The sequence below is a fragment of the Pedobacter sp. Bi27 genome, from assembly GCF_918698255.1.
Taxonomy (GTDB): domain Bacteria; phylum Bacteroidota; class Bacteroidia; order Sphingobacteriales; family Sphingobacteriaceae; genus Pedobacter.
This window is the reverse complement of the sequence record NZ_CAKKMW010000005.1, coordinates 115,343-173,013: the sequence shown is the minus strand read 5'-3', so window position 1 is coordinate 173,013 and position 57,671 is coordinate 115,343. Positions and strand designations below refer to the sequence as shown.

At 40.8% G+C, this 57,671-nt stretch carries 43 protein-coding genes and 1 riboswitch (2 of these 44 running past the window's edge); of the genes, 16 read left to right on the top strand and 27 right to left on the bottom strand.

The features are described from left to right. Positions 1-149: the 5' portion of a hypothetical protein gene (locus LQ227_RS17850; protein ID WP_230150246.1), read on the bottom strand. Its footprint begins 190 nt before the window's first position; the window shows 149 of its 339 coding nt (coding positions 1-149); its start codon is at positions 147-149; its stop codon lies beyond the left edge, outside the window. 689 nt (positions 150-838) lie between these two features. Here LQ227_RS17850 and LQ227_RS17845 point away from each other — a divergent pair. Beyond that, entirely contained in the window at positions 839-2,836 is a 1,998-nt protein-coding gene (locus tag LQ227_RS17845; RefSeq protein ID WP_230150244.1) for a PAS domain S-box protein, read from the top strand. 216 nt (positions 2,837-3,052) lie between these two features. Here LQ227_RS17845 and LQ227_RS17840 read toward each other — a convergent pair whose 3' ends face one another. After that, positions 3,053-3,415 carry a response regulator transcription factor gene (locus LQ227_RS17840; RefSeq protein WP_230150242.1) on the bottom strand — a complete coding sequence of 121 codons (363 nt, stop codon included), beginning with the start codon at positions 3,413-3,415 and terminating at the stop codon, positions 3,053-3,055. A 288-nt stretch (positions 3,416-3,703) separates the two neighbouring features. Here LQ227_RS17840 and LQ227_RS17835 point away from each other — a divergent pair, with 288 nt between their 5' ends. After that, entirely contained in the window at positions 3,704-4,783 is a 1,080-nt protein-coding gene (locus tag LQ227_RS17835; protein WP_230150239.1) for a HAMP domain-containing sensor histidine kinase, read from the top strand. 96 nt (positions 4,784-4,879) lie between these two features. On the opposite strand, the gene LQ227_RS17830 is transcribed toward LQ227_RS17835, so the two are convergent. From LQ227_RS17830 to LQ227_RS17800, 7 genes are all read right to left on the bottom strand, one after another. Next, positions 4,880-5,185 carry a hypothetical protein gene (locus LQ227_RS17830; RefSeq protein WP_230150237.1) on the bottom strand — a complete coding sequence of 102 codons (306 nt, stop codon included), beginning with the start codon at positions 5,183-5,185 and terminating at the stop codon, positions 4,880-4,882. A gap of 172 nt (positions 5,186-5,357) precedes the next feature. After that, entirely contained in the window at positions 5,358-6,245 is an 888-nt protein-coding gene (locus LQ227_RS17825; RefSeq protein ID WP_230150235.1) for an AraC family transcriptional regulator, read from the bottom strand. Positions 6,246-6,254: 9 nt separating this feature from the next. Beyond that, complete coding sequence (locus LQ227_RS17820; protein ID WP_230150233.1) at positions 6,255-7,259, bottom strand: aldo/keto reductase; 1,005 nt, start codon at positions 7,257-7,259, stop codon at positions 6,255-6,257. Positions 7,260-7,496: 237 nt separating this feature from the next. Continuing rightward, positions 7,497-7,676, bottom strand: a complete 180-nt coding sequence (locus tag LQ227_RS17815) for a hypothetical protein (protein WP_230150231.1) — start codon at positions 7,674-7,676, stop codon at positions 7,497-7,499. A 111-nt stretch (positions 7,677-7,787) separates the two neighbouring features. Continuing rightward, positions 7,788-8,138: a hypothetical protein gene (locus LQ227_RS17810; RefSeq protein ID WP_230150229.1), complete on the bottom strand. Its 351-nt coding sequence runs from the start codon at positions 8,136-8,138 to the stop codon at positions 7,788-7,790. 1 nt (position 8,139) lies between these two features. Further along, positions 8,140-8,337 carry a hypothetical protein gene (locus LQ227_RS17805; RefSeq protein WP_230150227.1) on the bottom strand — a complete coding sequence of 66 codons (198 nt, stop codon included), beginning with the start codon at positions 8,335-8,337 and terminating at the stop codon, positions 8,140-8,142. A 217-nt stretch (positions 8,338-8,554) separates the two neighbouring features. After that, a complete protein-coding gene (locus LQ227_RS17800; RefSeq protein ID WP_230150225.1) occupies positions 8,555-8,752 on the bottom strand; it encodes a hypothetical protein in 198 nt (65 codons plus the stop codon). Between the two features lie 303 nt (positions 8,753-9,055). Between LQ227_RS17800 and LQ227_RS17795 the strand changes: the two genes are divergently transcribed. Both LQ227_RS17795 and LQ227_RS17790 read left to right on the top strand, forming a co-directional pair. Further along, complete coding sequence (locus LQ227_RS17795; RefSeq protein WP_230150223.1) at positions 9,056-9,769, top strand: DUF92 domain-containing protein; 714 nt, start codon at positions 9,056-9,058, stop codon at positions 9,767-9,769. Positions 9,770-9,969: 200 nt separating this feature from the next. After that, complete coding sequence (locus tag LQ227_RS17790) at positions 9,970-10,515, top strand: putative glycolipid-binding domain-containing protein (RefSeq protein WP_230150221.1); 546 nt, start codon at positions 9,970-9,972, stop codon at positions 10,513-10,515. Positions 10,516-11,604: 1,089 nt separating this feature from the next. Here the strand turns inward: LQ227_RS17790 and LQ227_RS17785 are convergent. Both LQ227_RS17785 and LQ227_RS17780 read right to left on the bottom strand, forming a co-directional pair. Then, a complete protein-coding gene (locus LQ227_RS17785; protein WP_230150219.1) occupies positions 11,605-12,744 on the bottom strand; it encodes an MFS transporter in 1,140 nt (379 codons plus the stop codon). Between the two features lie 59 nt (positions 12,745-12,803). Then, positions 12,804-13,079 (bottom strand): helix-turn-helix transcriptional regulator, encoded by a 276-nt coding sequence (locus tag LQ227_RS17780; RefSeq protein ID WP_215127848.1) that lies wholly within the window; start codon positions 13,077-13,079, stop codon positions 12,804-12,806. A gap of 305 nt (positions 13,080-13,384) precedes the next feature. Then, positions 13,385-13,489: riboswitch (SAM riboswitch) on the top strand. Positions 13,490-13,568: 79 nt separating this feature from the next. Here LQ227_RS17780 and LQ227_RS17775 point away from each other — a divergent pair. Genes LQ227_RS17775 through LQ227_RS17760 form a run of 4 tightly spaced genes read left to right on the top strand, consistent with a single transcriptional unit; the run spans position 13,569 to position 20,953 of the window. Next, on the top strand, positions 13,569-15,791 hold the full coding sequence (locus LQ227_RS17775) for a transferrin receptor-like dimerization domain-containing protein (protein WP_230150217.1): 2,223 nt from the start codon (positions 13,569-13,571) through the stop codon (positions 15,789-15,791). 15 nt (positions 15,792-15,806) lie between these two features. Beyond that, on the top strand, positions 15,807-18,818 hold the full coding sequence (locus LQ227_RS17770) for a SusC/RagA family TonB-linked outer membrane protein (protein ID WP_230150215.1): 3,012 nt from the start codon (positions 15,807-15,809) through the stop codon (positions 18,816-18,818). 9 nt (positions 18,819-18,827) lie between these two features. Beyond that, on the top strand, positions 18,828-20,360 hold the full coding sequence (locus LQ227_RS17765) for a hypothetical protein (protein ID WP_230150213.1): 1,533 nt from the start codon (positions 18,828-18,830) through the stop codon (positions 20,358-20,360). Between the two features lie 38 nt (positions 20,361-20,398). Beyond that, positions 20,399-20,953, top strand: a complete 555-nt coding sequence (locus LQ227_RS17760) for a TlpA disulfide reductase family protein (protein WP_230140181.1) — start codon at positions 20,399-20,401, stop codon at positions 20,951-20,953. A gap of 254 nt (positions 20,954-21,207) precedes the next feature. Here LQ227_RS17760 and LQ227_RS17755 read toward each other — a convergent pair whose 3' ends face one another. Next, positions 21,208-24,273 (bottom strand): beta-L-arabinofuranosidase domain-containing protein, encoded by a 3,066-nt coding sequence (locus tag LQ227_RS17755; protein WP_230150211.1) that lies wholly within the window; start codon positions 24,271-24,273, stop codon positions 21,208-21,210. Between the two features lie 349 nt (positions 24,274-24,622). Between LQ227_RS17755 and LQ227_RS17750 the strand changes: the two genes are divergently transcribed. Further along, entirely contained in the window at positions 24,623-28,162 is a 3,540-nt protein-coding gene (locus LQ227_RS17750; protein WP_230150209.1) for a family 43 glycosylhydrolase, read from the top strand. Between the two features lie 235 nt (positions 28,163-28,397). On the opposite strand, the gene LQ227_RS17745 is transcribed toward LQ227_RS17750, so the two are convergent. From LQ227_RS17745 to LQ227_RS17705, 9 genes are all read right to left on the bottom strand, one after another. Then, positions 28,398-28,757 carry a DUF1801 domain-containing protein gene (locus LQ227_RS17745; RefSeq protein WP_230150208.1) on the bottom strand — a complete coding sequence of 120 codons (360 nt, stop codon included), beginning with the start codon at positions 28,755-28,757 and terminating at the stop codon, positions 28,398-28,400. A 251-nt stretch (positions 28,758-29,008) separates the two neighbouring features. Further along, entirely contained in the window at positions 29,009-29,629 is a 621-nt protein-coding gene (locus LQ227_RS17740; protein WP_230140188.1) for a Crp/Fnr family transcriptional regulator, read from the bottom strand. A gap of 227 nt (positions 29,630-29,856) precedes the next feature. After that, positions 29,857-30,126 (bottom strand): hypothetical protein, encoded by a 270-nt coding sequence (locus LQ227_RS17735; protein WP_230140190.1) that lies wholly within the window; start codon positions 30,124-30,126, stop codon positions 29,857-29,859. Between the two features lie 896 nt (positions 30,127-31,022). Next, positions 31,023-33,314, bottom strand: coding sequence for a GH92 family glycosyl hydrolase (locus LQ227_RS17730; RefSeq protein ID WP_230150203.1), 2,292 nt, complete (start codon positions 33,312-33,314; stop codon positions 31,023-31,025). A 157-nt stretch (positions 33,315-33,471) separates the two neighbouring features. Further along, a complete protein-coding gene (locus LQ227_RS17725; protein WP_230150201.1) occupies positions 33,472-34,698 on the bottom strand; it encodes an acyltransferase family protein in 1,227 nt (408 codons plus the stop codon). 68 nt (positions 34,699-34,766) lie between these two features. Then, positions 34,767-35,747 (bottom strand): metallophosphoesterase, encoded by a 981-nt coding sequence (locus tag LQ227_RS17720; protein WP_230150198.1) that lies wholly within the window; start codon positions 35,745-35,747, stop codon positions 34,767-34,769. 118 nt (positions 35,748-35,865) lie between these two features. Beyond that, positions 35,866-37,539, bottom strand: coding sequence for a RagB/SusD family nutrient uptake outer membrane protein (locus LQ227_RS17715; protein ID WP_230150196.1), 1,674 nt, complete (start codon positions 37,537-37,539; stop codon positions 35,866-35,868). 18 nt (positions 37,540-37,557) lie between these two features. Beyond that, positions 37,558-40,596, bottom strand: a complete 3,039-nt coding sequence (locus tag LQ227_RS17710) for a SusC/RagA family TonB-linked outer membrane protein (protein WP_230150193.1) — start codon at positions 40,594-40,596, stop codon at positions 37,558-37,560. 68 nt (positions 40,597-40,664) lie between these two features. Further along, on the bottom strand, positions 40,665-41,552 hold the full coding sequence (locus LQ227_RS17705; RefSeq protein WP_230150191.1) for an inositol oxygenase: 888 nt from the start codon (positions 41,550-41,552) through the stop codon (positions 40,665-40,667). A gap of 501 nt (positions 41,553-42,053) precedes the next feature. On the opposite strand from LQ227_RS17705, the gene LQ227_RS17700 reads away from it, so the two are divergent. From LQ227_RS17700 to LQ227_RS17690, 3 genes are all read left to right on the top strand, one after another. Then, positions 42,054-43,061 (top strand): LacI family DNA-binding transcriptional regulator, encoded by a 1,008-nt coding sequence (locus LQ227_RS17700; protein ID WP_230140206.1) that lies wholly within the window; start codon positions 42,054-42,056, stop codon positions 43,059-43,061. A gap of 127 nt (positions 43,062-43,188) precedes the next feature. Further along, positions 43,189-44,817 carry a sodium/sugar symporter gene (locus LQ227_RS17695; protein WP_230140208.1) on the top strand — a complete coding sequence of 543 codons (1,629 nt, stop codon included), beginning with the start codon at positions 43,189-43,191 and terminating at the stop codon, positions 44,815-44,817. Between the two features lie 51 nt (positions 44,818-44,868). Beyond that, positions 44,869-46,287, top strand: coding sequence for a glycoside hydrolase family 28 protein (locus LQ227_RS17690; RefSeq protein WP_230140210.1), 1,419 nt, complete (start codon positions 44,869-44,871; stop codon positions 46,285-46,287). Between the two features lie 48 nt (positions 46,288-46,335). Here the strand turns inward: LQ227_RS17690 and LQ227_RS17685 are convergent, their stop codons facing one another. Then, positions 46,336-46,617: a hypothetical protein gene (locus LQ227_RS17685; protein ID WP_230150190.1), complete on the bottom strand. Its 282-nt coding sequence runs from the start codon at positions 46,615-46,617 to the stop codon at positions 46,336-46,338. 196 nt (positions 46,618-46,813) lie between these two features. Here LQ227_RS17685 and LQ227_RS17680 point away from each other — a divergent pair, with 196 nt between their 5' ends. Both LQ227_RS17680 and LQ227_RS17675 read left to right on the top strand, forming a co-directional pair. Next, on the top strand, positions 46,814-47,218 hold the full coding sequence (locus tag LQ227_RS17680; RefSeq protein ID WP_230140214.1) for a TfoX/Sxy family protein: 405 nt from the start codon (positions 46,814-46,816) through the stop codon (positions 47,216-47,218). Between the two features lie 174 nt (positions 47,219-47,392). Further along, positions 47,393-49,273, top strand: coding sequence for a gamma-glutamyltransferase family protein (locus LQ227_RS17675; RefSeq protein WP_230150188.1), 1,881 nt, complete (start codon positions 47,393-47,395; stop codon positions 49,271-49,273). Positions 49,274-49,319: 46 nt separating this feature from the next. Here the strand turns inward: LQ227_RS17675 and LQ227_RS17670 are convergent, their stop codons facing one another. From LQ227_RS17670 to LQ227_RS17650, 5 genes are all read right to left on the bottom strand, one after another. Continuing rightward, entirely contained in the window at positions 49,320-50,300 is a 981-nt protein-coding gene (locus LQ227_RS17670) for a type IX secretion system membrane protein PorP/SprF (RefSeq protein ID WP_230150186.1), read from the bottom strand. 19 nt (positions 50,301-50,319) lie between these two features. Further along, complete coding sequence (locus LQ227_RS17665) at positions 50,320-51,264, bottom strand: gliding motility-associated C-terminal domain-containing protein (RefSeq protein ID WP_230150184.1); 945 nt, start codon at positions 51,262-51,264, stop codon at positions 50,320-50,322. 34 nt (positions 51,265-51,298) lie between these two features. Then, positions 51,299-51,991, bottom strand: coding sequence for a hypothetical protein (locus LQ227_RS17660; protein WP_230140221.1), 693 nt, complete (start codon positions 51,989-51,991; stop codon positions 51,299-51,301). 24 nt (positions 51,992-52,015) lie between these two features. Continuing rightward, positions 52,016-54,922, bottom strand: a complete 2,907-nt coding sequence (locus LQ227_RS17655) for a DUF11 domain-containing protein (RefSeq protein WP_230150183.1) — start codon at positions 54,920-54,922, stop codon at positions 52,016-52,018. 525 nt (positions 54,923-55,447) lie between these two features. Beyond that, positions 55,448-56,368 carry an alpha/beta hydrolase gene (locus LQ227_RS17650; protein WP_230150181.1) on the bottom strand — a complete coding sequence of 307 codons (921 nt, stop codon included), beginning with the start codon at positions 56,366-56,368 and terminating at the stop codon, positions 55,448-55,450. 156 nt (positions 56,369-56,524) lie between these two features. On the opposite strand from LQ227_RS17650, the gene LQ227_RS17645 reads away from it, so the two are divergent. Then, on the top strand, positions 56,525-57,235 hold the full coding sequence (locus tag LQ227_RS17645) for a FadR/GntR family transcriptional regulator (protein ID WP_230140227.1): 711 nt from the start codon (positions 56,525-56,527) through the stop codon (positions 57,233-57,235). A gap of 91 nt (positions 57,236-57,326) precedes the next feature. Next, positions 57,327-57,671: the start of an exo-alpha-sialidase gene (locus LQ227_RS17640; RefSeq protein ID WP_230140229.1), read on the top strand. It continues 825 nt past the right edge of the window; the window shows 345 of its 1,170 coding nt (coding positions 1-345); it begins with the start codon at positions 57,327-57,329; its stop codon lies off the right edge, out of view.

Sequence of the window (57,671 nt, the reverse complement as noted above, 5' to 3'; positions counted from 1 at the left end):
TCAATATTTTTAATGACGTGAATAGTACCCAGCTTTTGAATGATGGCCATTCTGGATTTATAGGTTGGGCAATAACCCCAGATCTTTACATTGCGGTTCCGGACAATAAAATTTACGCCAGCAAAATTTACATCTTCTTTTGCTTTCATCGTAAGATCTGCTTTGATCTGCCTGTCTCTTTCATAGCTATTACACGAAATTATTGATAAAGCGCATATAACAAAGCGCAATGTACTGTAGAGTTTCATATTTGTGCTGTTCATTAAAAATAACCTATACACCAACTGCGATGATATGTCCCTGACGATTACCCACACACACCGCAGGTTTCGTTATTCTCATTATGTTAAATTTAAAATGCAGCGGCACTGTACCACTGCGATTCTTCGGTTTATAATAGACCGGCTATTCCATTTGATGGCGCTTTCCACTTTAGGTTAACGATTTTTCCTTTAATTAACCCAGATCGGCTGCGTCCTTCTAAAGGTGGCTGGCACGTTAATGGCTGTAACCGTTGGCGTCTGTCATCAACTTTTTCTGCTATGGAGATCTTATCCCTTTGCACACTGCTTCGCTTTTGTTCCATAATCTTTTTAACAGGTAACTGGCAGAAAGGCGGCTAGGTTTTACCATTTTCAATTTCAGGTATTTTGTGCGCTTTGTTAAATAGGTTGCAGGTATTTAACGTAGCATAAAGCAGTATTTCGTATCCAAACTACCCCGCCGCTAAGTCTTTTGTAACTAATAGTGTTATTGCACGCAAATAGAGAACGTCATTAATGATAATTTCAAACAAAACGCTTATTTTCTGGTTTCAGATATTACCAAATGCCAACTTATGGGTAAACAATTAACCTATTTATCTCTTTCTGCTACAAATGAGGAACGTTTTCAGGCATTATTGACCGCGACCTCGGATGTAGTTTACAGTATGAACCCAGACTGGACCATCTTGACTGGGCTCGATGGCCATGGGGTCCGCCATGACGCAAAGGATGCAACCCCAGGTTGGCAATCCAAGTATGTATATGAAGAAGACCTTGAACTTGTACAGCATGCCATTCAAAGTGCGATCGAGACAGGGAGCATTTTTCAGCTTGAACACCGGGTGAAACGGGCTGATGGAAGTGTCGGTTGGACCTTTTCCAAGGCAGTGCCGATTTTTGATGATAAAGGGGAGGTAAAAGAATGGTTTGGTGTGGAATCGGATATTACGGAACGCAAATTAGCCGAACAGCACCTGGCAGCCTCTAAAGAAGTATTGGAGCAGCAGAAGCGCACTTACGAAACCATCACTTCCGGAACACCAGACCTGATGTACGTTTTCGATCTCGAGTATCGGTTCACCTATGCAAACGCCGCACTTTTGCAGATGTGGGGCAAATCCTGGGACGAAGCAATAGGGAAGAACCTGCTGGAAAATGGTTACGAACCATGGCATGCAGATATGCATGAGCGGGAGATTGACAGCATCATAGCTACAGGAAACCCGGTTAGGGGCGAAGTGGCTTTTCCGCACGCCACCATGGGCAGAAGGTTGTATGATTATATCCTAAATCCTGTTTTCAATGAGAGCGGCGAAGTCGTCGCCGTTTCAGGAACGACCAGGGACGTAACCGAACGGGACCAATGGCAACAGCAGCTGGAACAAAGCGCTTTAAGGTTGCAGACCATGAACGAGGAATTTGCCGCGATTAATGAGGAGCTCACAGTTTCCAATGATCAGCTTAAGGCGGCCAACGAACGTTTGTCAAAAGCAAATGCCGATCTCATTTCCGCCCAAAAAACCATTGAGGAAGGGAAACTTGTCCTCCGTCTCGCAGTTGAGGCGGCAAATTTCGGCATTTGGTATATAAATTCAGTTACCAGGGAACTCATTACCGATGCCCGGTTTAAGGAATTATTCGGTTATTACCCCGATGAAGCGCTTTCCATTGAACAGGCAATCGCACAGATTACAGTTGAATACAGGGACTTTATTTCCGGTAAACTTGAAAACGCAATTTATAATAATGGAGATTATGATGTTAGTTATCCTGTTATCGGTCTGCATGATAATAAACTGAGGTGGCTCAGGGCAATCGGCAATCTTACAGCAGACCCTTCAGGCACATTTTCTGCATTCACCGGTGTAGTTATGGATATAACCGAACAAAAGATGGAGGAAATAAGGAAGAACGATTTTATGGGTGTGGTAAGCCACGAACTCAAGACACCATTGACCTCACTTTCTGCATATCTCCAGTTATTGGAATCGCGGTCAAAGCAAAACCCCGACGAAATCATCCATCGTGCCTTATCACAATCTGTTAAACAGACCAAGCGCATGACTGACATGATTAACGGTTTTTTGGATTTGTCGAGACTGGAATCGGCAAAGATCGATGTCAACAGTTCAAAATTTGATATTAGTGAGCTGATCAGAGATTCACAAGAGGAAGCGTTAATGTTATATGGTACCCATAAATTTATTTTTGATCCTGTGGAAAGCCACATGGTAAATGGAGACAGGGGAAGACTTGGACAGGTCATTTCAAATCTTGTTGGCAATGCGGTTAAGTATTCCAGACCGGGAAGTGTTATCCTGGTGTCATGTGTTGGAGCCGGTGAGCAGGTGAGGGTAAGCGTAAGGGATGAGGGGATCGGAGTTAGAAAAGAAGAGCTTCCGAAAATATTTGGGCGGTTTTACCGTGCGGAGGGCAATAAGCTGATCTCGGGATTCGGGATAGGACTGTACGTCTGTTCGGAGATTATAAAGCTGCACGGCGGGGAAATATGGGCAGAAAGCGATCTGGGGAAAGGTTCTTTACTCACCTTCACCTTGCCGCGGCTGTAAGGGGTTATATATGTCTTTTGAATACACCAAATAGTCAGATATAATCCGATGAAACCTTGCTTAGGAGATCAGGGCTGAAATTACTGAGAAAATAATATTATAGATAGGAGAGGCATTTATGGCAAGTATGACCTTTGGATGGTTCTGGGCAAAGTTCAAATTGTTGGTGTATTAGAGAAAAACAGGGCTCCCGCAAAGCTGTCATTTTTTATTATTTTATCCGGTGAGTTCCGCAACCCTGTTCAATAATTTGTCAAGATCAAATGGTTTAGCCATAAATGAATCAGAAAAGCATGCAGCGGAAAGTTCCGGCAGATCTGGTTCTGCTGATAACAAAAGTACAGGTGTTATATACAATGGTGTTGTGGCTTTCAGATCCGCGCAGATCTGGTCGCCCGTCTGGACTGATCCTACAATCTTAATATCAAGTATAATCATATCGGGCTTGAGCAAAATAATCTCAGCTGCTGATTTACCGTTTAAAAAGCCCTCTACCGCGTATCCTTCGGTTTCAAATATAAGATGTAGCAGTTCCAGAATCCCGGGATCATCTTCAATGATTAGTATGCGTTTGATCATAGTATATTCCGGGCTTTGGTAGAATAACCTTGATTGTAAACATTTGTTTTGATTATGGAAATTAAACTTTTCGAAACAGGACGTTTCTTGTATTGATGGTGATACTGTTTGTAGAAGGGTTAAAAAAACTTGTATAAGTATTTCTGAACATTTAGGTTTAAATCTGCCAAAAGAACTGACCAGGTCTAGTTCAGATTGGTGTGTAGTAGGTGCATGATTGTGGCGATAGATATGTATTTATTGTCTATCTTGCACTGCCGATCCGGACTCACCCTGTAGGCCATACGCATGCAGAACAAAGCTGAGCAGATCAATGCGCTTATCGAACTTAATGAAGAGCTGGAAAACTATTTCAGAAATACGATCATTCCCCAGTTGTTTGTCGATGCACACCTGATACTGAGAAAGTTCACGCCACCGGCCATGCGCCAATTCAGCCTAAAGCTAGCTGATGTAGGCAGGCCTATCGCAGATATCAAAGAAAATTTTCGTTTTCCGACTATTATCGAGAATATTCAGCATGTTATCGACAGTGGAGATGTGCTGGAAAAGGAAATTCAGACCACAGACCTGCGTTGGTATCAGATGAACATTCTGCCATATATCGTTCAGCGTGACAAGAAAACAAATGGGGTGATCATCACTTTTGTGGAGATCACCATGCGCATACGCGATTTAAAAGAGCAGGAAAAACTGATTGCTGAGCATGAGCTGCTTTTGGATACTATTTCGCATGATATAAAAACACCGCTCACCAGTCTGGGACTTACGATCGAGATGCTTAGAAAACTACCGGAGAAAGATATGGAACGGTTTCCAGTGCTTTTGGAAAAGGTGGAGAACAGCCTGACTAAAATGCAACAGATAATCCATGAGCTAACCGATTCCCGTGAACAAGAGCACCGGTATAAAGCGGTGGAGGAACTGCTGGATTTTGAGCATATCCTGGAAGATATCAGGCTCACGCTTGCACCGCAGATAAATGAATCATCTGCAAAGATAAAGACTGATATCGGTTTTTCAGAAATCTTATATATCCGCCGTAAACTGCGCAGCATAATCTATAACCTGGTTAATAATGCCATAAAATATAGGTCAAGCGAAAGGAATCCGGAAATTTTGATCAAAACCCATCAGGAAGGAGATTTTATGGTAATTGCCGTAAAAGATAACGGAATTGGGATTGGCGAAAATAACTTAACGGGTATTTTCGGGAAATACCAACGGATTTCCCAGTCTGGTGACGGTTCGGGGATCGGGCTTTACCTGGTTAAGGAAATTGTAGGTGCTTCCGGTGGAAGGATTACCGTTGATAGTAAATTGGGAGAAGGTTCAATATTTACTGTTTATCTGAAAATTAAAGGTTAATCTTTTGTCAGGCGCCGTTATTCTTTGGGTGTTAGCCATATTCAAATCATTTACTGCGCCGCCTACCTTTATCCCTCTTGAACAATATTAAGACAGCTATTGCGGCGGTGCTTCCAGCTCATCATCGCTGTCAAGTTCAATATTTTGAAGTTCTCCTAAATGAGCCCTGCCAGGGTGCACAAGTTCGATCTGCTCTGCTAACATATGGAGGATCTCCAGCTCAATAGCTGCCGGGTTCTGGCATACATGCAAAAAATCCCGGCTGTCGGGTTCCAGGCTGGCCACAAATTTCCCGTCCTGGTAGATTTTGTATTTACAGCCACCGGTAACGTGATGCGGGTGCTGTTCAACCTGGAAATGGAACTTATGGTTGGGACTAAGAGTTACGGTAAAGTTGTCCATAAGGGTTTCGTGTTTTATACATAACAATCCCAGGGCAACGCTTGTTTCAAAATTGGAAGCAGGATAGTACTATTTATTGATAGAATACATCGCCAAGCGCTGATCGACCCAAACGGGACTGCGGTAAATATTTCTGCAAAGAATATTTTCCGGACACAGTTTGTCCCAGTAATCAGTTAAAAGCCTGACGAAATTCCAGTGGCGATAAATTCGTCTTCTTTTTGAAAAGTGTGCTAAAGGATTGCGCGTGTTCAAAGCCCAGGGTATAGGCAATCTCGCTGACCGACAGACTGGTTGTGGAAAGTTTTTCTTTGGCGTTCGCGATCAGTTTTTCATGAATATGCTGCTGTGTGTTCTGCCCCGTATGAATCCGGAGCAGGTCACTCAAGTAATTCGGCGACAGGTTCATCTGCGTAGCAACATGTTGTACAGTGAGCAAACCCTGTACATCGCCTTTAAAGTAGTCATCAATCAACTGCTCGAACCTGACCAGCAGTGCTGAATTATTGTTCTTGCGGGTCAAAAACTGCCGCTCATAAAAACGGTTGGAGTATTTTAACAGGCTCTCGATTTGCGTAAGTATGATCTCTTGGGTATGCTTATCGATATGCTGGCACTCCTTATCTATTTTATGGAGAATCGTGATCAGGTCATCTTCTTCATCGGCCGACAGGTGCAGCGCTTCGTTAACCGCGTAATCGAAAAAACCATAATGATGAATGCTGTTTGCCAGTGTATGCTGTAACAGGAAGTCTGGGTGAAATATCAGGAGATAACCAGACCCGCATTCCATATTCTGCAGGTCCAGTTGTTGCACCTGGTTAGGCGCGGTAAAACTCAATACTCCTTTATCGTAATCATAATGCTGCTGTCCGTACCTGATTTTGCCTCTGGCTTCGCGTTTTAGTGCCACGCAATAAAAGCGGTTAACGAAACCTTTCCAGATCTCGTCTTCCAAAAAAATACTTTCTGCCAAATTGATCACGCTCACCAGCGGGTGGCGGGGTTCTGTTAAGGACAGCAAACGGTGAAATTCCGATATGGAGTTAATGGCGTTCATAAAACAAAATTAATCAATTAAGCCCATACTAAACTCATCATAAGGCGCGCCGGTATCCGTACCTAAAGGTACAATGCTTTCCAGCTGTGATAGATCTTGCTGCGTTAATTCAATAGTTGTTGCCGCAATGTTTTGCTCCAGGTACTTCCGGCGTTTCGTTCCAGGAATCGGCAAGATGCCGTTGCTCATAATCCAGGCCAAGGCCAATTGCGCGGAAGTGACCTGTTTCGCTTCAGCCATTACTTCGATAGCTTTCACCAATTCAATATTCTTGTCGAATTGTGCGCCCTGGAAACGCGGGATCGCCCTACGGAAATCATTTTCAGGCAGGTCATCTATGCTTTTGATCTGCCCCGATAAGAACCCACGGCCCAACGGTGAGTAAGCTACAAAACCAATACCAAGTTCCTTTAAGGTTGCCAAAACCCCACGTTCTTCCACCGTCCGCTCGAACAAAGAGTACTCGCTCTGTACGGCAGTAATCGGGTGCACCGCATGCGCCCGCTTAACCGTCTCAGACGAAACTTCCGACAAACCGATATAACCAATTTTACCTTCCTGAACCAGCTCAGCCATTGCCTCAATTGTTTCCTCAATCGGCGTATTTTTATCCAGGCGGTGCAGGTAATACAGATCGATGTAATCCGTATTCAGATTTTTGAGCGAACGCTCCAAAGATTTTTTTACGTAATCTTTCTTGCCATTAATCGCCCAGGTTACCTTATTGTTATCATCGATCTCCCAGCCAAACTTGCTCGCCAAAATATACTGGTCACGTTTACCACAGATCGCTTTAGCGATCAACTGCTCGTTCTTCAGCGGTCCGTACAGATCGGCAGTATCTAAAAAATTACCGCCTAACTCAAGCGAACGCTGAATCGTTGCGATGGCTTCCTGCTCATCAGCAGGACCATACATATGCGCTTTTTCAAAACCCGTCATGCCCATACAGCCCAGGCCGATCACGGGCACAACCAAACCCTGGCTGCCCAATGCTATTTGTTTCATTTCCATAACCCAAATGTCGGTAAGCCAAATCGCGTGAATGTATGCAAACCCCTGAAGCTTGTAAGCAAATCAAGGAATGATTTTTTAAGGCCTATAATACCCTGGCTATACTGCTACACTGTTTTAATCGAAAGATTTACTGGCTGCCTACTGTGGAAGGCTGTGAACCTCATTGCGGAACTGTTGAGCATCTGTGGGTGATCGTTGATGATCGCAAAGAAAGTACTTATGACAGTGCTGGTTTTAGGGGTGATGGTTGTTTCTAACGGAAAATGATTTTACAAGTGATTTACAATAATGTAATTGCAATTCTAACTGCTTAATAATCAGATTTGAGTTTGATATCAGTTTTTTGGAATGCTCCAACAGTTCTTTACTCATCAGGAGGTCTGCAATTCCAGGTTGGTCTTTATCTTTTGTCATTATTATTTCTGTTTAACAATGACGCTGCTGTGGCATTGTAGGTTAGGATGAAGCGTTCTGCGAAATGGGGCACCAATTATTTATTGAGGGAATATCAGTGCGGGCATTGTTTTAAGCTTTTAATTTTCTGCCGGAAGCAAAAAGCGCGATGATGATGAAGATCAGCTCAACCGCTGCATCAGCCAGATAGATTTTCGAGATCGTGCCGCTTATGGTGTAGTAGAGGTCAATGGCGAAAAAGCTGATGGCGGTACTGATGCAGAGTAGAAGCGGCCGTTGCTTCTGGGCTAACTGTGAGAGTATAGATAGCGCAACGGCTGTGCTCAGCAGTCCGACCATTTTTACCAGCCAGATATCTGTTTTAGGGCCGGTAACCAAGACGAAGCTCTCTATATGAAGCAGTGGCCAGATGCCTGTGAGCAGGTAAAATATGCCTTGGGCAAGAAGAAGCTTCCTGGTCATGTTATGGGCGGTTTTGCTGGCCAAGATCAGGCAGTTGAACAACTTGTTCCTCTTCAATTTTTTCCCTGGGAACGCTCTTATCGGTGCGTTCCTCTTTCTCATTGTAGGTAAAGCCAGATCCTCTTACTGTTTCTTCATCATTGATGGGGAATAGACGGCTGTCTTTGTTCGGCTTTTCTTTTTTAGCTGATGTTTTCATGATGCAGGGATTACCTATCTTTCTTTAACGCTTCCGGGCCGAAAAAGGTTTCATAAATCTTTTGCTATTAATCTGAGACGGTGTATTTCCACCAGGCATATTGTAAAATTACATTCTAATAGTGCAAGGCCGAAATTGTTTACCGGGCAGCAAAATCTGTGGCAAACAAGGCAGGATCATAATACAAAAAAAGCAGCGGTTTACCGCTGCGGTCAGGCTATAATAAGCCTGCGATTCCGTTTGATGGTGCTTTCCATTTCAGGTTGGCGATGGTGCCCTTAACCTCTTTTGGACGGCCCTGGTGCTTTGGAGTTACCTGAGCGCTTTCTTGTTGATGGAATTCCCTGCGCTTGTCATCATTGTTGGCTGCTATGGAGATCTTATCCCTTCCGGCACTGCTTTTCTCTTGTTCCATAATCTTTTTATTAAAAAACAAGTGGGAGGGAAGGCTGGTTTTATTCGTTTGGATTTTAGGTATTTTATACGCACCATTAATATAACACAGGTATTAAACGTTGCATGAGACAGTATTCCGCTTCACAAGAGGTCGATCTCGGTTATCCGCCATAAGGATCTTCCAATATTACTAAACAGCGCTTAACTTTTAAAAAATTATCCAACTCCCGACAGATAGCGATTTTGACGTTTTGGGTAGCTTGTTACAGCACAAATATTTCCATGTGCTTTTTCGTAAATATATTTCAAATATATTTGTGATATGTTCAATAGTGGCATCTTTTTGCCTATCATCATTATTTCCGGCATGGCCTACAGTATCTTGGCAAAAAAACTGACGGTTCTGGCCGCTTTTACGGGCGGAGTACTGGCATGCCTTATTTTTACCGCTGCAGGTTACTTCGGGCTTGCAATGATGACCGTGTTTTTTATCCTCGGTTCTGCTGCCACCTCCTTGGAGCGGCACAGAAAGCAGGCTTTTGCCTCCACGGACGAAGAAAAAAAAGGCCGTAATGCAATGCAGGTACTGGCAAATGCCGGAGCTGCGGCCATTGCTGCAATAGTTACCCTGTCTTATCCCCGGCTGGCTTATTTGATGCTTCCGGCAATGGCGGCAGCCTTTGCCTCGGCTACAGCGGATACCCTTTCCTCTGAGCTGGGGATGCTTTATGGAAGACGGTTTTTTAATGTTATTTCCTTTAAGCCCGACCGCTGCGGAATGGACGGGGTGATCAGTCTGGAAGGGACACTGATCGGTATGGCGGGTAGCTGTATTATTGCTGGCATTTATGCGCTGGGCTGGAGATGGAGCATCAGCTTTTTCTTTATTGTTCTTGCAGGTACGCTGGGTAACCTTACTGATTCCATCCTAGGGGCTGTACTGGAGCGCAAGGGGTTGATCGGGAATGATGTGGTCAATTTTTTGAATACATTGACAGCAGCGATTGTGATTGTGTTGCTGGAGGTTTTTCTTTAGGCCGGGATATTCTCCAAGGGCTTGAGGATTAGGAGCGCCATTTGGCTTTTTAAGATGTCACCAATCATGCCTGGTTAATTTGCCTAGGTTAAAAATGCTTTAGGGATGGTTATCCTTTGGAATGACGCTCATGGCCGGACACATGAATTTAGGCTGCTTAAAACCAAGTCGGCATTAAGATTGTTTAATCTCAGATCATAATGGAGAGAAAAATAACATGGGAAGGCCTGGAATACAGGTCCCTCGAAAATTGTACCTTAACGGAAACAGATAATGGTATCTCAGTTACATCCGTTATTACAGGCCAGGTTAATAACCAGGCGATTAAAATCTTATATAAAATTCTTACGGATACGTTGTGGGCAACCTATTTCGTTGAAATAAACGTCATATTGGGCGGATATAAAAAAACAATTCTTCTAGAGAAGAAAGGTGCTTTTTGGCTGGTCAACAATACGATCGATCATCGATTTGATGATTGCGTAGATATTGATATATCATTAACACCTCTTACCAATACATTGCCAATAAGAAGGTTGGTTTTTAATGGACAATCGAGCAATAGGATCGAGGTGATATACATAGATATTATTGCTGATATGATAATGCCTGTAAGACAATATTATACCAAAATATCAGATTCGGTGTACCTGTACGAAAACGAAAAATCGACATTTAAGGCCGAGCTAAAAACCGATTCCTATGGATTGGTAATTGAATACCCGAAACTATTCCGGGAAAAATAGCAATAATCTAATTCCTGGTCATTTAAATTCATTTTAGGTGCTCCCTGATTTTAATGTCTGTAAAGATAATCAACGGTAAAATAGGGTATTTCAGGGAAAATGGCTGCTCGTTTTCTTATCAAACCGAAGTACAACTAATCTTAATTTATCGATCTCTTTGGCGACCCAAATACGCAATTTACCCGCCAACAGGTTAAAGATTACATTAGCGAAAGCACCTACACGTAAGGTAAAAGATGGCACGTTAAAACCGATAAAAAACCTGGTGGCGATCGTTTTTACCTGAAAGATTTACTAGCAGCCTACCTGGAGAGCCAGCAAAAGAGCCGTATTTAATTACCCCTGCTTTACCTGTTCTTTACCCTTTGTTGCTACCAAGTTAACCCCAAGCTTACCCCAGGGTTACCCCGGCGTTACCTTTTCTCTACCTAAAAGGTAAAGCCACAGCTTGCTTTCGCAGAATGACGCCACCGCCGATGGTTATGCTGCCCTTAGGCAGGGCGCCAGCCAATGTAATTAAGTAAGAATTTTAACCACAGATGCGCACAGATAAACACAGATTTTTATATCTGTGTGCATCCTTTCTATCTGTGGTTAAATTATTTTTCGTGTCGGATGGTTTAACTTAATGATATTGGACCGCCACAATGCCCGGGCTTTTGCACCGTCGCCACAACTTTAACGGTTCATTTTAGCTCAATAACGGTGCTAATGAGCTCAATTTAGCTCATTTTAGTCCAAAATGAGGCGCCAATGCTGCTAAGCCACTAGGTTTGGGCATGGATTTAAACATACCGGTATAAACAGAAATCCTTTTTGAACAAACATTTTCTCAATAAAAAACAAAAATTATGGCAACGTATTCAAATGGCGCATTGGCGCATTCTCGGGCAAAGTAGGCCGTGTAATTAGCAGCAACTGGCGTTGCGTAGTCTACCTAAAGGGCCGGCTCAAAAAGCGCAGTAAATCCATATCAGAGTTGGTATTTCTCAGATAAGTTGTAGTAACGCGTTACTGTCAATATCAAAATCCAGAGTCCACATCCGCTGCGCGTGTATTCTAGATTGGTATTTTGAGACTGATAAATTATTAATTAACCAATACTTTCTTTCTTGATTTTACAAAACTCAATAAGTAAGCCAATAACAGAAGAGGTACTGCCATCCAGATTATTTCGTGGACACCAAACTTTGCGATTACAATGCCGCCTAAGAATGCGCCCAGTGATATGCCGATATTATAGCAAGATGTTAAAAGACTGTTTACAAATTCCAATGCATTATGGGGAATGGATTGGGTGGTTCGAATGTTGGGTACCAAAAATCCGCCTGTGTGGATCATGCCCCATAAGGAAACAATAATTACCATAGGGATAAAAATTGTTCCAAAATAATAAGCCAATATTTGCACAGCTATCAAAAGAATAAAAAAGAACCGGCTGGTTAATATTACATTTTTACCGAGTGCAATACCCATTAACCAGTTGCCAAGAATCCCCATTCCACCAAATAGGAGCAGCATAATGCTAATTTGAGCGCCGTTCATATTCGAAATATTTTCAAGGTACGCGGCAAGGTAGCTATAACTCGAGAACATGGCCGCAAGTGTAAGTATGGTAGAAACAAGGTTAAGCCAAAGCCTGGTATCCTTTAAAACATGCAACTGGCTTTCAGCAGATTTTTCGCTGTTGCCCGGCATAGATGGCACAACAAAGAGCAGGCCTAAAAAGGCAATTAAACTGATAATACTGGTTAAGAAAAATGATGCCTGCCAGTTATGAAAGTAATCAGCAGCATAGGTAGTTAAGGGTACACCCAAAACCGTAGCGATGCTAAGGCCAGTCATGACGACCGACACTGCTTTGGCCCCGCCTTGTTTGAACGCTACTGCTAGCGAGATATTCCAGAACAGCGGGTGGAAGAAGGCAGGCAAAATCCTCGCGATCATCAAAATGGTAAAGTTAGGGGAAAAAGCTGAAAGCAGGTTTGAGAGTATAAAAACACCCAAAACAAGGCATAATAAGAACTTGCGATTGATTTTAGAAGTAAGGGCAGTTATAAATGGAGACGATATGGCAACCGTTATAGCAAAGGCACTTAATAACCACCCGGCCATATCCACAGAGACGCCAAACTCCCTGCTGATCGTTGGCAAGATACCAATAACGCCAAATTCGGTAGTGATAATGCCAAAGGCACCTAATGCCAGTATATATATAGACTTATTCATATATTCAAATATTTCGATGTGTATTGGTGATTTGTTTCTAATTTCATATGTAAGCGCCCTTAATCCTTTAACGAATTTAGGCAGGCGATGTACTCATTGAGCACTGTCTCGTTCAGCAGGTATTTGAAATTCCGTCCTTCTTTTTGAGGCACCAGCAGGTCTGCATCAACCAGCTGCTTTAAATGGTGGGATACGGAAGGTTGTGTCAGGTCTAAAAGATCATTTACTTCTGCACAATAGAGGCAATCTTTCTTTTTTTTAAATTCCTGTAAAATAGCGATTCTGTTGGTATCACTTAGTGCCCGGGATATCTTTTCTATCTTTTTGTTATCCATTTTCTTGCTTTGCTCCGAATTAACAAGGGGGCAAGCCTTGGCAAAGGTAAATTTTAATATTGATATATAGAAATGTATCTATGTTTATAAATCATTTTAGGATAAAGGTTCTTGGTCATCCGGCAGATACTGATCTTCCAGTAAGAAGTGGTAAAATCTGCGGTTTAGCTTGCATAATCCTCTTCAGCATGATCGAAAAACCCAAAAGTATTCAGTTTAAAAGCTTGTCAAGCATAAGTTAAATAAATAATATAATTCCTATAGGAATACTAGATTATTATTTTTAGGTTTGCATCATTATATAATACTTATCCAGAAAGACTGAGGGAAGGGCCCTATGACGTCTGAGCAACCTATACACTTGTAAAAGGTGCTAATTCCTTTCTGCCCAAAGGTGGAGAAGATAAGTTGGTTATGCATCCGCATGCTAATTGATTTTGAGGTCGCTCAAAGTTTTTCTGGTAAAAGAACTCCTAAAAAAATCAGAAAATGAAGAAAACTTTTACACTTTTTACGGCTATTCAATTGCTCTGGCTTCCTTTATTCGCGCAAAATAGGCTGAATGGATTTAAAACCCAGAATATTCCGATACAGCGTGAGATTGAGCAGAAATTTGATGCCGGGCTTAATAAAGAAAATATAGGGGCTACTATAAAAGAACTTTCTGCCGATCCCCACCACTTGGGTGCTAAAGGCAGTAAAACAGTAGCAGAATCTGTACTGAAAAAGTTTAAAAGTTATGGCTGGGATGCAAAAATAGAGACTTATTATGTTTTATTTCCAACGCCTAAAACCCGTTCGGTAGAACTTTTAGGGAGCAACAAATACAGTGCCTCGCTCGAAGAAAAGGCTATTCACGAAGATTTAGCAACCGCACAGCAAGGGCAATTGCCTCCTTACAATGCCTGGAGTGCCGATGGCGATGTTAGTGCAGGTCTTGTTTTTGTAAATTACGGTCTACCGGCTGATTATGAAAAGTTGGAGCGTTTAGGTATCAGCGTAAAAGGCAAGATTGTTATCGCAAAATATGGCAGATCGTGGCGGGGCACTAAACCTAAAATAGCCTACGAACATGGTGCGGTGGGCTGTATCATTTATTCGGATCCAAAAGATGATGGCTTTGTGAAAGGAGATGTATATCCGCAAGGCGCTTATAAGCCAGAATTTGCTGTTCAACGAGGATCGGTAATGGATATGGTAATTTATCCCGGTGATCCATTAACACCCGGAATCGGTTCTACCAAGAATGCCAAAAGGTTGGAGCGGGCAGACGCCAAAACGATTCTTAAAATTCCGGTTCAGCCCATCAGCTATCACGATGCTTTGCCATTGCTTGCAGCACTTAAAGGTCAGGTGGTACCTACCGATTGGAGCGGTGGCTTACCCGTTACCTATCACATTGGCGATGGAAGTACCGTGGTCCGTTTAAAACTGGCTTTTAACTGGGATATTGTGCCAGCTTACAATGTTGTAGCAAAACTTGAGGGAAGTAAATTTAAAAATCAGTGGATTATACGCGGCAATCACCACGATGCCTGGGTAAATGGCGCTGCAGATCCGGTAAGTGGATTGGCCTCCCTTTTGGAAGAAGCAAAATCTATCGGGAAATTGGCAAAGGCAGGTATAAAACCTAAACGAACACTTGTTTATATTGCCTGGGATGGAGAAGAACAATCGCTTTTAGGTTCAACAGAATGGGTAGAAGACCATGCTGACGAGTTAAACAGTAAAGCAGTTGCCTACATCAATTCGGATGGCAATGGCCGTGGCTTTTTGGAAGCTGGCGGTTCCCATGCCTTGGAAAATTTTGTTTCAGAAATTTCGAAAGAGGTAAAAGACCCTCAGGTTGGTTCTAATGTTTTTGAACGCTGGAAAGCCAATAAAGCCATTTCTACAGCCTCGCTTACCGAACGTAAGAAAATACAGGATAGCCAAACACTCGATCTGGGGGCGCTCGGTACAGGATCAGATTATTCAGCGTTTTTGCAGCACCTGGGCATACCTACTTTAAGCCTTGGTTTTGGCGGTGAGGATGATGGAGGAGAGTACCATACCAATTTCGATACTTACGACAATTTTGTGAAGTTTAAAGATCCTGGTTTTGACTACGGATTGGCCTTATCGCAAACAGCCGGACGGGCGGTATTACGCTTGGCCAACGCAGATGTACTTCCATTTGATTTTTCTAATCTTCAGGCTAAAATAGCGATTTATGTTACAGAAGTAAACGCTTTGGCAAAGCAGCTTAGAGAAGGTGCCCAAAGCCAGAATAAGCTCATTTCAAGTGGTGCTTATCAGCTCGCCAACGATCCCAAAGAAAACTTGAAAAATCCTCCTGTACAGGTTGAATTACCTGAATTTGATTTTAAAGCACTGAACTTAGCAGTAGATAGTTTAAAAACTGCATCATCAAAACTTAGTCAGACCGTAACCGCTGCACTCGCTTCGGATACTAAAACTGATCAACTGAATACCTTACTTTTTCAGGCTGAAAAACAATTGCTTCTACAAGCAGGTTTACCTGGGCGCCCGTGGTATAGGCATAGCATTTATGCCCCTGGTCTGTACACTGGCTATGGCGTTAAAACCCTTCCCGGTGTGAGAGAAGCCATTGAGCAGTACCATGCAAAAGAAGTACAGGAACAAATTCTCGTGTTAACAACTTCAATCTTAAAACTCACTCAATTTCTCAACCAAACCAATCATCCTTAATTATAACCCCTAAACATGAAACTTTTTTTTACCCATTTAATCGTCTGCTTTGTTTTGCTTAGCAGTTTGCAGGCTTTTGCTCAAAATACCATTCGCGGTAAGATTACCGACAGTAAAGATAAGCAAGCACTTATAGGTGCCACCATAAAGTTAAAAGGCACCAAAATTGGCACCAGTACCAACGGTAAAGGAGAATTTAATTTAAACTTATCTCAAAAAGCTGATAGTATCATCATCCATTTTCAGGGCTATTTAGAACAGGTTGTAGCCATCAATAACCGATCGGAAATTAATGTGGAATTGAAAGAAGATGTACATCTCTTAGCTGATGTGGTGGTTACTGGCGTTGCAGAAGGCACCAGCCGTAAAAAACTGACCTTTGCCCTAACAAAAGTGAATAACGATCAGATTAATACCGTTCCGGCAACAGATGCCTCTCAAACTTTAAGAGGAAAGGTTGCAGGGATCCAGATCAGCCAATCTTCTGGTAATTCGGGGGCAACGGTTTATCTGCGTGGCGCTAAATCGGTATCTGGCAATATTGCGCCGCTTTTGGTGGTGGATGGGTTTGTAACTGCATTAAACCTGTCTGACTTAAATCCGCAGGATATAGAATCTATTGAAGTGGTTAAAGGCGCAGCAGCTTCGGCGCTTTATGGCACCAGGGGTGAGGGTGGAATTATCCAGGTGCTCACCAAAAAAGGAAAAGGTACCGGGAAGGTGAATATTATTGTCGATAATGAATTTGGGTTAAGCAATGTACAAAATACGCCGCCAACTTCCCAGTTTCATCATTTTAAGGTTAATTCCGATGGTTCATTCGTGCTTAACGGCAACGCCAGGACCATCGATGTACAAGCAAACGGTTATTCCCTTAACCTTCACCCATATCCAAATGTATACGATAATGTGGCTAACATGTTAAACAACAATCCATATTTTACAAACTTTGTTTCGGCATCAACTGCAGGCGATAAATATACTTTGTACGCATCTTTTCAAAATCAATATAAAGGCGGAGTTGCAGAACCTGTGGGTGCTGATAAAAGACAAACGGCCTTGTTTAATTTTGGTTATAAACCGGATAAAAACTTAGAGATTAACCTAAGCCTGCAATACTTTAACAACAAAACGCCTTCTTCTTCGATATCATCAAGTGGTAGCGGCTCCTTGTTATATGCCACCTCACTATACGAACCTTTTATCAATCTTCAGGAACGCGATGCTTCAGGGAAATATGCTTTTAAACCCTATGGTTTTGATATACAGAACTTCAATGTAAACAATCCTTTTTATCAGTTAAGCTACCGTGAATATGAAAATAACAGCGATAACTTACTTGCCGGTATAAAAGTGAAATACCAGTTTACCGATAAGTTGAATGCGGAGGTATATACTTCCATACAGAATGAAAATTACAATGAAACGGATTACTATCCGATTGGCTTTCAGACGATTTCTGCCGACATTACCCGTAACAATGGTTATTATGGCGAACAGACATCAAAAACCACTTCCAAAAACGGACAGGCCCAGTTAAACTATAACAATAAATTTAACGATTTCGACTTCGGGGCAACGCTAAAAGCCGTATACGAAGAGAACAGGATTACTTCATTATCTGGTTCTGGCTATAACCTGAGTGCACCTGTTAAAAGTTTAGCTGCGGCCTCAGCTGATAGCAGAAGTATTGGCTCTACCTGGGAACAAACAGTTAACTACGGTTACTTTTTAAACCTAAAAGCCGCTTGGAAAGAAAAGATTTTTGTTGATGTGCTTGGCCGCTTGGATAACAGTTCGCGATTTGGTGCTGATGTTGGAACAGCGTTTTTTCCAAGGGTATCTACCGCATATCGGTTAACAGAAGATGTGAAGTTGGGTATCATTAACGAATTAAAATTGAGGGCAGCTTATGGTAAGGCCGGAAGTTTGCCTCCGTTTGGTGCTAAGGATAGTCAGGTTTCCTTATCCAGTTCTGGCGGCGTAAGTTATAATCAACGTGAAAATACAGATCTGAAAAGGGCTATTACCTCTGAACTCGAATTTGGTATTGATGCGCAGTTGTTTAAACGTATTAATGTTCAGGCCAATTATGCGTTTTCGAAAAGTATAAACGATTTTATCCTGGTGCCGGCTTTTCCTCCAACTACAGGTTCGGCAAGAATTTATGGGAATTTGGGTGCAGTAAAATCGAACTCGCTCGAGCTCGAAATTAACGGCAACGTGATTACCAAAAATGCCTTTACCTGGAATACCGGAATTACCTTTAGCAGAATTAGAAGTAAAATTACCTCGTTGGGTGATGTACCAGAGTTTACCGATGGCGATTTTAGAAAAGCACCTGGAGTAAGCCCTTTTGCCTTTTATGGTTATAGTGTGCTCACTGGTCTCGATCAATTGGAAACCAATGCACAGGGGCTTGTTACCAATGCAGCAGGTGGAATTTACAAGCTGAGCGATTTTGCTGTTAACCAATTGGGCTTTGTGGTTTTGAAAAGCCAGCAAGGTATGGCAGCTGAAACACCTTTGTTGTACCAAAATGCAGCTACTGGTAATTCGAAAATTATTGGAGATGCACAGCCCGATTTTATTGTCGGTTTTTCTAATACCTTCAATATTGGCCCTTTATCGCTATATGCGGTGCTGGATTGGAAAAAAGGAGGTCAGAAATATAACGAAACCCAGCAGTATCTTACTTATCAATACCGTTCCCCATTTTCTGATCAGGCGGCGCAGGCAGGTTTGCCACTTGCCTTTACTACAGCGGTTTTTAATGCCCAGCAAACCACCGATTACTGGTTGCAGAACAGCAGCTACGTATCATTAAGAGAAGTTTCGTTAAGCTACAAATTGCCGCTAAAAGCTATTGGGATACACCGGGTATTAAGTAATGCCAGACTTGCCTTAGTTGGCCGTAACCTATATACCTGGACATCCTTTACCGGGGTAACGCCAGAGGGCAATCAGGATTTTTACGATTATCCAACCTACCGCATTTACAGCGCAAAACTTACGCTAAACTTTTAACGAACAGAAATGAAAAATATATTCTACATATCACTTATTGCCTTAAGCCTTAGCGCCTGCAAAAAAACAGATTTTGATAATCCAACAACGCTGACGAATCAGGAAGCCATCGATCAGATAAAAGATCTCGGACTTAAGCTCACAACAAGTAGCGTTCAAACCGTCTTTAGCACTTCAACAAGTGCATCGGGCACACATTTTAGTCTTTTGGCCGATCAGACGACCAATACCAACGGAAATTCTTCCTGGTGGGATTTTGCAAACGAACCGCGTCTACGTCTCAATAACAATACATCTTACCGTGGCGCAGTTACCTGGAATACATTTTACAATAACTTTTATCAAGCCAATTTAGATGCCACGCTGGCATTGGATATTATTGAAAAGCAGGGTAAAAAGATTTACGATACACAGGGGGCCGATAGAACGCAGGATTGCCTTATTGCGGCCTATTATGCCAAAGGAGTAGCCCAAGGCTATCTTGGTGTTATTTTCGACCGTGGTATTATTGTGGATGACGTGAACTTGAGCACGAAAGATTTTCCTGATTCTTACAAGGCCTTAATTGCCAATGGAATCAAGCTGATTGATAAATCTATAACGCTGGCTGAAGCGAATGCACAGTTTAAATTCGATTTCCTCAGCGGAAAAACATTCAGTAAAGCCGACTTCATTAAACTGGCCAATTCAATGGCTGCAAGGATTTTATCATCCGAGGCCCGTGATAAAACCGAAGCAGAAAAAATTGGCGATGCACAGTGGAATAAAGTATTGGCCTACGCTGAAAAAGGGTTTACTACCGATTTTGTGATCACTACGGTAACAGGGGGCTATTACAATCAGTTATTGACCAATTTGTTACAGCGCAATTCAGATGGTTCTGGTTGGTTACCACCAGATCTTAAAATCGCCTATTTGGCCGATAAAACAGGAAACACCCCTAAATTTTACCCTTTAACCGGAATATTACCCAACATTAGCAGCAATGATAAACGTTTCGATAGTTATTTTGGATACACCACAAGTTTTGGAATATTTATCGAATCGCGTGGGCGTGGGCTTTTTACCAATTGGTACCGAAGAAGATGGTATAATACAGCCAATACGCTAAACTCGCCTGGTGCGGTTAATCCTTATTTCCTAGCCGAGGAGATCAGGTTACTAAAGGCTGAAGCCAAATTTTGGCTGAAGGATTATGCTGGCGCAGCTGCGATACTAAATGATCCAGCAGCTGCAAGAAAAGCCATAGGAACGCTTCCTGATGTTGCAGCAACCCAGGCTGATTTGAGAAAACAATTGCATTACGAATACGCCATTGAAATAGATGGCGCTGGTGGGGCATTTCTGCCATTTACGTTTATGCGCAGGAATAATTTACTTGTAGGCGGTACGCCAACTGAATATCCCTTGCCGCAACTCCAGCTCGATCTGGTAAAACAACCCGTTTATACTTTTGGTGGCAACGCTTACTTCGGCGAAAAAGGAAAATATGGCGAAGTAGCCACTGCTCCTGATGAAGGCTGGAAAGCTGCTGAAAAATAATTTAGACAACATTATTACCCTTTAAACTTATCATTATTATGAAAATTAAACTATTAACCTTAGCCGCAGTTTTGCTTACACTTAGTGGATTTGCGCAACAGCCAAAATTCGAAAACCCCAATGCCGATAGCAGAGGCTATCTGGTAAAAGTAGGGGATAAAGCCCCTGATGATTTTGAACTTGTTCTCCATGATGGCAAGAAAACCACATTAAAAGAATTAAAAGGAAAAATTGTCATCCTACAGTTCACCGCTTCGTGGTGTAAAGTATGCAGAGAAGAAATGCCTTATTTAGAAAAGGACATCTGGCAGGCCAATAAAAATAAAGATGTGGTATTGATTGGTGTTGATCGGGATGAACCATTAGATGTGGTACAGAAATTTCACAAAGACATGAATATCACTTATCCATTGGCCCTAGATCCTGGTGCTAAAATCTTCCAGAAATTTGCTGATAAAAAAGCTGGCGTAACGCGTAACGTAGTGATCGACAGGGATGGTTACATCAGATTTTTGACCAGATTATATGATAAAGAAGAATTTAGTCTTCTGGTTAAAAACGTTAAAGAATTAACTGAAAAGGCAAGTAAGTAAGAATTTTGCTTGTTTTGTGAGCGGCTGTTTCTTCAAAAAGAACACAGCCGCTTCTCTTTTCTATCCAAAAGATATGAAAATGAGATAATGATCGGGTAGCGATAAATGATCAAAACCATAGAAGAGATTGAATTTTTATAAATCAATACTCCAGCACAAACAAAATTCCTATACTGGAATTTTATAACATGATAAGCGTTAAGTTATTCTGCTCTTGACTTGTGGGCCATCCTCAGCTATTAGTGCAACATTGCCTATTTTAGTGTAACATCCAGGTAAACAGAATGACGCCCGTATGTTTCGTAAAATGGTTTGAAAACCACATCATCAATAGTGAACTGTAAAGATTGTGGATCACCCTTGATTGATTTGCCGATATCTTTGGCATCTAAGGTTACTTTGCGCCAATCTTTTCTGGCTTCTGGTTCCTGCGCTGCCAACAATACCGGTCCGTAAAATAAACTGGCAATGTTCTGCTGATCCATAACCGGATCCAGGTGGAATTGGAATGGCATCTTTAAATCTACAATATCGCCATTTTTCCAGGTACGGCTTATCTTTAGGTAACTGCCTGGCTCAGCCTGAAACTTTTGTTCTTTCCCGTTGATCTTTACAAAGAATCCTTTTGTTGCCCAGCCTGGCACACGCACATTGAGGTCAAATTTTCCGTTGCCCTTAATGGTCAAACGGGTGTGGTCTTCTTTTGGAAAATTTGTTGTTTGTTCTACCCTAATCTGGCGTTCTGTCCATGTTAGTGTTGAGGGAATGTACAGGTTCACATAAAGCGCCTGGTTATCTTTACTTTTAAAGTAGATTGAATTTTGTAATTTGGTGCTGCTCTCTATTGCAGTGCCGTTACAGCAGGTAAAACCCGTCATATCTGCATTGCCAAATTGTTTAACAGATCCTGGTCTGAGTGGTACATGATAGGTATTGGCAGGACTGTTCTGTGCAACAGATGCCAGGATATGATTGTATAAGCCACGCTCATAATAATCCATCAGTTCTGCCCGCTGATCGAAGAGAAATAGGTCTCCAGTCAGTTTTAGCATATTATAGGTGGCACAGGTTTCATTCTGACCTCCTTCAGAGAAGCCGTTTTCGTACAAAGTAGCTGGCTGCGCAATAAAACACTCCGCATTGGCAGGGTTACGGGCACCTGCAACGCCTCCGATACTGTACATGTAATCGTCTACCATTTTGTGCCAAAAGTTATCCGCTATACTGTAATATTCAGGTTTATTGGATACCCGGTACATTTCGATACTCCCTACAATTTGGGGTATGTGCTGATTGGCATGCAGTCCACGGAAAATATCTACGTTTTTGGCCAGCCCATGCGAATGTACTGTATCGCCAAAGAAAACCTTTATATTATCAAATAATTGTGCTGTTTTTAGGTATTTCGGATCATTTGTAGTCTGGTATAAACGGGCCGTTACATCATTCATGCCCCCGTACTCGCCAGCAATGTAGGTATTCCACATCCTGATAAGCGTTTCCTGAGGCAGCTTGCTTAAGCGGGTATATACCCAATCACTCATGTCGGTAGCTATTTTAAGTGATTTTTTATTGCCACTTACCTCATATACGTCTATCAAGCCAGCCAAAATTTTATGCAAGGTATAATACGGGGCCCAAACCTGGTTTTTCTGTCCTCCATACTTCGCTCCGTTTTCCAACATGATAAACTGATCGGGAGGATAGGCGCTGATGAATCCTTTTCCCCAGTTCCAATAATCGGTACGAATGCCCGATGCACTAAGGTCAGAATCATAATCTGATTTACCGGGGCCATGCGGTACAGCGCTTGGATCAGATACCGAGGTGGAAGCTGAATTTTTAGGGTTACCTGATAATTGGGATAGTTCATAGAGTGTATTGATCATATACTCCATTTTTTTTGAGAAATTGGCCTGCAGTGCCTTGTCATATCCAGTGCTGGCATAGGCCTGGGCAATTGCCGAAAGGTAGTGGCCTGTGGCATGCCCCCTTAATTTGGTATCCTCACTGTCCCATACCCCCAAAGGTTTTGCTCCTTCGGGTTGTTTCTGGCCAAAAGCCTGGCGGAACATGTATAGGAAGGAGTTAGGGTCGGTTTTAGCTAATGTTTTGATAAATTTATCACGGTTTTCGATAAATTTGGTTGCATGGCCATGAACATCCGTTTGTAGAGAAACCCTGTTTAAAGCAAACGGCTCAAGCTTTAAAGTTGGCGCAGCTGATTTTTTAAGCGCTTTTACGGTTACAAATGCTTTAGGTTGAAAAGACGTTCCCGCAACACGCCCGGTAACGGTGTAACTTCCAGGTTTCAAGACCGTGCTATTATCAGTTGGAGAAGGCCACAACACACGCACTTTTGGACCTTTCATCTTATTTTTGTAGGTACCCGGTACATAACTGGGTAATCGTGGTAAATTTCCTACTTCTGTTTCCACCTGAATATCTGATACATGGGCTAAATAAGTATTGTAAAGCTGTGGAGTGCCAGAAGAAAACTTTGGGAGATCATCTTCACGCTTACCTACATTTACCGCACTTTCTTGGGTGCCTCTTTGAGCATTGCGATAAATTCCGGCAATCTGCCCCGCACTTAACGGAACCCGGTAAATACGGAAATCATGTATCATGGCATTCAGATAAGGATCTCCAGGTACTAACGATTTTCCGATATACAACAGGTTTTTTGCCCCTGATTGCTGATCGAATACCGTTGTTAACTCCAGGGCGATATGCTTAACTTCGGCCACAGGCTTGCTGTTCACATAAGTCACCATAGATTTTGATGGAATATCTATCACAATGGTAATATAGATCCATTTATTCAGTTCTAAAGCAGGAGCAACCGCTGTGTTTTTATTGTTCTCCTTTGCCGTGATCGATGTCTGGAAACCTTCCTCAGCATTTGTTCCAATAGGTGCTGCAGAAAAATGTTTGGTTACGTCCTTCCCGAAATCAAAAAACCGCTGGCCGGGCTGCTTCGAACGGAGGTATATCCATCCTGATATGCTGAGCGATTCTATATCTGTTAATACTTCTCCTGGAATTGTGACAAAGGAATTGTTATCCCCAGAGAGCGATAAAACCTTTCCAAATCGGCTGTCGTTGATAAATTTGACTCCGTCGCCCTGAAATTTGGCATGAAAATTATTTCGTGACCAATCTTTGGCATCTCCATTAAAGATATAACGCGCACTCATTCCCGTTTCACCGATCCCGTCTAATATCTGGTCTCCATTTTGTGCATTGGCAGAAGTGATACCCATGGCTAAAATAGTGGGGAACAGGATGGTACGCAAGAATACTTTGTATATTTTCATGTTTAAATCATTTTATCAATAAACTCCTTCTTAGATCTGGTTATATCAAAGATATTTTATGCCCGGATCTTTTACTAAGTGCAAATGAATTTAAAGAATATTGAATAAAAACAACCCTTAAAATTCATCGATAAAACTATGAAGAAGCCCTGTGTTTTTATGCTTCTTTTTTATCTGATAGCTACTAGATTTTAACAAGTACCCCGCAGTACAACAAAGATTGGGGTGCTTGGTTAAAATACTAATGTTATGCATTAATATACAACGGAAATCTAGGTTACGCTTCATTTATATTTACATCCCGATCCATCAACTCTGGTTTTTATAGGTCGGGATATCAACAATAATTATGAAAAACACTTATCTGAACCTCTTCGTTTTTTTTCTCCTATATACCGCTTTTCATCCTGCAATGGGGCAATCTCAGCATTTGACGAAGGGACAGGGCAATCCTGTTATACCAGGTTATTTTGCAGATCCAACGGTTAAAAAATTTGGAGATACGTATTATATTTATGCAACAACCGATGGCAATGGGGGTGGGTTCGGCCCATCGCAGGTATGGACTTCAAAAGATTTTGTGAACTGGACCATGCAGGATATGAACTGGCCAACAACCCATCATTACTGGGCGCCAGATGCAACACAAGGCCCTGATGGAAAATATTATCTATACTACTGTCAGCCCGTTGAAATATTCGGTGCATCTTCAGCAACACCAGTTGGTCCATGGACATCCCTTTTGGCACCTGGAAAACCAATAGTTTCAAATTTTATGGTACCCAAAGTGATCACCCTTGATGGGCAGACTTTTAAAGATGACGACGGTAAGTACTATATGTATTGGGGTACCTGGGGCATTTATCCGGGCCATGGTTGTGGCGTTGGCTTATTGAATGCCGACATGAAGTCGTTTTCAAAACTTGCGCAGATCCCGAATACCGATGCAAAAGACTTTTTCGAGGCTCCATTTGTATTTAAAAGAAAGGGTGTTTATTATCTTACCTATTCATCCGGATATTGCGAAGATGGAACCTACAGGGTACAATATGCCACTGCAAGCAATCCGATGGGACCTTTTAAGTATGGCCCAGATAATCCTATCCTCGCCACAAACGGCGATGGAACGGTGCACGGACCAGGGCACCAGTCTGTTCTGCAGCAGGGAGACGACTTTTACCTAATTTATCACCGGCATAATAACCCACACAACGACGGTGGCTATCACAGGCAGGTAGCAGCAGATAAAATGATCTTCGATGAGAAAGGAAATATACTGAAGCTGGTACCTACACATTCAGGAATCGGCTATTTGGCAAAAAATGCGAATCCTCATCCAAATCTGGCGCTGGGCAAAGCCGCAGTGGCCTCTTCAGCTTATGATCAGGATTTTAAACCAGAATTTGCATTCGATGATAATAACGGAACTTTATGGAAAGCCAAAAACAATATCGGTCCCTCGTGGATCCAGATTGATTTAGGCCGGGCTTATGATGTTAAAAGTGTACATACTCAATTTGAATATGCTACCTGGTACTATCAATACAAAATCGAATATTCGCTCAATGGCAAAACATGGCGACTCTACATTGATAAGCGTAAAAACACCCAACATGGAAGTCCGATGATCGATTTTGGAAACGTTAAGGCCAGATATCTGCGTACAACAATTTTACGGACAGAATATCCGGGCTTAAATAAGGCGATATGGAACATTAAGGTTTTCGACAATGCTGAATATAATCCAGTGATGAATACCAGCGTCAAAAAATGGAAATCTTTGCAACGTTTTGAGCCGAAGGGACTGTTGGTTGATCTGAACTTTGATCACCTTCGTATAGGATCAATAGCAGCCCATGTCCAAAATAATGGAAAATTAGCTGGTGTGTTTTCTGCTAACGGAACAAATAAGCCGGTTACTTCAATGATAGGTGGAAAGAAAGCTTTGGTTTTCTCTGGCACCGAGCGCCTGTCATCATCCGTTCGTGCGCCTTCATCTATGCTGGGGAACAGCAGTTATAGCGTGAGTATGTGGGTGCTGAACCCAGAGATTAATAAAGAAGAAACCATCATTTCATGGACAGGGAGAGGTGGTGTTGATTTAAGCAATGCCGCAGTAGGTTATGGGAATAGTAAAGGTGCGGGCGCTTCCACCCATCTTGGCTGGGCAGATTTAGGATACAGGAATTTACCCAAAGCAAATGAGTGGCATATGATAACCATGGTTTTTGATGGGACAATGGAGCGAATATATGTTGATGGAAAATTGGATAGGGCAGAAAGAAGGATGCTTTTCGTAAATAATCTTACCAGGTTTCTTGTAGGCGGAAATGATGATGGAACTTCAGGATTTTCTGGAGCGCTGGCCGCTTTGAAAATTTATGATGTTCCATTAACCGATACAGCGATTAAAGCGGCTTATACAAAAGGCATAACTAACCATACGGTTCTGTACGCAGCTGCAAAAAACCTTGAATATGGGGATTTAGCAAACTGGCCCAACAATGGGGCAGCTTTGGGAGAACTGACATGCAAAGGAAATGTGCAAGTTGCCGATATTAGTGGGAAAACAGCTGCTGTATTGGCAAATGGCAGTAAAGTCCTCATGGGAGATCGCATTACAAAAGAAGTCGATTTTTCAAAACCATTTAGTGCTGTTTTTTCTCTTTTGCCTGCTGTTGGCTCAAAAACAGATCTGTTTTTTGGTAAAGGAAATAAAGCCGTGAGGATAGTGGGTAATGGCAAATGGCAACAGTTAATCTGTTCTTTTTCTCAGGGCAAGTTCCAGGTATTTATTAATGGTAAACCAGCGAGTTATGCACTGGTACCTAATAATCAAAGAGACGAGCGTATTTTGATTGAATCTTCTGGTGGAAGACCAGGTGCCACAACAGCAATATCATCAATTTCAATATACAATTATGGTCTTGATCATAGTGCTTGCTTAAAAGAATTTAATTTTTGGGAACAAACCTTGGGAACAGACAGCTTAAAAGCATCATTTGCCTTAAAACCATCGGCAGTTACACCAAATATGGTTTATATGGTTGCAGATAAACCTAAACTGCCAGGCAGTGACCTCGAATATCTTTTTAAAAATGATAAAGATAATGGGAATGCGAAATTGTTACGGTCATCAGATTATATGGATTTTTCGGTCCTTCCGCAAAGCAGTTATCATTATACGGTGAAAATCAGGGATAATTTTGGAAATGTTACCCAAACATCGCTTCCCTTTGCTGTTAGAACAGATTCTTCACAATTTGTGATCAGAAAACAGCGTGGGGCGGCCCGGTCTGTTCCGGCAATGAAAGACGGCCTGTCAGGAACTTCATGGGATGGTTTATTGGGAAATGCAGATACCGTTATACAACAATCGGGTATCCTAAAGATGGTTTCGCACAATACATTTTGGGATGGATCGGAGGCAATAGGGCCTTTCGCCTACAACAATGTGGAGGGTGATTTTATCGCCGAGGTAATGCTTTCAGATATGCTGGGGCTCAAGGAGAAGAAAGCCTATGGTGCAAATGAGGCAGGTATAATGGTTAAAGCTCCAACAAATGGAAGAATGCTTTTACAAAACGGCATTATGCCAGGCTGGGGCGTTGGAAATATTGTTACCGACCTTGGGAATGGTGGCAGAAGGCAGACGAACAACCTCTCTGGATGGACTTTTTACAGGCATCTGCAGGTACAACGGCTAGGAAATACATTTTTTATGCGCGGTAGCAATGATGGAAAGGCTTGGGTAGATCTTCCTGGCAGCCCGGTAAAAAGGGATGATTTGGGAAATAGTGGCTTACAGGTTGGTGTTTATCATGCTACTTATGGTGATGCCTCCGGTGATACATCTTTTAGCGGTTTTAAGATTATCCAAAAGAAATGAAGCGAACATCGATGCGTCACAAGATGAAGCTCATTTTAATAAAGAATGTAGCTCAATACAGCCACAAAATGAGCTATAAACAAAAGCAGCATGAGCCATAAATTAAAAAATTAGACTTGAAATCAGTATTTCTTTATTGTTGTTCAAGAGGCAGTAAACTCGCCAAGGACCTAGAATTATGCAAGAAATGCTTCGAAATTGTTCTGCCAAGAATACTTTTGAGGACAAAGCGAATTTATTTGTCCATCAGTTCAACCCAGGCATTAACCATTTTTTCAATGAGTTCCTTGTTTGCTGTTACCTGATCCATAGAATAAAATTTTGCATAAACCTTTCCCTTAGTTGCCTCTTCAAGAAAGTCTGATTTTACATTGATCAGCGCTCCTTTGTGAAAGATAAGGGCTACATAGTTTTTGATCCTTGGATTGAAAGTAGCCAGGTCTTCTTTGTAAAGAAAACTAGGGCCTCCCCACTTTATGTCTTCTTCTATTTTAGGGTTTGCATTGACAATAATAGATCTTACTGCTTCAAGTTCTGCTTTAAGTGGGTGTTCAAGTTTAGCGATAAACTCATCTACTTTCTTTGTATGTTTCATATTGGTTTGATATTAGTGATTATAACAAATATCAAAATCTTTTATGGAGGGAATTAGGTGTATAAATGACAAATTAACGGGTCGATTAAGACTGATTGGGCGGAAATCCCCTTTTTTTGAATAAAATAGATGCTGTATTTATTTCATGGCCTATTTTTGCTGATTTATCAAATGCATCAGCAGCCTTTAATATTTTCAAGCCTTCAGCAAGATTTTAAACAATAAAATTAAAAATAACGCAGACTATGGTTTTATATTCTTTTGTTTTCTACTGATCGGATCCTGCTTAACGTTTCCAGTCTTAGGCCAAGGAATGAAGCAACATACCGGAGCGGCACACGGTTAATCATCCAGGGGAAGGCCTGGAGTAGGTGTTTATAGCGGCCCGTAGCTGAGGGAATCTGACAGAGAAAGCCCCTGTCATTCGCTCCTCTATAATGAAGCTCCATAATCTTTCTGCCAATAATGTTTGCCTCTGCAAAATTTTTATAAAGCATAGTCGTGAGTTCATGAGGTATGGCAATCAGCTCTACATCCTCTATTGCCTGGAGGTATTCGTCTGATTCTTCTTCAGTCCATAGATTGCGAATGGTCCCTACAATTTCATTTTCCTGACAGATCCAGGAAGTGATCTCTGTTCCCGAGTCCTTATAGAACCCCCTTACTACTCCCTTTAAAATCAGGTAAAGATATCTATTACGATCTATCGGAGAGATAATATATCTGTTCTTACGGAAACTCACGGGAAAGGTGTGGCTATCGATGAGTGCCTCCATTTCAACAGTTAGGGGGTGAAAGCTATTGTATAGGGCAATAAGTGGGGAAGCACCGTTATAGGAGTCCCATTTGTTGTTTTCCTGCGCACCGGCCATGATTCTTTAGTTTAGCTTTTCAGATAAGATAAAAGTAATTAAAAGACCAAACTTTTCAAATTTTCGTTGTTCCAGATTAATTGCATTGTCTCTTGATTTCAAGTAACAGTTATCGGGAAAATTCAGCTGATCATATTAGCCCTCATCAAATACCGGGCCGGTAAGCTATATCACAGCTCATCAATATAAATTTTGGCGAAGATTAAAATGGCCTGTTTTTGTGGCAATTATTTGTTTTTGGCACTTAAAGATGTGCGTAAAGCGCCCGATAGGGCAAGCATTTCACATACTTTATCATTCCAGTCAATCAGTGCATCTTCAGGTGAGGTTCCAAGACCTGAAAGATCGTGTTCCTCCTCAAAGGATAATACGGCATAATAACAATCACCGTCTTGATAAACGGAGGGTTTAAACTGCATTACAAATGTTGGTAACCTGTATCTGTTATAATCAAAATCTACCAGTTTTCCTGGGATCGTTCTGGCCTGCTGTTTCATAGCTTGCTATTTATCGAAACTTTTTTGTTTACCTGTTTTCTACTTAGGGTAGGCGAATGCATTTGTAAATTAGTCAATCAATGTTTCCTCAAGGTTAGCAGGTTGTTGTTTGTTTGTTAAGTGTTTGGTGGAGCTGTGTTTTCACGAAAAAATACCTGTATGCTTTTCCCAAGATTAAGGGTTTCCCATTTGCCCAGAATCAATTTTCGGGATGGGCAGGTGTTTTAATATTGATGTTTTGAGCGATACGGTCAATGAATAAAGATATTTTCCCCTATTAATCTTTTTGGCTCAAACGCAGTCAAATCCCATCTATACCAATCTAGCCATGAAGGTTGAAAAGAAAACTTTAAAAACATCAGATAAAAACGGGAATGAGGCGCGTGAAAGTGTCTTTCCCAAAAGCATGATACTTTTTATCCTTGTGTTAAGTGCAATACTAATGATCTTGATTTTGTTTAAAGATTAACTTGGGTTGAATCCCCTCTTTTAGAGGGGAGGGACGTAAAATGGGTATTTTATTAGTCCTAGCCGGACAGGCTTCTTTCTTTTTGATGTCAAAAAGACCAGCAGAGCTAGCTTGAATGCCGCTGAAAAACATAAAAGCCCATGAAAAAACAAAAAACACCGGCTGAAAATTTATTCATTCGTATTATAGTTTTCAGCTGCATTCATGAGGGCTTCGCCGTTTTCTTTCGAAGCTAGTAGGTCGGCTTGGGCATTGCAACCCGAAAAATTTATTAGGCCGGATTTAAGTAGAACGGGGATACAGTGCTACGGCCTAGTTGGAAGGAAATGCGAAATCATCATAAACTGTTCATATTTAAATGATTATAAAATAACGGTAATGCAGTTATTAATTTAAGTTATTTATGTGCAGATTGGTTTTTAGGCATTTAAAGCATGGCTGGTTGATCTTGCAGGTAAAAGGTTAATTTTCCGCCTTGCACCAGCAATTGGTGTTTAATTTGGTTTTGGGTAAAAGGCTTTCCATTTAAACTGATTTTAGAGATGTAAATAGAATTTTTGTTCTTTTTAATGGCTGTTATGACCAATTTTTTGCCATTTTTAAAAGCTATTGTAGCCTGTTTAAACAAAGGACTGGTGAGTTGATAGTTTCCTGAAACAGGATCTACCGGATAAAAGCCAAGCGCTGCAAATACATACCATGCCGACATTTGCCCCGCATCGTCATTACCACTTAAACCACCTGCGCCTTCCCCGTACTCTTCTGCCAAGATGCGTGATACCTGCATCTGGGTTTTCCATGGAGAAGAAGTATAGTTGTATAAAAATGGAATCTGGTGGCCAGGTTCATTCCCATGCCAATATTCCTTTTTATTAAAGAGCGAATCCAGTTCGTTTTCGAGATTTTTACGCCCACCCATCAACTTGATCAGTCCTGGCATATCATGAGGAACATAAAAAGTATATTGTCTTGGGGTTCCTTCTGTAATATAAGGTTCGCGGTGATCAGGATAAAAAGGCTTGTACCAGTTACCGTTGGCAAAACGGCCCCTAACCATCCCAACATTGCGATCAAAAACATGTTGGTAATTAAGCGATCGTTTTGATAGCTCCTGGTAATCGGTTTCTTTGCCCAAATCTTTCGCGATACTGGCGAGTGCATAATCATCGTATGCATACTCTAAGGTTCTACTTACCTGTTCCTTTTTATGAAAAGCGTTGGGAATACTGTCTTCTAACGGAATATAGCCATACTTTAAATAACTGTTAATTCCACGTCGGCCTTTTCCATTCAGATAATCGACAGAATCGGGCATTTGAAAGGCATTTTGCCTCATCAATCGGTAAGCTTCATTAATATCATAGTTGCGGATCCCTTTATTATATGCGGAAGCGATGAAAGCAGTGGCATGATCGCCGATCATGGCGGCCGTATAACTGTTCCAGCAAGGAAAAATAGGCATCCAACCACCTTGCTGACCTTTTAATACCATCGAATTAACAAGACTATTAGCTAAGTTGGGATTCAACAGTTCAATTAATGGTAATTGTGCACGGTAAATATCCCACATGGAAAAATCATCGTAATAATTGCCTTTATTTATTGTTTTGTTCTGATAATTTCCATCAAACTGCGGATATTTCCCATCTACATCATTGTATAACCTGGGATGTTGCATGGCATGATAGAGGGCCGTGTAAAAGATTTTCTTTCCTTTTTCATTTGTGTCTGAAATACGGACCTGCGATAGGGATTGTTCCCAAGCCTGATTGGTGCGTGCTAAAACAGTATCAAAATCATCATTTTTGATCTCACTTTCCAAGTTGGCCTTGGCAGCTGCGATACTTGTAAATGAGGTGCCGGAATAAATCACTAACTGTTCTCCTTTTTGCAGTTTAAAGCCTACATAAGCACCAATATCCTTTTTATTGCTGATGTTTTGCTGATTGAAAATATGACCTTCGCTATAAACACCTGCAGAAGTAAAGGATTTTTTGAACCGGATGAAAAAATAACCACTAAAGCCAGCAGGTTCTCCCCATCCCTGATAAATCCGGTGAACAGGATTATATCCGGAAATTTCACCTTTTTCTGCATCAACCTGAATAAAACCTTTATTCTGATCGTTATTGGGTGTAACTAAAACATAAACGCTATCTGTTTTTAGCGCGGTGATCCGCATTACACCGCTTCTAAGATTAGCTGTAATTTCTGTTAACAGCTGATGTTGAGGTAATTTTAATTTGTAATAGGATGGGGTAGAAACTTCGTTTTGGTGGACATAATTTTCTGCATATTGAGCTGCATTGGTTTTAAGTTGGCCTGAAATGGGCATAATGGTGAAGCTTCCGTAATCTTGGGTACAAGAACCACTGATCCAATGGCTTGCCCTAAATCCGTAAAACTTTTTGTTGTTGTAATAATAAGGTGCCAGACATTTTTTTTCGGTGAGCTGGGTCTGCGGCGTCCATTGTGTCATACTAAAGGGCGGTGCTACAGCCGGAATGGTATTGGCCAGGCGTTCGGTTTTATCTTCTATATGTTGGCTGGCCAATGTGGTGCTGGCCGAAGTACCCGAAAATGGCTGAACGTAGGGGATTAAAGGCTGTTTTTGTGCATAAACAACATTTGTATAAGTGATCGCTATGGCCGAAAGGAACAGAAACTGTATTCCTTTTTTGAATTTTGACGCTCTATTTTTTACATTAGTTAACAACATATGTATAATGGGGACTAGGATTTGATGGAAGTTCTTTTATTGCTTCTTTGTTCTTCAAGGGTAATTTTGTGTTTTTAATATTGCTCGTTTCGTCATCCTGAACTCGTTTCAGGATCTTTCTAGTATCACTCAGCATATAGCGCCTACTGGCTTTGCCTTAAATTTTTAAAAACCATTTTCTATCATAGAGAAATTTCAATATCCCAAGCTGTATGAGTAGAACACCTAGCCATAAACCTGCCTGTTGCCAGGCTAAAGGTATTTTAGCGATAACTCCGCCAAAGAGAAACTGTGAAGTGGATTCGAAATTGAAAAGCCCATGGGCACAAACGTAAATTAAAATAGAATTTGTACCAATCCAGATGAAGGGCAAGCTCCATTTTTGATAAGTTTTAACATCAATAATGTAATAGAAGACAGAGAACAGCACCAGACTAAATCCACCGGCAACCAATACAAAAGAACTCGTCCACATATTTTTATTGACCGGAAAAAGCAGGTCCCATAGTAATCCGAGCGAAACCAATATTATACCTGCTATAAGTAAATAGAAAGCTTTTAAAACCAGACCGAAACGGTTATTTTTAGTGTTTAGAAATGTTCCAGTAAATACCCCTAAAAGTGCCGTTGCAATGGCAGGAATAGTGCTCAGCAAACCTTCCGGGTCGTAAACTGCACGATGGAGTTTGCCGGGCAACAATAAGCGGTCTACATAAGCTGCCAGATTACCTTCGGGTGTTAAAACACCGTTTCCGAAACCAGGAACAGGTATGGCCATCATGATGATATAGTAGCCCAATAAAATGCCGAGCAGCCAGATGAGCTGTTTGCGTAACGAAAAATTGAGGTAAATTAAAGCCGCAAAAAAAGTGGATAGGGCTATACGGCCAAGTACGCTCGCAAAACGGGTATTTTCGTAGCCTTCCCATTGGAGCAGGCCGTTTACCACCATTCCAAGAAAGATTAAAATCAGTGTTCTTCTGATCAGGGCATAATAAATACCTTTTGCCGATTTTTTTTTATCATTTCCCGCATTTAAATGTTTTTCATAAGAAAATGGCATCGAAACACCTGAGATAAAAATGAAAAGTGGAAAAATCAGGTCGTAAAAAGTAAAACCATTCCAAAGGGAGTGATGAAGCTGGTTGCTGATGCCAACCAAAAACCTTTCGAAAAATGATAAATAGCCATTACTGGCGATGGTCCAATCATTGGGATTTCTGATCAAATGATGTTCTTTCATTACACCGTTGGCCAGTCCGTGGAAAATACCTTCTCCACTAATAATCCAGAACATGTCAAAACCGCGCAAGGCATCTAAAGAAAGTAATCTTTTCTTTTTCGGTAAAAGCAAATCCTGTGGTGCAGATTCGGTAATGGCCATAATATTTTTAAGCTAATGATGGACGATTTTTTTTCTAAAAATAAGCGCTGTTTGGAGAAAAGCAGCATTTATTTTTTGATAATGGTATTATAAATAATTTCTCCTTCATCGTTAATGGTTTGTACACGGATTAAATCTTTGCCGACTGAAAAAAGCATAAAACCATACACAGAAGCCACCATCTGGGCATCATCAATGAGTTTTACGGGTGTTTTTTCTGATGCTGCGCCTGAAATGAAGTGATGTGTTTTGCCTGTAGGTTTAATGTACTGCAAGCTGTGCTCGTGCCCGGTGAGGTATACATCTACGCCATAACGATCAAAAACCGGTTTAAGGGAACGGCGGATTGCTTTGGTATCATATCCATCTGTGCGGCTTCCTCCAGTATACATGGGGTGATGGCCCACAACAATTTTCCATCTGATACTTGGATCTGTGTCACTTAATGTTTTAACCAGCCATCGTTTTTGTTGGGTAGTATCCTGGCCTTTTACGTTTGGGCCATATTCTGAATTTTTGTAAAATTCTGGAATTAAAGGGTTGGTATCGATAAAAGCAATCAATACCTGATTATTCAGGTCACCGTTAATAGGAAATTTCTTTGCATAATAACGGGCGGGCATTTTCCATCTCCTACTGATTTTAGAATAAGCAACCTGGGCATCTGGATTGGATTTATAATCGTGGTTACCCAGTACCGGATACCAATCCCACTGCAAAGAAAATGCAGTATAAATATCTTCAAAAGAATATTTAAAAAGCGGATCGTGTTCACTGATTACGCCGCTAGGGTAGAAGTTATCACCTGTAGAAATGATAAACTGTGCTTTAACATCTGCTGCGGTTATCCCCATTTGTTGCGCTACCTGTTTCTGATGGTCGGCACCGTTTCTTCCCCAATCGCCCATTGCAATAAAATTAAGCGATAAGGCATCTTTAGTTAAAGTTTTGGTTGGAGGGGTGGCTTCAGATGGTGTTTTTAATAAAACCTGAGCTTGTAATGAGCAATAGGTGAATAGGGAAATCAGTAAAAGTAAGTGTTTCCTCATGGAGATAAATTTAAGGTGATTGAGAAATTTTGATGGGCCATCGGCCTTAAACAGGATAGGAAAAAAGAAATTTCTCTGGCTTTTACCCCAGAGAAATTTTTGTATTGTTTACCGAGGGTTAATTGTAACCAGGGTTTTGAACCAATGTATTGTTTGTTGCTATTGCTGTACTTGGAATTGGGAATATACGGCGGTAAGTATCGGTATTGGTTTTAGATAAACCATAAGTGTTCTCAAATTTACCGAACCTGATCATATCATTACGGTGCCAGCATTCCCATGCAAATTCTTTCGAACGCTCATTGTAAAGTACATCCAATGTTAATGCGCCTAAAGCTGCAGAAGTGGTACGGTTGCTTCGTACACTGTTTACCAAACCTATTGCTGTAGCGCCTAACGTAGGCGTCCCACCTCTAAATATGGCTTCTGCTTTCATTAGGATAATGTCTGAATAGCGGAATAATGGCATATCGTTATTTTGGTTACGGTTAGTTGGATTGGTGTAATCTGGTAAAAATTTAATGTTACGGTAGCCAGTATTCCAGGCAATTTCATCCTTCCCTAAATCGTAAGCATTTGCACCTAAACGTGAACTGCTCAACGGAGTTAAATTTAGGGCATAAGTTAGTGTTCCAGCTGGAGTACCACCAGTATAAAACTGATCGTAACCTAAATTAGTGGTGCTCACCATAATCGGACTTCCATCTGGCCAGTACTGCGGGCCTGTAAGCCATTGTTTGTTTCGGATATCGTTTGCATCTGTAAAATTTGCATAAAACTCGGTAGTGGTCATTCTTGGTCCGCTCGGTTTATTGTTTGATAAGCCTCCGCCACTGCTTTGGTTCATAACCGGGTTAGTAAATGTACCCGGTGTGGAGCCAGAGTATTGGTAACGGATACCAAGATTACGGTTTAGGTCGTAGCGTGCCATAAACATATTACCAGAAGAGGTAGAAGCATCAAAGGGGATTGCAAAAATAAATTCCTTTTGTGATGGCCCATTGGTAGGATAAAACATTTGTAGATAGCTCGACATTGGTTCTATACTATATAAACCTGAACTGATGATCTGATCACAAGCCGCTATACAATCATCATAACGTGCTGTTCCTGTATATACGGCTGCATTTAAATACATTTTCGCTAATATAGAATAAGCCAGGTATTTTGTTGGTAAACCATAGGTTGCCATGCCGCTAGTCGACTTTAAATAGGGGATAGCAGCTTTAAGCTCGCTTTCTACATAGTTGAATACCTCTACACGCTTCGAATTTGTTTTTAAGGCTGTGTTGCCATACAACGTATCTAACGGAACATTTCCATATAAATCCATCATCATAAAATATGACAGGGCCCGCATGGTTTTTAATTCTGCAATGTTGGTGTTTTTTGCAGCACCCGCTGGTGCTGATTGGCTTATAATGGAAATTGTCTGATTGGCGGTGCCGATAATATTGGTTAAATATGCCCAGCCTGCCGCAACCCATGCATTGTCTTTTGTCCAGGTATGGCGATGCAGTTCAAGGTACTTATTGCCGTCAATCCAGTCGGAAGCAAAAATTGGAAGCACTGATTCATCTGTTGAAGAACTTTGTAAAAAAAAGTAAGTAGTGGCATAATCGCTCCTTAAATTGATGTATACCGCTCCCGATGCCGATGTCAACTGTGCAGCTGTTTGAGGATAGGTTTCTGGAGTAAGTTCTGATGTAACGGGTACCTCAAGTTTTTGACAGGAGGTGAATATTAGTGCTCCGGTCAGCGCAAATAATATTCCAAATAATATCTTTTTCATTTCTTTAAAATTTGTGTTTTAAAATGATGCGTTAAGACCTAGTAAAAAGGTGCGTGTTTTAGGATAGAAGTTATTATAATCTATACCCGGGGCAGCGCCTCCCTGATTAATCTCAGGATCAACACCTTTATATCCGGTAATGGTAAATAAATTATTGGTAGATAAATAAACCCTAACATTACTCACATACTTAATCAGGTTTTTAAAATTATAGCCTAAAGTTGCGTTATCCAAACGCACATAAGAGCCACTCTCAATATACCGGTCGGAGTAGAATGAGTTTCTTGTGTCTGTTACCTTATCGTCAGCAGCGCTGTTTAGTATGTTGTTAACTGCTGCGCCTGCGGTGTAAGATAAATCTGCTTTGGTGGCGTTAAATATTTTGTTGCCAAAGGTTCCCCTTAAAAAGATGTTCAGTTCCAATTCTTTATATTTGAAGGTATTGCTCCAACCCATTATTACTTTTGGTTGCGCATTCCCCAGGTAGAAATAGTCGGTTCCAATGCCCGGTGTAGTTGTGGTAGAACCATCGTGTTTATAAAATAGCGAATTACCACTCGCATCTTTACCTGCATATTTTAGGGTGAAAAACTGGCCAAGCGGATAACCAACTTTCAGAATTTGTAAGGTAGCATTGGTTTGTCCTGGTCCTTCTGGATCTGAGTAACGAAGGGAATCTGTATTAGAAATAGGGCCTTGTAAGCTCGTAATCTTGTTTTTATTGTATGCCATGTTAATGGTGCTCAACCATGAAAAACTTTTGGAAGCAATTGGCGATACATTTAAACTTACTTCGATACCTTTATTGTTGATGCTACCACCGTTTGCCCATAATCTACCACCTGGAACAAGCGCTTGTGGTACACTGTATTGGAAAAGCATACCATTGGTGTTTTTATCATATACATCTACACTACCTGTAATTTTGTTGTTTAAAATCCCGAAATCAACCCCAAGATTTTTGGTTGATGTTCTTTCCCATTTTAAATCGGGATTTGCGCCTTGTGTTGGCGCATATCCTGCTGCCTGAACGCCATTATTGTAATAAGTACCACTTATGCCATAAATTAACTGTCCATTATAGGCGCCTATACCTGCTGAGTTTCCGGTTACCCCGTAACTCGCACGGATTTTTAAATCGCTTACAAACGATTGTCCCTTCATGAATTCTTCTTCGCTTACTCTCCAGGCTAAACCAACAGATGGGAAATAACCCCATTGGTTATTTTTTCCGAATGCAGAGCTTCCGTCACGTCTGATTGATCCCTGTAAAAAGTATTTACTCTTATAGTTATAATTTAACCTGAAAAAGTCAGAGATCATCAGAATTCTTTGATAGGTAAGATCGTTTCCTAAATTAATGCGGTAAGAAGAAATGGCATATGGGTTGCCTAAGGTAAGGTTTTGAAAACCAACGTAATCTGTTGGGAAATTTGTGCTTGAAGTTTGAAAACCGTCACCAATAATATTATCCTGATAACTGTAACCCAGTACCGCGTTTAAGGTATGGTCGCCAATTTTTTTATCCCAGGTTAAGAATGTTTCTAATATTTTATTGGTGTTTTCAAAATTGCTTCTTAAAGCCGAGCCATTAGTGCCAAACACACCTCCAATCAGGGTATGTGCAATTCCAATGCCCGGATCCGGATTATTGTAAAAGTTCGATGTTGGATATTTGCCAAAATAACTGCTGTAAAATTCACCATGGGCAGCAGTAGTTTTCTGGTAAGATAAATTAATGTTATAAGTAAAGCCAAACGGCAATTTTACTTCCGTATTAAAACCCCCAACTAAAACGTTGTATTTTGTTTCGTCCTGTGCATTATCGGCTATGGCTACCGGATTAAAATAACCTGTATTGTTCAGGTTTTCGAAATAACTACCATCTGCATTATAAATTGGCGAAACAGGTAAGCGTTTTGCAGCCTGTAATAATACAATATTCTGCAATGGCTCATTAATAGACTTGCTACTCGAATTTGATAGGTTTAAACTGAATTTTACTTTATCATTGAATGCGTACTGATCTATGTTTAATCGACCAATAATACGATTTAATGAACTTTTACTTAAAATACCCTCCTTGTTAAAGTAGTTTAAGCTGGCGCTATAATTGCTGTGATCGGTACCACCGCTAAATGAAAGGTTATGGTTCTGTGAATATGCAGTAGAACGCTCAATGGCTTTCATCCAATTTACATTTTCGCCTTTATCATCATTTGGCGAAAATGCAACCTTGTTAGCTGTAAGGTAAGCCCTTAATTGATCAGCATCCATTAAATCAAGCTGATTACTTACTTTTTCGGCAGCTATATAGCCACTATAGCTTAACTGCGGCATGCCCGATTTACCACGTTTCGTTGTTACTATAATTACACCACTAGCTGCACGGTTACCATAAATAGCAGTTGCTGCGGCATCTTTTAATACATCAATTGATGCAATATCGGCTGGTGCTATCGCCGCAATATCGGCTCCAGGGATACCATCAATCACATAAAAAGGTGCTCCTGGACTATTAATGGTAGATGCACCACGTAAGATTACTGCCGCTGGTTTGTTTGGGTCGCCACTGGCGCTGATATTCAGCCCCGGAACTTTACCCTGGAGCAGCTGCCCAACATCTGCAATAGCGCCTTTATTTAATTCTTCGGGTTTTACTGAAGTAATGGCACTTGATAAGCCCTTGCGAGACCCTTTTCCATATCCTACCACAACTACATCTGTAAGTGAGGTATTTGCTTCTTTTATGGTTACTTTATAGCTCGATGCGGTGCCAATAGTGATTTCTTTGGCTTCATAGCCCATAAAAGTAAATACGAGTTTGTCGCCGTTTTTGGCAGAGATGCTAAAAGCACCTTTATCTCCGGTAACTGTTACTTTGCTGGTGCCTTTTACCGAAACCGAAGCACCAATAATTGGCATGTTTTCGGTGTCTATTAAATTCCCGGTAATTTTTCGTTCATCCTGCGCAAAAACAGCGTTGAACGACTGGCTGATGAGTAAAAGCAACAAAAAGATGCTGCCATACTTTAAGCTTGTACATTTAAATCTCATGATTTTTGTAGATTTAGGTTCATAAATTGGTTTGTTTTATTTGGTTATACTGTTTTTGAGATAGAATGTTAAAATTTAATAGTGGCTGGTAAATACTTAGCTACAAGTGTCTTGTAATAAGGTTCTAGTTCTGCCCAGCTTTTCTGATTGGGGTTTTTAGAGTACAAATCGTAAGGGTTAAAAAGGTTTACCCATTTAAACATTTCATGATCTTTTTCATTCATCAGGTGATCGTATGCATTTTCCCTGTGCTGCGAGTAAAAGGAATGGTAACGGAGCATGTATAATCCCGGCTCCGGAATGTAGGGCTTCATCATGTGGTATACATATTCATCGTGGCCCCATGACATGTCTACATTGTCTAGACCGCAGTTTTGAGTATAAACACCCAATTTGGTCTGGTAGGTTTCGTTTTTAAAATCGGGATTCTGACTGAAAAATTCTGGATAAACAATTTTATCTGAATAGGCGCAACCTACCGGAAAAGTATCGCCCACTACGGCCCATTGTGGTTCTCCGAACAGACACAGTACTTTGCCCATATCGTGTATTAAACCAACCAATACCATCCAATCGGGGTGGCCGTCGTTTCTAATGGCTTCTGATGTTTGTAAAAGGTGCTGCATCTGGTCCAGATCGGTATCAGGATCAGAATCATCTACCAGTTTGTTTAAAAAATCAAACGCACTCCAGATCGGCATCTCCTGTTTGTCGAACTTTAAATAATCTGCTTTTTTCTGTTTTACGAAATCATAGGTTTGATAAGTATGATTAAGCCTGTAAAATTCTTTTACGCTGTCTTTTTCCGTTTCATCATAATTTCTGAACTGCTCTTCTTTTTTTTCAGCGTTGATGTTTTTTGGATCAGGGTAGCGGATTAATATATCCTCTTCCCATTGATCAAGATTTTGCAATGGATTTTGATTATCCTTTGAAGCTTCGCTTTGGTTTCTCATAAGGCTAGAAATGGATTGGTTAAAGATTTTCTTTGGTTTTATAAGTTAAAGTTGAGTTTTTAGAAGCTTAAACTTTTATATTTTGCCAATTTTATTTACGTAAACGATTAAGTAAAATTAAATTCTACACTATGTAATCAACTTTAATTTGTTTATATTTAATAGGTTACATTTTGAGTTGCACTAATGGTTGTCCTTTTCTGCCTGAATGCCCATTAGTGAAATGTATAAAAGAAAAGAAATAAACGTTGTTATTACGATTATTTCATATTTTCGTTTGTAGCAGATACTTTTTCTTAGTCAAAAGAAGTATCTTATTGCTGTAACCAACAAATGTTATGAACATAAATTCGGCAAACCTGCTCTGAAAATTGAGGCAAGCTGGATTGTTTTTGATGAAGATGCTGGTGAAAAAGAAGCTTTTGACCTATTATATCGCTAACTAAAGTGTTATATGGGGCATTTTCCTCTGAAAAAACTAACTAAACAAATTTTTAAGACATGGCGGAAGCAGTGAACATTAAGCGGTTGGCTCAGGAATTAAATATTTCCATCGCAACCGTTTCTAAGGCCCTCAATGACAGTTACGAGATCAGTTTAAAAACCAAAAACAGGGTGTGGACCTTAGCCAAAGAGTTAAATTATACACCCAATCCAGCCGCCAGTAATCTAAGGAGCCATAAAACTAAAACGGTAGCGGTGATCATTCCCTGTGTAGCCAATAACTTTTTCTCATTATCCATCAAAGGAATTGAGGAGATTGCAAGGCAATACGGTTACCATGTACTTATTTACCAAACCCACGAGAATATAGAGGCAGAAGTTGCCTTCACCAATAGTTTATTAAATGGCCGGGTAGATGGTATTCTTACATCTGTGTCTAGCAGTGAGTATAACAGTGAATATTATACCAACCTGGTTAAGAAAATTCCATTGGTATTTTTTGACCGCGTTTATGAAAACCTGGATGCTGTTAAAGTAACCACCGATGATTACGAAATTGCTTTTCAGGCGACTGAGCATTTAATTGAATGCGGTTGTACCAAAATTGCGTATTTATATGGATTGGAAAATCTTCCTGCTGGTAAAGCCAGGTTTGCGGGTTATCTTGATGCACTGAAAACGCATGGAATAGCTGCTGATGAGCAGCCCGTTGTTAAATATCAGGATGACGAAGAACTTAATCTGCAACATATAAACGAGCTGCTCAGGGAGTATAAGCCCGACGCACTTTTTTCTTCCATTGAAGAATTTATTATTCCTGCTTACTGCGCCTGCAGAGAAATGGGCCTAAAGATTCCGGATGATGTGAAAATACTGAGCTTTTCGAACCTCAGTACAGCAAAGCTTTTGAATCCTTCACTTACTACAATTACACAGCCAGCTTTCGAAATCGGGCGTGAAGCAGCAAAATGCCTGTTCAAAATTCTCAATAATAAACAACTGGATGATGAGCAGAATATAATATTGAAATCGATGTTGATCAAGCGCGAATCGACAGGCTGCTAACAAAGCTAAGTCTGTGTTATTGCTATAGGCTAGGCGAAAACGTTTACGTAATTAAATAATCGAATTTAGCCCCCAACATTGGGATTTTTTCTGATTTTTAAAAAAAAACCAAATATAAAAAATCCATATGAACCACTTGTCTGCATTTGATTATGCTGTTTTTTTGATGTATTTTATTATTGTTTCGGCATATGGCTATTGGGTTTATCGGAGCAAGAAAAAAAAACGTACCGATACCAAAGATTATTTTCTGGCAGAAGGTTCACTTACCTGGTGGGCAATTGGCGCATCTATCATTGCTTCTAATATTTCTGCCGAGCATTTTATTGGCATGTCGGGTTCGGGTTTTGCTATGGGGCTTGCCATTGCAAGTTATGAATGGATGGCAGCTGCCACGCTAATTATTGTAGCCATATTCTTTCTACCTATTTATATCAAGAACAAAATTTATACGATGCCACAGTTCCTTTCTAACCGCTATAATAATACGGTGAGTACACTGATGGCTGTTTTTTGGTTACTCGTTTATGTGTTTGTAAACTTAACGTCTATTTTCTTTCTTGGGGCCATTGCTATTGAAACCATTACAGGCGTTCCTTTTAATATATGCATCATTTTTCTGGCCATTTTTTCTGCTATTATTACACTAGGGGGGATGAAGGTAATTGGTTATACCGATGTAATACAGGTTTTTGTTTTGGTTGCAGGCGGATTGATTACCTGTTATATGGCACTTAAACTCGTAGCCGAAAAATTAGATGCACCAAATGTTTTAGCCTCGCTTCCATTATTACGCAGTGAAGCGTCTGATCATTTTCATATGATATTTTCGAAAGGGGATAAATTTTATAACGAGCTGCCGGGTATTGCGGTATTGGTAGGTGGTTTGTGGATCAATAATTTAAATTACTGGGGCTGTAACCAGTATATCGTTCAAAGGGCATTGGGAGCCGACTTAAAAACCGGGCGCAGCGGACTAATATTTGCCGCATTTTTAAAATTACTCATTCCGGTAATTGTTGTTATTCCTGGTATTGCTGCCTATGTGCTTTATCAACGTGGTTATTTTCATTCCGAAATGCTAGATGCCGCCGGAACGGTTAAACCCGATCATGCTTATCCGGTGCTCATGAATTTATTGCCTGCAGGAATTAAAGGTTTGGCTTTCGCCGCGCTCACTGCTGCCATTGTGGCCTCTTTAGCAGGGAAATGCAACAGTATCGCCACCATTTTTACGCTTGATATTTACAAGAAATTTATCAAACCTGAAGCTTCAGAAACACGTTTGGTTTCAGTTGGGCGATGGTCTGTGGTTATTGCATCGCTAATTGCTATCGTTATTGCGCCTGCATTGCGCAGCTTTGATCAGGTTTATCAGTTTATTCAAGAATATGTCGGTTTTATTTCGCCGGGTGTTTTTGCCATCTTTTTGCTGGGCTTTTTCTGGAAAAAAACCACTTCACGTGCAGCCCTCACTGCTGCATTATTAACCATACCACTATCTATCTTGTTTAAATTTTTACCCACATTAACCGACGGAGCCATTGAGCCAATCCCTTTCTTAAACAGGATGTCGTGGGTATTTGTGATCATCATCGTTTTGATGGTTTTGGTTACGCTAACCGATCCGAAAAGTAAAGATAATCCACAGGGGCTTGAAATAGACCGCAGCATGTTTAAGGTTACTCCGGCATTTACCATTGCCTCGGTTATAATATGTGGTATTCTTGCAGCGCTTTATACCGTTTTTTGGTAAACGGGCCTTTGTCTAAAATAGCCTTATCTATCTATTCCTAATGAATTGAAAATGAAGATCAAAATATTACTCTTTTTTGCAATGCTGATTTCTATCGGTACGCTGGCCCAAAATAAATTATACAATATTAAAAACTACGGCGCAGTTGGCGATGGCAAAACCAATGATGCAGTTGCTATTCAGAAAACCATCGATGCCTGTGCAGCAGCAGGCGGCGGACAGGTAATTGTACCAGCTGGTTATGTGTTTTTAACTGGTCCTTTTAACTTAAAATCGTTCATCGATTTAAGAGTGGAAGGCGGTGCTAAGCTCTTGGCTAGTCCAGATGAAAAATTATATACCCAAAGTGCCTTTCGTGAAAACAAGGGCGAGGGAACCATTTGGATAGGCGGGGAAAAACTCGAACAGGTAAGCATCAGTGGAACAGGGGTAATTGATGGAAATGGGATTTCGTTTATGGGGGAGGAGCTTAGCGACTCGTATGTATTAAAACCCTTTAATGTTGTAGACCCCAGGCCGCATTTGCTTACTTTGATCGGTTGTAATAAACTGAACATAGATGGGGTAACTTTTCAGAATTCAGCCTACTGGACGGTTCATTTAGTAGGTTGTAATGACGTATCGATATCAAATATTACGCTGTTGAACAGTATTAAAATCCGTAACAGCGATGGTATTGATCTTGATCATAGTAAAAATGTGAGGATTACCAATTGTTTTATCGAATCAGGCGATGATTGTATTTGCTTAAAAAACAGGCGTGAATTTGCAGAGTATGGCGCCTGCGAAAATATTGTGATTAGTAACTGCACCATGACCTCTAGTTCATGCGCCATTAAAATAGGTTCTGAAAATATGGACCGGATCAGTAATGTGCTCGTCAATAACTGTAATATCAGGAAAAGCAACCGCGGTATTGGTATTCAAAACCGTGATGAAGGGACGGTAAACAACGTAATTTTCTCCAACCTGTTTATCGAATCCAAACTTTTTTCGGATGTATGGTGGGGCAAGGCAGAGCCGATTTATATTACTGCTTACCCAAGAGCAACCAGCAACAATAAAGATGCTGGTTGGCGTTTGCCAAAAGGACAAACCAAGGGAAAGGTAGGAGCGGTTAAGAATATTTATTTCAGCAATATCCGCTGTACGGGAGAAAGTGGTGTGTACATCAGTGGCGAAAGCCCCGATAAAATTTCAGAGATCTACTTTGATCAGGTTAGTGTTTATCTTGATAAAACCACAAAGGAAGAAGGGGGTGTATACGACCGTAGGCCGAGCAATGTTGAAGGACTTGTTAAAAGTGCAATTGCAGGGTTTTATTTTGAAAATACGGGCTACATCAGTGTACTTAACAGCAATGTGGTATGGGGTGTAAATAAACCTGGTTATGCCGGTAAAGCCATTGAACAAAAGAATGTAAGTAAGCTCAAAACCGTGAACTTTAACGAAACTACAGTAGATAAATAATTAAGGATTGCGCCCGATAATTAAGTGCTTCAACGTATAATAGCATATTTATTGGAATTCAGGCTGTTGTTCTTTTTGAGTAATTTCGGCCATTGCAATAACAATTTCGTTAATGGTTTTAATGCTGAAGACATGTCTGCCGGTTAACCACCTTTTAATTTCATCAGGATTAATATCCAGTATGGAAGCAAGATTGTTTTCTGTTACACCCTTTTCTGCAAGTACTTTTGTGGTTTTATTGGCAACTTCGAGATTTAGCTGCCCTAGCTTCTCAATTGCAGGATTTCCGGTTTCTTCCAGCCAGATTGAAACAAAATCATTTTCTTCCATTTTATTCTTTTTTACCGTTTAGAACAATCATATATTTTGTGTCAATTGTTCATTTGGGCGACAAATTTAGCGATTAAGCCCATTATTGCAAACCAGAATCAAAAGAAAAACAATAAGCCAATGATTAGTGAATGGGTGTACTTAATATAATCGGCGATTGTTCCTACCTTAGTGCTTGAAGCAGTAGAATTTAATAGTGAAAACAGTTAAAGATTTTCTCTTTAATTATTCGTTTAGCTTTACTCATAATACACCTTTCAAATTAGATCAATTTACAATGGCGTCAGAACAGAAATTCGTAGACTTTATAATAGATCAAATGGATTATTCCGGACATGTTACGTATAAAAAAATGTTTGGCGAATACGGCTTGTATTTTGATGATAAGTTGTTTGCACTGGTGTGCGATAACAAGCTGTTTGTTAAGCCAACCTTATCTGGAAGGGCGTATATAAAAGATGTTGTGGAGGCACCTCCTTACCCGGGTACAAAAAATCAGTTTCTAATAGAAGCGCAATTGGAAGATCGCGATTGGCTAAAAAAACTGGTTAGCATCACTGTAGCAGAACTGCCTGAACCCAAACCCAAGAAAAAGAAATGAGAACAGTACCTTACATTCTGCTGAGTCGATAGTTTACCAAAAGCTAAAATGTGCGCTACGGTTAGCTGTTCTGGTGGTGCTTAAATTTGTAACAAGCTTGTTTTATTACCCAGAATTAAGGGCGCTGTGCAGGTGAAGCGCTGCTGTGGTATATATTTTAGCTATATTGGAACTATGAAAAAATTAGCCCTGTTTCTGTTATTGTCACTCTCTCTTCGCCCTTTATTTGCACAGCAAACGCAAAAGCCCATGCTTTATGGCAACAGCTGGATGGCCATCACCGGAAAGCCGATGGCAGCAACAGCAGGGTCGATGATCTTTCAGCAAGGTGGAAATGCAGTTGATGCAGCATGCGCCATGTTGGCTGCTACCTGCACCATGTGGGATACTTTAAGCTGGGGAGGAGAAACACAGGCACTAATTTACAATCCGAATACAAAAAAGGTGATCGCGATTAATGCAATGGGTGTCGCCCCAACTGGAGCAACCGTAGCCTTTTTTAAAGCTAAAGGTTATAGTTTTCCACCAGAATACGGCCCCTTGGCCGCAACCACGCCAGGTACACCCGGCGGACTGATTTATATGCTGAGTAAATATGGTAGCATGAGCCTGGGGCAGGTTCTGGCACCTGCCATGCACATGGCCGCGGGTTATGCCATAGAAGCACAGGCAGCAAACAGTATGGAGCGCGATAAAGAATTGATTAAATCCTGGCCTTATAGCAAAAAAGTACTATTGCCACATTTGGGCGAAAAGCGTGAGGCGCCAGAAGCAGGTGAGGTTTTTATTCAAAAAGATCTATTGGCCACCCTAACCAAAATGGTTGAAGCAGAGCAAGCTGCGTTGAAGAAAGGTAGCTCTCGACAAGAGGCATTAATGGCCGCTTACGATCGTTTCTATAAAGGAGACATCGCCAAGGAATTCGTGCGTGGGAGTAAGGAACAAGGAGGTCTGATTACCATGGATGATCTTGCTAAATGGAAACCAGTTGAAGAAGAAGCATTAAGTACTGATTATAAAGGCATTAAAGTATACAAACTACAACAGTGGACACAAGGCCCTGTTTTACTGCAAGCTTTGAATATATTAGAGAATTTCGACCTAAAAGCAATGGGCTACAATAGCTCAAAATATATCCATACTGTTTATCAGGCAATGAACCTTTCTTTTGCCGACCGCGATTTTTATTATGGCGATCCTAATCAAAGTCCGGCTGAACCGATGAAAGGTCTGTTAAGTAAAGATTATGCAAAACAAAGGGCCTCGCTTATTCAGCTTGATAAAAATGATGCAAACACCGGTCCCGGCGATCCGTACCCATATGAAGGCAAGAAAAACCCATATCTAAATCTGTTAAAAAGCAGAGGCTTTAATCCCGATACAACCAAACGTAACTTTGCGCCAAAGCACGACCTTGGGAACAATACGCCAAAAGAAATTTATGAAGACCGTTTGTGGAGGGGAACAACATCGATAGAGGCTGCAGACAAGGCCGGTTGGGTGGTATCTGTTACCCCAAGTGGTGGCTGGCTTCCGGCCTGTATTGCTGGTGATACAGGCATTGGGATGAGTCAAAGGATGCAAAGTTTTGTGCTCGATTCTACCTTAAATCCCTTCAATGTTGTTGCACCGGGCAAAAGGCCAAGGGTAACCCTGTCGCCTTCATTGTTTATCAAAGATGGTAAACCGTTTGTATCGGCTGCAGTTCAGGGCGGAGATACCCAGGATCAGAATTTGCTGCAGTTCTTTTTAAACATGGCTGAGTTTGGTATGAATGTGCAAAAGGCAACCGAAGCGGCTAACTTTAACACGAATCAGCTTTGGCTTTCGCTGGGTGGTTCTAAAACAAGCGACAGGGCACCAAAACCTGGTCAGCTCTTGTTAAATACCAATACGAAAGAGGAGGTGCGTAATGAACTGAAAAAAATGGGTTATACACTCAGTTTTTCAGAACGGACCAGTGGGCCAATCAATGCCATTTATTTTGATTGGAAGCACAATAGTTTGCAGGGTGGCTCGAGTAACCATGGTGAAGATTATGGTATTGCATGGTAATGCATTGGCTTGATAAATGGCCTGCACTGCATTTTTTGATTAGCGCCTAAAAATAACACTTTGGCCTTCGGCTCTTTTTGGTTTCTATATAATAGCCAACTGAGATTTCGTGCGAGCCATAATCATAATTGCTCAGTTTATTGAGGCTGTAATCATAACCATAACCAATACGCAGGTTAGATCTTATAAACAATTCGCTGATGAAACCAACTGCCGCTCTACTGGTTAATCCACGCTGCAGGTTATCTTTAGGATAAATTTTCACCGAAGTGCGATAAACTGCACCAAGCCAGAAACGCTCTTTTACCAGTAAAAAGGCATTTAAATCTAATGAGGTTGGTCCATGTAAATCGTCTTTAATTAAAAAGGTTGGTTTAAAAACAAAATCGTCATTTACAGGTAATGCTACCCCTGCACTCAAGTAAAAATGAGGCTGAATTTTAACGTTTAACGAATTGTAATCGTCAAATACCGATAAGGTTTTTGACAAGAGGTTATTTGCCGAAAAACCGATAAAAAATTGCTCATTTGAATAATGAATGCCGGCGCGTATATCGGGCATGGTTTGACTAATTGACCCTGTCGGGATACGGTTATCGCCCATTTCGATAGGATCTAATAAATTGCCGTTTAAGGAGGTCTGTATTACACCTACGCCTAAACCGAATGCGAGGATATTGGTTTCAGTACGATCGAGTTTTATCCTGTAAGCGAAATTTGCCGATGCATTTAAAGTGTTTTGTGCACCTATTTTATCCTTGGTTACAATCATCCCCAGGCCAATACTTTCGTCATTTATAGCCTCATCTGCAGATATAGAAAGGGTTTGTGGTGCGCCCCGAACACCAGTCCATTGTGCTCTGGCGAAAGCCTGTAGGTAAAGCTCTTCCTTATAACCAGCATATGCAGGATTGATGTACATGTTATTAAAAACATATTGCCCAAACTGGGCATCTTGTTGCGCAAAAACCTTAACAGATAATATCGTAATGGTCAAAATAAGAAATACCCTTTTCAAAATGTTCATGTCTGTATTTTGTTTTTATTTACCTGATTACCGTTACATAACCTTTGTAATCTTGCCAGGTTGCTGTTCCATTTCTAACTTTAACCACATAGAAGTAAGTTCCATCGGCCAATCCCGGTGCCGTCCAATCATTCTGATAGTGATTGGATTGATAAACCGTACTCCCCCAACGGTTAATAATTGTTACCTCGTTCGATTCAAAAGATTCCAGGTGTTGAATATAAAAAGTGTCGTTCTTGCCGTCCCCATTGGGCGTGAAAACATTAGGTATTCTTAAACCTGAAATCTCTTTTTTATCGGTTGATGTATTATTGGCCAGTTGTGGGTCGAATTCTGCTGCTGCTACGGTTGCGGTATTGCTGACCATTCCTGGCTGTTTAGATTTTACTTTAATTACCAGTTCTGCAAACTTGCCATTGGCCAGTAAAGGAATGTTCCAGTTAATGGTTCGGCTTAGCTGATCGTAGGTGGCCAGTCCATCTGTTGGTTGAGCCAGACTTTCTAAAGACAGGTTATCCGGAAGTGCATCCTTTATTACCAGTTGGGTGGCATCATCTTTACCATTATTTCTAACATTCAGGTAATATTCGAAAACCTGATCGCCCACTACAATTTTTGATTCTGATCGCTTTGTTATGGCTACATCTGCACTAGGTTCTGGGATTACCATAACCACTATTTCATCCGAGATCTCGGATGTACAGCCCAATTTATTTGAACTAACTACTTTATAAATACCAGCAGTAGCCGTAATCAGCGTAGGATTAGTTTGTCCTTGCAGCAACACATTATCCTTATACCATATAAATGAGGTCGCCCCAGCCGAATTTGCACGCAAAACCACCGACGACCCTTGTCTGATCGTAATGGTTTGCCGCCCTTCGGGAGCATTTTGGCCTTTTGCTGTTTGAATAAAAAACAACAATATAGCCAAAGCAAGAAAGGAGTATATCCTTAGCTTCATTTATACAATAATCATCAGAAAAACGAAAATCAGCCTAGAAAGTAACTGCTGTTGCCGTGCCGGTAATGGTTCCTGGAGTAATGGTTGGTTTTACAGGTTTAGCGGTTACCGTAACATCATGATCTGCCCATTGCGGACAATATTTATTGCCATTAATTACATAACCTACTTTTAACCTATGTGTTTTTGTTCCAACAGTTGCTGGAGCCGATGGCGTATAATCTTTTGCTGTAGCACCAGATATAGCCGTTTCTACTCCTCCGGTTACTGTATACCACTGATAGGCCAAAGTTGGAATGTTGGTGGCATCAGGATTGGTAACAGCGCCAACTTGCGCCAAAGGACTTTCGAGACAGAAATCAGCAGGCGTAAAATTAACAGTCAAAGGTTGAAGCACATATACCGGAATTTCCTGTAATTCAGATTCGCAGGAGCCTGGTGTGGTTGATTTAGAGCTTAAATAATAATAGCCTGTGTTTAAATCGGCAGCTGCGATTTTATTTCCCGAAACTAAAGTAACACCTGTACTTGGCGTAGTAGTTTGCGTTGCACTGTATTTAACAATCCAGTCTTCTCCAGCTGGTGCAGCGGGCAAAGTAAGGTCTGAGCCTTTGCAAAAAAGACTAACTCCGCTTGTGGTTGGTAATACCTGAGCCGATACTGTTGAAAATGTGCAGATTAACAAGAATGTAATTGCTAAAAATGCTTTTGTAATTGAATTGTTCATGGGGACGATTTTTTGTTTGTTTGATTAATATTGTGAATTAGTTTGCACCAACACATGTGGTGCTGATGGTTTTGGGTTTATTTTAATGTTGAAATTAATTTGAGTACTGCAACCCGCTGCATTTTTAATGGTCAAAACACCGGAATGAAGACCTAAAGCAGCGTTGACCGGAATGTTAAGCGGGATATTTCCTGCAGGCAAAGGCTGATTGCTAACTGGATCAAAATCTAGTGTATTCCAGGTAATACTATATGTTGTCGGACTGTTTAAAGCGTTGGTATAAGGGAGAGATGAAGAGGTAAAACCCTGACAGATTTCAGGTTCGGTACCCAATGTTAAATTTGGAAGCCCGTTTACAATTACAATAAAATCGGTTGTTTTCTCCGCGCAGCCCTTTGCTGTGGCTGTTATGGTGGCTGTTCCTGCAAATCTATTATCCCAGGTTACTTTACCGCTGTTTGCATCTATAATACCTGCCGATAGTGGTAAAATGGAGTAGACTATACTTGTAGCATTTGTTGCCGTTGCAACATAAGTATCGGTTCCGGTACCAGTACAGCGTTTATCGGTTAATCCGGTATTAAAAACCGGAGTACTTACATTTCCATTTACCGTTATTGAACCTGTTGTAGTGAATGGCGTTCCTGTACTATTAGAAACGGTATAAGTTTTTGGTAGGCCTGCTGTAGTTGGCGTACCCGAAATGGTGACTTTTTTAGGAGATGAACTATTGGTATAAGTTATCCCAGCTGGTAGACCTGTAACTTGAATACCATTTGAACCTGATGGGATACTGATAATAATATCGTTCATGGCTGTACCCACACATACTTCTCTATCTTTAGAGCCAGTTATGGTGCTAACCGAGCTCTGATCGTTAGTGGTTACCTGATCAGGCTGCGAGCCAGTAATCGTTGCGGTGTTAATATTAGTTCCTGTTGTTATAACTTTTGCTGTGATGCTTAAGGAGATACTGGCGTTACTGGCCAAATCGCCAATGGTCCATATACCCGAAATAGGATCGTAACTCGTGCCCGATGGCACTATGCTCGATACATAAGTAAAACCATTGGGAAGCAAATCTGTAACCGATACCCCAACTGCATTGCCATCGCCTAAATTTTCGGCCTTAAGGGTAAATACCACATTGCTATTTAACTCCGGATAAGCGATATCAACTGTTTTGGTAATGGCGCGGTCGATATTACAAAGTGAAACCTTTATTGGGAGAGAAGGTGCACTCAGCCCGCAATCTAAACTATAACTCACGGCATAATTGCCAGATGTACTGGCCACATAAGTATTTGTATTTGCACCACTTATCGGAACTTCGTTAAGATACCATTGATAATTGGATGCATTTGGAGTTGCTGTAAGTGTTGCTGATGCACAGTTTGTTTGTGATACCACTGGCTGAGCGCCCTTTTCGGGAAAACGTGAAATGAAATTAGACATCGAAAAAGCACTACTTTGCTGTACCATAGAAACAGTAAGCCTGCTGGAACTTGTTATTATAATTGTACTTGGCGATCCAATATCAGCACGTGTAAAACTCACTAGAGATAAGCCCGTACTACCTAGGGATTTACGGGTACCTATACCTGCTATAGTTTCTATATCCGTATTGTTGTAAAGCGGAGTGCCATTTGCATTAAGATAAATTCTATCTGCACTACTGGTAATGATATAGCCAAAGTAATCGAGGTTGGTACTTTGAAGGTAAGCAGTAAACTTTGAGGTTTCAACTCGCTTTGATCCCGAGCAACTGGATATTGGGACTAAGGTAGCCACATCTACTTCACAACCTGCACCGCCGGAAGCGCCTGCTGTGCCTGAAAAAACTTCAATATTTTTTGTTGCTGAAATCCAGGTCGAGGAATATCTTCCTGTATTACTTACGGGGTCATATGCGCCACTCAGATAGCCATGATTAAAGGTTTGCTTATCTCCCGCTTGTGCCAAATTGTAGGTTGTGGTGCCTTTTTGAACACCATTTTGATCAAAATGTATCACTGTAAAGCTGGTGTTTGCCTCAGTTGCAATTACGGTAGTTTGCTCTGCAGTCGTATTACCCTCACCTCTAACCACCACATATTCTTTACCTAAGGAGGCAATAGGCGGAATTGGATTATAAGCACCGTCTCCACAGCCTCCGGGGGCATCCAGATCTGCCGCGGTATTCATTACCGCCGATCCTGACGATTCTACCAAGGTTCCCATTGGAGCATTGAATAAATAACTTTGCCCGGCATTTAATGTGGCCTTTGCCACACCAGCTATTTTAACAATCGTATTATTTTCGATGGCCATAATGCTATAGATCGGTGGATGAGCATTACTTGCAAGATCACCGTCCCGATAATAACCTACACGAAAAGACGTTCCAATTGCCGCATCACCAAAGCTAAAAAGAGAGGCATTACCCTTAATATCTGTATCCGTACCATCAGTTCCTAAATTATCTGAAGCTACATTTCTTAAATTCACTGAAATAGATCCAGTAGCCTCTACGATTAATCCGGCCCCGCTCAGTACCTTATTTAATTCATGCTCAGGTGCATCTTTGGGTAGTCCGGTAAAGCGATAAACAAAAGGCGTTCCTTGAACGCAACTAAAAGTTGTAACAACAGTACCATCGCTTTTATATATTGTTCCGGTAACAGTTCCAATATCTGATGTAATAACAATTTCGTTGGCTTTACTCCAGTATTGCCATGGGGCCGGCGCAATATAATGTTTAGAATAGCTGGTTGCAGGTAAGCTTTTTGTGGTTCTTGCACTGGCTTTTAAAGGAAAAGGGATTGGTAAATTGTTAAAGCCCGCGTTTATTACGGTTTTAAATTCATGGCGTGCAAATGCAATATTTGCTGAGCAGAGCAATATTAATCCCAGTAACCCGTTAAATAAAAACAGCAGAAAAGTCTTAATCATAAATAACTTGTTGGAACCCGTATGTAGCCTAACATGGATCTAATAATTCATTAAAAGCTGAGGACTTTTTAATAAATTTTAGCATAACAAATCACTTACCTATCTAGATTAGGTTTGATCTATTATGTAGCTCGAATGTGTCAGTTTGTTTGGTTCTTTTGGTCGAAAGTAATTAAAAAAATGCACTAAAAAATGCCCCTAATATTAATTTTTAATGCACTCTAAAGCTATTTAAAGGCGTTTTTTGCATAAATTAAATCAGCTGTATTTCTACTGATACGTCTTTGATTAAAAATCGATTATTTTCTTTCTGGCTATTTGAGTTTGTTTAATAAACAACTTATTTGTAGTCAATTAATTATGGTGTTTTTTTGAGTCTTGAATATAATGAAAAGCATTTGGACGAGAAAAAATGATTTTTTTATATAAAATAATACGATTGGCATAGAGATACTTACCTTATCTGTGGCTTAAAAAGCCTATCGATCCCCGTTTTAAAATTAACCCTGCACAGCGGAAGGGACCTTATGGTGTTTTGATTTTCATTTCAGTCATCCATGCCATACATTGTTCAAGCCATTTATCGGTTCTCATCGCGTTTTTTAAACCAAAACCATGTCCGCCTGTAGCGTAAATATGCATTTCGGCCTTTACCCCGCTGTTTTTTAGTGACTGATAATAGTTTATAGTATTAGCAACAGGTACTACTTTATCATCACTGCAATGAATCAAAAAAGCAGGAGGAGTATCTTTATTTACCTGTAGCTCATTCGAATATTCAGCTGTTTTTTCGGCCGATGCATTTTCTCCGATTAAAGCTTTTTTAGATCCTTTGTGCAGAATGCTATCCTGAAAGGTAATGACAGGGTAAATAAGTATTGAAAAATCTGGCCGAAGATTTGTTTTCTCCTGATTTGGTATCACTACGTTTTTATAATGAGTAGATACAGTGGAGGCAACATGACCTCCCGCTGAAAAACCCATTATCCCAACTTTTGCCGTATCAATGTTCCATTCTTTAGCCCGCTCGCGCACTGTTTTTATGGCTTGTTCAGCATCCTGTAATGGCCCGATTGAACGATTTTCCATAATCAGATCGTTGGGTAATCTGTATTTTAACACAAAGGCCGCTATACCTTGTTTATTTAACGCTTTTGCAACCTCGGTGCCCTCGTTATTCATCACCAGATAAGAATAACCCCCACCAGGACATATAATTACTGCAGCACGCTTATCATCGTTTTTTTCGGGGAGAAAAACGGTTAATGTTGGCTCTGTAACGTATCTGGTTAATATTCTGCCATTTTTGGCAGTATCTGTTTTTTCTGTTAAATCGGCCTTAATGGCGTTCGGTACATTTTTGTAAAGCGGTACAATATTTTGTGCAAATAATCCTGCCTGGTTCATGTTAAGCATTAATGTAAATGCTAAAATTATTTTTTTCATATACTTGGTTTAAACAAAATTATAAAATTATTTTGTAAACATGTACTACATATTTTGTGAACATTTGTTTTTGAATCTAAAAGCGCGAACTATTTTTCAAATGTTTTTGTACTACATAAAAACGAGTATATTTGAAGCTTCTAAATATGTATTTCTATGGCATTAAAAAGTGATTTAAGTTTGGATATCGATAAAATCTCATCTGATACAATGGCTGATGTGGTTGAAATGAGGTTAAGAGATTATTTCAAAAAGAAATCATTTAAACCTGGCGATGCATTACCGAAAGAACAGGAACTGGCTGAAGCGCTGGGGGTGAGCCGAAACGTTTTAAGGGAAGCTTTAAGTCGCTTGAGGATGCTTGGCATGATTGAGACTAAGAAAAAGAGGGGTATGATTTTATCAAGCCCTGATGTATTGGGCGGTTTTCAGCGTGTACTCGATCCGCTGATAATCAGTCCGGATGCACTACAGGATCTTTTTGAACTGAGGTTAATTTTGGAAATGGGCCTCGCGGATGTGCTTTTTTTGAATTTAAATGATAAAAGTATCCGTGAACTTGAAATAATTGCCAATAGCGAAAAGAAAAAGAACAAAGAAGCATTCCGCATTGCCAACGAAATTGCCTTTCACGGTAAATTATACGAAATGGCCGGTAACGATACCTTAAAACGTTTTCAGCATATGCTTTTGCCGGTTTTTGGTTTTGTACTTCAGGTAGAAAATGAGTTTCTTTCTGGCAGTGTTAGCCATCAGGATCTGGTAGAAATTCTTAAATCTGGAAATAAAAATGATTTCAGAAATGGAATGTACGAACATCTAAAGCCTCATTTTGATCGACTGGAGGCACTAAGGAAAATAAATTAAGTTTTTATGTACTACATATAATTTTATTAATTACATTTGTTTTATGCAAGTCTGATTAGGCGTGCGCTAACCAAATTAATTTTTTTAAGTTATGTTTTACACCATCAAAAATCTGAAAAGGATTGGCGGGTTATGCTGCTTTTCTGCACTGATTTTGTACTGTATAAATACCACTTATGCGGCAGTCAATATTACAGCGAATAAGGTAGACAGTCTGAATTTCATTTTTAAAGCTGGCGAAAACGGTTATGCCTGTTTTCGGATTCCGGCCCTAATCAATACTCAAAACGGGAGCTTGCTTGCTTTTGCCGAAGCACGAAAAAACAATTGCGGTGATTCTGGAGATATCGACCTGGTGGTTAAACGTTCATTGGACAAGGGTAAAACCTGGACCGGCTTACAATTGGTGTGGAGCGATTCGACCAATACCTGTGGT

Coding starts and splice junctions, on each gene's coding strand:
- LQ227_RS17845 (WP_230150244.1), top strand. CDS start 839: ATGGGTAAACAATTAACCTATTTATCTCTTTCTGCTACAAATGAGGAA.
- LQ227_RS17840 (WP_230150242.1), bottom strand. CDS start 3,415: ATGATCAAACGCATACTAATCATTGAAGATGATCCCGGGATTCTGGAA.
- LQ227_RS17835 (WP_230150239.1), top strand. CDS start 3,704: ATGCAGAACAAAGCTGAGCAGATCAATGCGCTTATCGAACTTAATGAA.
- LQ227_RS17830 (WP_230150237.1), bottom strand. CDS start 5,185: ATGGACAACTTTACCGTAACTCTTAGTCCCAACCATAAGTTCCATTTC.
- LQ227_RS17825 (WP_230150235.1), bottom strand. CDS start 6,245: ATGAACGCCATTAACTCCATATCGGAATTTCACCGTTTGCTGTCCTTA.
- LQ227_RS17820 (WP_230150233.1), bottom strand. CDS start 7,259: ATGGAAATGAAACAAATAGCATTGGGCAGCCAGGGTTTGGTTGTGCCC.
- LQ227_RS17815 (WP_230150231.1), bottom strand. CDS start 7,676: ATGACAAAAGATAAAGACCAACCTGGAATTGCAGACCTCCTGATGAGT.
- LQ227_RS17810 (WP_230150229.1), bottom strand. CDS start 8,138: ATGACCAGGAAGCTTCTTCTTGCCCAAGGCATATTTTACCTGCTCACA.
- LQ227_RS17805 (WP_230150227.1), bottom strand. CDS start 8,337: ATGAAAACATCAGCTAAAAAAGAAAAGCCGAACAAAGACAGCCGTCTA.
- LQ227_RS17800 (WP_230150225.1), bottom strand. CDS start 8,752: ATGGAACAAGAGAAAAGCAGTGCCGGAAGGGATAAGATCTCCATAGCA.
- LQ227_RS17795 (WP_230150223.1), top strand. CDS start 9,056: ATGTTCAATAGTGGCATCTTTTTGCCTATCATCATTATTTCCGGCATG.
- LQ227_RS17790 (WP_230150221.1), top strand. CDS start 9,970: ATGGAGAGAAAAATAACATGGGAAGGCCTGGAATACAGGTCCCTCGAA.
- LQ227_RS17785 (WP_230150219.1), bottom strand. CDS start 12,744: ATGAATAAGTCTATATATATACTGGCATTAGGTGCCTTTGGCATTATC.
- LQ227_RS17780 (WP_215127848.1), bottom strand. CDS start 13,079: ATGGATAACAAAAAGATAGAAAAGATATCCCGGGCACTAAGTGATACC.
- LQ227_RS17775 (WP_230150217.1), top strand. CDS start 13,569: ATGAAGAAAACTTTTACACTTTTTACGGCTATTCAATTGCTCTGGCTT.
- LQ227_RS17770 (WP_230150215.1), top strand. CDS start 15,807: ATGAAACTTTTTTTTACCCATTTAATCGTCTGCTTTGTTTTGCTTAGC.
- LQ227_RS17765 (WP_230150213.1), top strand. CDS start 18,828: ATGAAAAATATATTCTACATATCACTTATTGCCTTAAGCCTTAGCGCC.
- LQ227_RS17760 (WP_230140181.1), top strand. CDS start 20,399: ATGAAAATTAAACTATTAACCTTAGCCGCAGTTTTGCTTACACTTAGT.
- LQ227_RS17755 (WP_230150211.1), bottom strand. CDS start 24,273: ATGAAAATATACAAAGTATTCTTGCGTACCATCCTGTTCCCCACTATT.
- LQ227_RS17750 (WP_230150209.1), top strand. CDS start 24,623: ATGAAAAACACTTATCTGAACCTCTTCGTTTTTTTTCTCCTATATACC.
- LQ227_RS17745 (WP_230150208.1), bottom strand. CDS start 28,757: ATGAAACATACAAAGAAAGTAGATGAGTTTATCGCTAAACTTGAACAC.
- LQ227_RS17740 (WP_230140188.1), bottom strand. CDS start 29,629: ATGGCCGGTGCGCAGGAAAACAACAAATGGGACTCCTATAACGGTGCT.
- LQ227_RS17735 (WP_230140190.1), bottom strand. CDS start 30,126: ATGAAACAGCAGGCCAGAACGATCCCAGGAAAACTGGTAGATTTTGAT.
- LQ227_RS17730 (WP_230150203.1), bottom strand. CDS start 33,314: ATGTTGTTAACTAATGTAAAAAATAGAGCGTCAAAATTCAAAAAAGGA.
- LQ227_RS17725 (WP_230150201.1), bottom strand. CDS start 34,698: ATGGCCATTACCGAATCTGCACCACAGGATTTGCTTTTACCGAAAAAG.
- LQ227_RS17720 (WP_230150198.1), bottom strand. CDS start 35,747: ATGAGGAAACACTTACTTTTACTGATTTCCCTATTCACCTATTGCTCA.
- LQ227_RS17715 (WP_230150196.1), bottom strand. CDS start 37,539: ATGAAAAAGATATTATTTGGAATATTATTTGCGCTGACCGGAGCACTA.
- LQ227_RS17710 (WP_230150193.1), bottom strand. CDS start 40,596: ATGAGATTTAAATGTACAAGCTTAAAGTATGGCAGCATCTTTTTGTTG.
- LQ227_RS17705 (WP_230150191.1), bottom strand. CDS start 41,552: ATGAGAAACCAAAGCGAAGCTTCAAAGGATAATCAAAATCCATTGCAA.
- LQ227_RS17700 (WP_230140206.1), top strand. CDS start 42,054: ATGGCGGAAGCAGTGAACATTAAGCGGTTGGCTCAGGAATTAAATATT.
- LQ227_RS17695 (WP_230140208.1), top strand. CDS start 43,189: ATGAACCACTTGTCTGCATTTGATTATGCTGTTTTTTTGATGTATTTT.
- LQ227_RS17690 (WP_230140210.1), top strand. CDS start 44,869: ATGAAGATCAAAATATTACTCTTTTTTGCAATGCTGATTTCTATCGGT.
- LQ227_RS17685 (WP_230150190.1), bottom strand. CDS start 46,617: ATGGAAGAAAATGATTTTGTTTCAATCTGGCTGGAAGAAACCGGAAAT.
- LQ227_RS17675 (WP_230150188.1), top strand. CDS start 47,393: ATGAAAAAATTAGCCCTGTTTCTGTTATTGTCACTCTCTCTTCGCCCT.
- LQ227_RS17670 (WP_230150186.1), bottom strand. CDS start 50,300: ATGAACATTTTGAAAAGGGTATTTCTTATTTTGACCATTACGATATTA.
- LQ227_RS17665 (WP_230150184.1), bottom strand. CDS start 51,264: ATGAAGCTAAGGATATACTCCTTTCTTGCTTTGGCTATATTGTTGTTT.
- LQ227_RS17660 (WP_230140221.1), bottom strand. CDS start 51,991: ATGAACAATTCAATTACAAAAGCATTTTTAGCAATTACATTCTTGTTA.
- LQ227_RS17655 (WP_230150183.1), bottom strand. CDS start 54,922: ATGATTAAGACTTTTCTGCTGTTTTTATTTAACGGGTTACTGGGATTA.
- LQ227_RS17650 (WP_230150181.1), bottom strand. CDS start 56,368: ATGAAAAAAATAATTTTAGCATTTACATTAATGCTTAACATGAACCAG.
- LQ227_RS17645 (WP_230140227.1), top strand. CDS start 56,525: ATGGCATTAAAAAGTGATTTAAGTTTGGATATCGATAAAATCTCATCT.